Here is a 53,249-nt window from a genome sequence, read left to right as displayed (position 1 = left end):
CGACGGTGCTGGACGTAGTGCTGGTCACTCGTCGATCGTGCCACGCGGCACTGACAGCCGGGTCAGCCGCGGATCAGGGCCAGCGCGCGGTCGAGGGCGTCGGGGGCAGGGCACGGGACGTCGGGGAGGACGCCGGTGCCTTCCCAGTTGGTGCCGGAGACCGGGTTGATGGAACGGGCGACCGGGATGGTGGCCTCCAGGTTCGGGTGGACCGTCCAGCCCTCGCGCGGGTGGGCGCCGCCGCGGGTGGTCTCCCCCACGACGGTCGCGCGGCCCAGCTGCTGGAGGTCGTAGGCCAGTTCCTCGGCGGCGGAGAAGGTGTGGGGACCGGTGAGGACGTAGACCGGCTTGGTGGAGCCGAAGCGGGCGCCGGGGACGTGCGGCAGGGTCCAGGACTGGTCGTAACGGTCGCCCACGCGCGCGTACATGGTGTTGAGATGGGTGCGCTCGTCCAGGAGGTAGCTGCAGACGAAGGCGACGGTGTCCGGGTCGCCGCCGCCGTTGCCCCGCAGGTCCAGGATGAGCGCTTCGGCGCGGGCGACCAGGGTGAGCGCGGCGGCGAGCGGCTCGGCCGACCAGGACAGCGGGAACAGGGCGGGGGCCAGTTCGAGCAGGGCGGTGCCGCCCTCCAGCAGCTCGACCCGGGGCACGCCGCCCAGGGAGGCGTCGAAGTCGCGGCGCATCGCGGCCGCCGCGGCCTCGCCCTGGCCCTGCGGCACCTGCTCGGGGTGGTACTTGAGGCGCAGGTGCAGATCGCCGTTGACGGACTGCAGATCGGCGGTGACCAGGCCGCCCAGCTCCTCCGCGCTCTCCACGTCGTACGCCCCCTCCGCCAGGCGCCGGCGCAGCAGCACGGCCAGCTGCTCGGCCGCCTCCGGGAAGACGTAGTGCTCGGTGAGGAGCCGGGCCGTCTCGTCGACGACCGCGGGAACGTCCGTGACCGGGGCGGGAGTTGGGACCGGGGCGGTGGCTGTCGTGGAGCCCGTCGTGAGCGTGGTCGTCGTCATGACTGGTGAGTCAACCACCGTCCACCCGCGCCTCACACGGCGTTTTCCCGGACTCGTCTCACTCCCCGAAATTGGGTCGCACACCTCTGCCGACGGTTCAAGCATGGCCGCATGGTGGACATGTCTTCGTACGCGGCCTTCCTCGTCGCCGCCTTCGCGCTGTGCATCACTCCCGGCCCCGACATGATGTTCATCGTGGCGATGGGCGGACGGGGCGGGCCCGGGACCGGAGTGCTGGCCGCGTTCGGTGTGGCCTGCGCGATGTTCGTGCACACGGTCGCCGCGGCGCTCGGTCTGTCGGCGCTGTTCCTGGAGCTGCCGACGCTCTATCACGTGCTGCGCTGGGCGGGCGCGGCCTATCTGCTGTACCTCGCCGTCAAGGCCTTCCGGGACCGTGCGGTGCCGGTCGAAGCGGGTACGGCGGCCGGGCCCGGGCGGCGGCGCGCCTTCTGGCAGGGGGCGGTCACCAACCTGCTCAACCCCAAGGTGATCCTCTTCAACGTCGCCTTCCTGCCGCAGTTCGTGGACCCCGGACTGGGGCACGTGCGCGAGCAGTTCCTGGTGTTCGGGCTGACGATCACGGTCATGGGGTTCGGCGTGGACGGCTCGATCGGGCTGCTCTCCGGGAAGCTCTCCTCGCTGCTGCGCCGCAGCCGGCGGGTGGCGCGCGGGCTGAACATCCTCAGCGGGACGGTGTTCACGGGGCTGGCGGTGCGGCTGGCGGCGACGCCGAAGTAGGCACGCACGCGTGAGGGTGCTGGGAGTGTCAACCCAGGGTTGACTGAGTCGCACTGTCAACCTATGGTTGACACATGTCGACGAACCCGACCACGTCATCCGTACGCCTCGACGACCTCATCACGGCGATCAAGAAGGTTCACACCGAACCCCTCGACCAGCTCCAGGACGCGGTGATCGCCGCCGATCACCTCGGCGAGGTGGCCGACCACCTGATCGGCCACTTCGTGGACCAGGCCCGCCGCTCCGGGGCCTCCTGGACGGACATCGGCCAGAGCATGGGGGTCACCCGGCAGGCCGCGCAGAAGCGGTTCGTGCCCAAGGAGTCGACCGCCCTCGACCCGAACCAGGGCTTCGGCCGTTACACCCTGCGCGCCCGCAACGTGGTGATGACCGCGCACAACGAGGCCAAGGCCGCGCCGCACACCGAGGTCGGCCCGGCCCACCTGGTCCTCGGCCTGCTGGCCGAACCCGATGGCCTGGCCGCCAAGGCGATCGTCCTGCAGGGCGTCTCGCTCGACTCCGTTCGCGAGGCCGCGACCGCCGCGCTCCCGCCGGCCGCAGCGGAGGCCCCCGAACTCGTCCCGTACGCCTCCGACGCCAAGAAGGTCCTGGAGCTCACCTTCCGCGAGGCCCTCCGCCTCGGCCACAACTACGTCGGCACCGAGCACATCCTGCTGGCCCTGCTGGAGTTCGAGCACGGCTCGGGAGTGCTGTCCGGTCTCGGCATCGGGAAGGAGCCCGTCGAGGCCGAGCTCGTCAAGGCGCTGGAGAAGTACCTGCAGGCGCCGCCCGAACCGAGCTGAGGCCGTTGCCGCGGGCCGTTGTCAGACCCACCTGCAACACTCGCAACCATGACCGACCGCTGGGCGCTCGCTCCGGCCGAGGACGGTGGCGTGGAGATCGCCCCCCTCGGTCCGGACGGGCTGCTCGCCGGTTCGGTGCGCTGGGAGCCCGACCTCGCCACGGCCGTGCGGGGGCGGCCCGAGGTCGCGCGGTGGGTGTGGCGCTCCACGGCCGAGGTGTATCCGCGTCTGCTCGCCACGGGGGTGCGAGTGGAGCGGTGCTACGACGTCGAGGACGCCGAGACCCTCCTGCTGGGCCACGAGGGGCGGTACGGCGAACCCCGCTCGGCGGCTGCCGCCCTGGCCCGGCTCCGCGGCGGCCCCGTACCGCCCGACCCGCCCCTGCGTTCCGCCGAACCCGGCGCCCAGTCCCCGCTGTTCGAACCGCAGACCGTTCATGTGCCGCTGCCCGACCTCGTCGAGGTGTACGCCGAGCAGCAGCGCCGGCACGACGCCACCGCGCACCCCGACCGGATGCGGCTGCTGACCGCGGCCGAGTCGGCGGGGATGCTGGTGGCGGCCGAGATGAACCGCGCCGGGCTGCCCTGGAGCGCCGAGGTGCACCGCCGGGTGCTGCACGAACTGCTCGGCGAGCGGTACGCGGGCGGTGGCGAGCCCCGGCGCCTCGCCGAACTGGCGGACGAGGTGTCCGCCGCCTTCGGGCGCCGGGTGCGGCCCGATCTGCCCGCGGACGTCATCAAGGCGTTCGCCCAGGCCGGGATCAAGGTCAAGTCGACCCGGCGCTGGGAGATCGAGTCCGTCGACCACCCGGCCGTGAAGCCGCTGGTCGAGTACAAGAAGCTGTACCGCATCTGGGTCGCCCACGGCTGGTCGTGGCTGCAGGACTGGGTGCGTGACGGGCGGTTCAGGCCCGAGTTCCTCGCGCACGGGACGGTCACGGGCAGATGGGTGACCAATGGCGGCGGCGCCCTCCAGATCCCCAAGGTGATCCGGCGTGCCGTCGTCGCCGACCCCGGCTGGCGGCTCGTCGTCGCGGACGCCGACCAGATGGAACCGCGGGTGCTGGCGGCCATCTCCCGGGACCCGGGGCTCATGGAGGTGGCGGGGCGCGAGACCGACCTCTACCAGTCCGTCTCCGACCGGGCCTTCTCCGGCGACCGCGCCCAGGCCAAGCTCGCCGTGCTCGGCGCGGTCTACGGCCAGACCTCCGGCGACGGCCTGAAGAACCTCGCCGCGCTCAGACGCCGCTTCCCCAAGGCGGTGGCATACGTCGACGACGCGGCGCGAGCGGGCGAGGAGGGGCGGCTCGTGCGGACCTGGCTGGGGCGGACCTGTCCACCGGCGGCCGGGGCGGGCGAGGACACGGCGGAGGAGGCGGGCATCCCGCAGGACGAACCGGCCGAGGCTGCCGCCGGGACCGAGTGGGTGCCGGGCTACGCCTCCACCAACACCCGCGCCCGCGGCCGCTTCGCCCGCAACTTCGTCGTCCAGGGCAGCGCGGCCGACTGGACCCTGCTGGTCCTCGCCGCGCTGCGGCAGAGCTGCGCGGGCATGGCGGCCGAGCTGGTCTTCTTCCAGCACGACGAGGTGATCGTGCACTGCCCGGAGGAAGAGGCGGAAACCGTGGTGACGGCGATCCGGGAGGCGGCGGAGCTGGCGGGGCGGCTGACGTTCGGGGAGACCCCAGTGCGGTTTCCGTTCACTACGGCGGTGGTGGAGTGTTATGCGGATGCGAAGTGAGGGGTGACCGGTGCTGGTGTGGGCCGGGGGGTGGGTTCGCTTGCCCGCGCATGCGGGGTGCCGCTCTCTTTGGGTCGGGAGCCGCCCCTAGCGGCACGACTGCCCGCAGCTAGGGCAGGCATGGCCGACTGCTCGGGTGGGCGCCGCCCCAACGGCACGACTGCCCTCAGCCACGGCAGGCACAGCCCACTGCTCGGGTGGGCACCGCCCCAACGGCACGACTGCCCTCAGCCACGGCAGGCACAGCCGACCGCTCGAGTGGGCACCGCCCCAGCGGCACGACTGCCCGCAGCTACGGCAGGCATGGCCGACTGCCCGCAGCTAAGGCAGCGTCTCGCCGAGAAGCTCCCGTAGCTCCGTCACCACTGCCTTCTCGTCCGTCCCGTCCAGCGCTTCGAGTGCCGCGTGCCATTGTTCGTGCGCCTGTTCGGTGCGCCCCCGCTGCCGCAGTAGGAGGCCGTGCTGGTGGCGGGCGAGGCCGCCCGTGTAGCGGTCGGCGCGGGCGTCGGCGCGGCGGAGCAGTTCGGCGCACTCGGTGTCGGCCCGTTCCGTACGGCCGAGCAGGCGCAGTGCCCGCACCAGCCCGAGCCGGGTCTGGGACTCGCCGTGCCAGTCGCCGTGGCCGCCGAGGATGCGCAGGCTCTCCTCGAAGTGGGGTACGGCGGCGGCAGGTTCGCCGAGGGTCAGATGGGCGTAGCCGATGTTGCAGTGCGCGGAGTGCTGCACGATCACGGCGCCGATCTCGTCGCCGATGGCGAGCGACCGCCGGTGCTGCTCGATCGCGGCCCGCGGGTCGGTGTGCTCGTACAGGTTGCCGAGGTGGCTGTGGGTCACGGCCTCGCCGTGCGGGTCGTTCAACTGCCGTGAGTACTCCAGGCTCTGGCGCAGGGCCCGGCCGGACTCCTCGTAGCGGCCGAGCCCTTCGAGCAGCAGGCCGCGGTTGTTGAGGCAGCGGCGCATCAAGGAGACGCGGTCGAGCCGCCGCCAGATCGTCAGCGCCCGGTCGTTGAGGGCGAGGGCCTCGCTCTGCCGTCCGGTCAGGAAGTGCAGGCCCGCGAGATCGCCCAGCGCGTATGCCTCGGCCGCCTCGTCACCGAGCCGCCGGGCCGTGCGCAGGGCGGCCCGGCCGAGCACCTCCATCTCGGCGACTCGGCCACTGCGCTGCACGTACGGGAAGAAGAGGCGGATCAGCGCGGCGATGCGGGCGGCTCTGAGGACCTGGCCGTCGGCGTCGGCGTCGGTGTCTTCGGCGTACCGCTCGACCAGCGTGACGATGTTCACCAGCTCCGTGTCGCCCCAGGCGAAGGCCTGTTCGGAGGATTCGAAGGTGGGGAGGGCGGCGACGTGTGCCGCGTGGTCCGGCGGCTGGGCCGCGGTCGGGTGGCGGCGGTCGTCCCGGTCGAGGCCCGGTTCGACGATCGCGGTGAGGGTGCGCTCGGCGACGGCGGCGTACCAGGGCAGGGCGGCATCGACGTCACTGGCGCCCCCGGCCAGTTCGCGGGCGAAGTCGCGGACCAGGTCGTGGGGGGCGTAACGGCCGTACGCCGTCTCCTCCAGGAGGGCCACGTCGACGAGCCGGTCCAGCGCGGCCTCGGCGCGGCGCGCGTCGGTGCCGACCAGGTGGGCCAGCAGCGGGGCGCCGTACGCGGGCAGGTCGAGCGCGCCGATACCGCGCAGCACGACAGCGGCGTCCCGGTCGGCCTCGCGCTCCGAGGCGGCGAGCGCGTCGTGGGCGACGGCCAGGGAGCGGCGGACGCTCAGGTCGTCGTACTCCAGATGGTGCAACCGCCCTTCCGTGGCGGTGAGTTGACGGGCCAGCACCTCGGGGGTGAGTGCCCCGCGCGCGGCGAGGCGCGCGGCGACGATGCGCAGTGCGAGCGGGAGACGGCCGGTGAGTTCGACGAGGGGGTGGGCCGCGTCGAGGGCATCGCGGCCGGAGACCGCTCGGAGCAGTTCGGCGCTCTCTTCGTCGCTCAGGGGGGTGAGCGGGAAGCGGCGGGCGCCGTCGAGGGCGGTCAGCGGCGAACGGCTGGTGACGATCACGGCGCATCCGGCGCCGGCCGGCAGCAGCGGGCGTACCTGAGCGGCGTTCGCGGCGTCGTCCAGGAGCAGGAGGGTGCGGGTCGGGGCGAGCAGGGAGCGCAGCAACGCGGCGGCCGCGTCCGGGTGTTCGGGGATGCGGCGGGGCTCGGTGCCCAGGTCCCTGAGCAGGGCGGTGAGTGCCTGGGCGGGAGTGAGGGGGGTCATGCCGGGGGTGGCGCCGTGCAGGTTGATGTACAGCTGGCCGTCGGGGAAACGTTCCCGCAGGCTGTGGGCGACCTGCAGCGCGAGGGCGCTCTTGCCCACGCCGGCCATGCCGCTGATGACAGCCACGGCGGGGGTCCGACCGGGCTCGAGGGTGGTGCGGAGGTCACAGAGAGTGGGGCTGCGGCCCGTGAAGTGGGCGGGCGGAGGGGGCAGTTGGGCGGGCCGGGGCGGTTGCGGGAGGGCAGGCGCGGAGTCGTCCGTGCTGCCGGATGCGGTGTCGTCCTCGCGCGGTGCACCGGGGATCCCGGTGGAGGTGAGCACCTCGACGTGTGCCTCCTGCATCGCCGGGCCGGGTTCGACGCCCAGTTCCTCCACCAGGCGGGCGCGCAGATCTCGGTGGACCGCCAGGGCTTCGGCCTGGCGGCCGGTGCGGTGCAGGGCGAGCATCAGCTGGCGGTGGTACGCCTCCCGGAGCGGATGCTCGGCGGTCAGTGCGGCCAGCTCCGGTACGAGACCGTCCAGTCGGGCGCCGTCGACGGCCAGCTCGGCGTCGTAGCGCCACTCCAGAAGCAGCAGCCGCGCCTCCTTAAGACGCTGGACGAAGGCGTATCCGCCCAGCTCGGCGGGGAGCCCGCTGAGCGGGGTGCCGCGCCACAGCGCGAGCGCGGACATGCACTCGCGCACGACCCGCTCCCAGTTGCGGGCGGCGTACGCGCCGCGTGCCGTGGCGAGATGGCGCTCGAAGACATGGACGTCCAGTTCGCCCTGTTCGACCCGCAGCACATATCCGGGCGGCACCGCACGCAGCCGCTCGGGGTCGTCGAGCAGCCGTCGCAGCCGGGCCACATGGTTGTGCAGCGAGGCCTGCGCGGACGCGGGCGGCGCCCCGCCCCACAGCGCGTCCTTGAGCGACTCGACGGAGACGACACGGCCGGCTTCGAGGAGCAGGGCGGCGAGCAGGGTGCGGACCTTGGGGCTGCCGATGGCTCTGACGTCGACGCCACCGAGGGCATCCGTGCCGTCGCCGAAAGCGCCGACCTCATCGTGGACGTCGTAAAGAACCGGCGGCCCCAGCAGTCCGAACCGCAGCTCGCGCCGCCTCACGCCGCCCACTGCCTTCCCGCGTCCTTGGCGGATTTCCGCCCTCGTCACGGCGGTTTCCCGCCAGCTGCTCCACGGCGGTCGCCGCCGGAATCCGTTACGGCTGCGGCCGTCCGGCGCTGCCGACCGGCGGCTTCACGCCAATCGGCCGAGGCCGGAAGGGAGAACCGTTGGCCACATGTTAGCGATCCGTTGGCGCGACCTGATGTGATCACTTCATCGGATCTGGCCCGGGGGTGCGCGCGTAGAACGCGCAACTCGGGGGAGTGACGCCGCCGCGGCCGGATCCGGGGGACGCCAGAGGGTCCCGGTCGGCGGAGGTGAACGCCCGGGACCCTCGTCCCCTCCCCCGGTCGGGTTCAGATGACGGGCGGCCGGCCCAGCCGCGAGAGCCGCCACACGGTCCGCCACCGCATCGGCCGCCGCTCGCCCGCCGGCTCCCTGAGGCCCTCCACGAACCCGCCGAACCAGGCGCGCAGCCCGGCCCGCGAGCGGGTCCGTACGAGGGTGAGCAGCGTCCAGATCCCCAGGTGAACGGGGATGAGTGGCAACGGCAGGCGACGGCGGGCGAGCCACACCCGGTTCCGTGCGTTCACCCGGTAGTAGATGGCGTGCCGGGCCGGTGAGGTCTTCGGGTGCTGGAGCAGCAGTTCGGGCGCGTACAGGATCCGCCAGCCGGCGTCGGCGGCCCGCCAGGCCAGGTCGGTCTCCTCGTGGGCGAAGAAGAACTCGGCGGGCCAGTCGCCGATCTCGTCGAGCATGGCGGTCCTGAAGCCGTGCCCGCCGCCGAGGAATCCGGTGACGTAACCGCCCCGCAGCGGGTCGGAGGCGCCGACCCTGGGTACATGCCGCTGCTGTGTCTCGCCGTGCTCGTCCGCGATGCGGAAGCCGACGATGCCGAGCTTCGGGTCGGCCGCGAACAGGTCCCGTACCCGCCGCAGCACATCGGCGTCGACGAGCAGGCCGTCGTCGTCCAGTTCGACGACGATGTCGACGTCCCCGAACTCGCGCAGCCTGGCCAGCGCCTGGTTCCGTCCGCCGGGGCAGCCGAGGTTCTCATCGAGTTCGAGCAGGGTGACCTCGCCGGGCAGCGCCAGCCGCTCGGCGAAGTCCGGCAGCGGGCAGCCGTTGCCGACGATCACGATCCGCGCGGGCGCGAGATCCTGTTTGGCCACGGACTCCAGCAGGGCGTCCACCTCGGCGGGCCTGTTTCCCATGGTCACCACGGCGACGGCGACCCTCGGCGCTCCCAGGTCCTGCATGCCCTTCACCCCATCACGGCCGCCGGCAATCCCGGCCGCGATGCTAACCGTTCATGATGAGGACTTCCTGAGTACGCCGATTCTTGGGTCAGGCGTGGCGGGACGTACGGCGGTTCTCCCTGCGCCGTACGAACTTCAGCCCAGACCAGTCCTCCCCCAGCGCGGCGACCTTCACGTCGACCACGCCGAGCGGGAGGAAGAGGTCCCGCAGATCGTTCTCGGCGATGTCGCTGACGTGGCCGGCGGCCTTGCGGGGCCAGGCGATCCACAGCATGGCGTGGTCGGCGAGGGCCGTGACCAGCGCCGGGGCCTCTTCCGCGAGTGTTCTGTGATCGCGGTAGAAGGCGACGGTGACGTCGGCTCCGCGCGGGCCGTCGGCGGTGAGGTCCACGTCGTCGGGGAGGCCGGGGATACCGAAGTCCTCCGGGGCATGCCGGAGCCCGACGCAGTGGCCCGGCCTGATGCCGATCTTCTTGGCGAGGGGGGTGCCGGAGTAGCCGCCGCCCGTAGTACCGGATCCGCTCATCTGCCGCCTCCACTCAACGCAGAACCCCAGGTCAGTATCTTCCTGACCTGGGGTTCCCGTGGAGCGGTCGGCGGGATTCGAGACCGGCACCCGCGCATGCGCCCAGCGCCCCGCTCAGTCGATTCCGGGCAGTATGTGCGGCTCCGCAAGATCCTCCTCATACCCGGCGAGCCGGATGGGGGCGCAATGGGACCAGATGTCCAGGCTGCTCAACTGCTCGGTTCCGACGGCCCGTTCGCCGATATCTCCTGCGTGTTGTTCGCGGATGGTCCGTTCCGGTGCCATCGCGTTTCTCCTTCCGCCCGCTGACATTTCGGAAAAGCTAACGGCCTGAGTCGGTGTAAATCGGTTGGCTGCAACGGAAGTGGGATATCCCGACGCCGAAAGTGTCACCGGCGCCAGGACGTGGCACCCGGGTGGCCGGCCCCGCGCCGGCGTCTCCAGCCGCCCGAGGGAGCAGGTCCGGCCGGCGCGGGCGAGGAGGTGCCGCGGCGGCCGAGGCCGAAGAGGACGGCTGTGAGTGCCGCGAGTTCGTGCGGGTCGGGGTTGCCGCGGACGATGCGCAGACCGGCGGCGCTCAGGTGCTCGGTGGTGGGGGCCGCGGTGGGCTCGGCGGCGGTCATGCCGGCTGGTTCCCGTGCTTGCGGGACGGCAGGTCCGCATGTTTGGCGCGGAGCATGGCGAGAGCGCGGATGAGCACCGAGCGGGTGTCACGGGGGTCTATGACCTCGTCGACCAGGCCGCGTTCGGCCGCGTAGTAGGGGTGCATCAGTTCGGTCCTGTACTCCTTGATGCGCTGCTCGCGGACCGCGTCGGGGTCGGCCGCCTCGGCTATCTCCCGGCGGAAGACGACGTTCGCGGCACCCTCGGCGCCCATCACCGCGATTTCGTTGGTCGGCCAGGCCAGCGACAGGTCGGCGCCGATGGAACGGGAGTCCATGACGATGTAGGCGCCGCCGTAGGCCTTGCGGACGATCACCTGGATGCGGGGCACGGTGGCGTTGCAGTAGGCGTAGAGCAGTTTGGCGCCGTGCCGGATGATTCCCTCGTGCTCCTGGCCGACTCCGGGCAGGAATCCGGGCACGTCCACCAGGGTCACCAGCGGGATGCTGAACGCGTCGCAGAACTGCACGAAGCGCGCACCCTTCTCGGACGCCTCGATGTTCAGGACACCGGCCACCGCCGACGGCTGGTTGGCGACCACCCCGACCACCTGTCCGTCGAGCCGGGCCAGCGCGCAGACCAGGTTGGGCGCCCAGGCGGCGTGGACCTCGAAGAAGTCGCCGTCGTCGACGATCTCCTCGATCACCCGCCGCATGTCGTAGGCGCGGTTCGGCTCGGCGGGCACCAGGTCGAGCAGCCCGTCGCAGGGCCGGTCGGCGGGGTCGTCGCCGCGGACGACGGGCGGCGCCTCGTGATTGTTGGAGGGCAGCAGGGAGAGCAGATGGCGCACGTCCTGCAGACAGCTCTCCTCGTCGTCGTAGGCGGCGCTGGCCACCCCGGAGAGGCGGGCGTGCACATCGGCGCCACCGAGTTCGTTCTGGCTGACCCGTTCGCCGGTGACGGCCTGGACGACATCGGGGCCGGTGATGAACATCTGCGAGATGTCCCGGACCATGAAGACGAAGTCGGTGAGCGCGGGCGAGTAGGCCGCGCCGCCCGCACACGGGCCGAGCATCACGCTGATCTGCGGGACCACCCCGGAAGAGGCCACATTGCGGCGGAAGATGCCGCCGTAGCCGGCCAGCGCGGAGACCCCTTCCTGGATCCGGGCGCCCGCCCCGTCGTTGAGGCTGACCAGCGGGGCACCGGTGGCGGACGCGAGGTCCATCAGCTTGTGGATCTTCTCGGCGTGCGCCTCTCCCAGGGCGCCCCCGAAGATCCGGAAGTCGTGCGCGTAGACAAAGACCGTGCGGCCCTCGACCGTGCCCCAGCCGGTGATCACACCGTCGCCGTGGGGGCGCTTGCGTTCGAGGCCGAAGCCGGTGGCGCGGTGTCTGCGCAGTGACTCGATCTCGGTGAGGGAGCCCTCGTCGAGCAGAAGCGCGATGCGTTCGCGGGCGGTGAGCTTGCCGCGGGCGTGCTGGCGCTCGGTGGCCTGCGGTTCGGGCCCGTCGTGGGCCCGGGTGCGGAGCCGCTCCAGCTCACCGAGCCGGGTGTGCGCGTCGGGCCTGTCCTCAAGCACGGTCATGTGCGCTCCTCCCCATGGGGCCTGGCCTGCACGGCCTGCAGAGCCTGGCCGGCTGTGATCCGGTGTTCAGCATGACAGACATTGATTCCTTCGTGAAGGTATTTTATTGTGGGTGTCGTTGGTGGGGGTGTGCGTGCTGCCGGTACGACTCCCGGGCTCCCCCGTGTTCGTACGCGCTCAGTCACGCACCCAACGAGGAAGGATCGTCCGATGCAGCAACAGGAAGCCGGCCGACACCGGCACCAGTGGGTGGCACGCGAGCTGCACGACCGGGTGGGAAACGAACTGGCCGTGGCACTACGGCAGTTGGAGCTCGTCGAGCTGCATCTGCCCCGGGACCCCGAGCGCGCCTCGGAACGGATCGCGGGCGGACTGCGAGCCGTCTCCGAGGCCATGAGGGTCACCAGGGAACTGGCGGACGAGCTGTCCCGCGAGCCCGCGCCGCGCCCCGAGCCCCATGATCTCGCCAAAGCCCTGCGGTCCTTCGCCGCGAGTCTCGCGCCGGCCGGCACGAGCACCGCCGTGCACGTGGTCGGGCTCCAGTCCTGGCTGCCGGACCTGCACAAGGGGCAGCTCTTCCTGATCCTGTGCGAAGCACTGCGCAACGCGGCCGTGCACGCGGCCGCCGAACAGGTCGTCGTCCACATGAACATCACCGAGAAGGCCGTCTCCGCGGTCGTGACGGACAACGGAAAGGGGTTCGACGTGACCCGCGATCCGGATCCGTCGGCCCGCCGCAGCATGGGGCTGACCTCGATGCGGGAGCGCGCCGAGTCCCTGTGCGGGACGGTCATGGTCGTCTCGCGGCCCAGGCGGGGCACCCGGGTCACCGTGTGGCTGCCGCTTCCGGCCCAGGGACGGCGGGCGTGAACGAGTCTCCGGTGCGCATCCTGCTGGCCGACGACCACGCGATCCTCCGTGACACCCTGCGCGAATGCCTGGAGAGCGAGACGGACTTCGAGGTGGTGGGCGACGGGGCGGACGGGGCCCAGGCCGCCGCCCTCTGCGCCCGGTTGCGGCCCGATGTCCTGCTGCTCGACGTCGAAATGCCGGGGGTCCCGGTCGGGGTCACCGTGCCGCGCGTCCTGGAGCTCTCGCCGCACACCAGGGTGATCATCCTGAGCATGCACGAAAACCCGGACCTGGTACGGGAGTTGCTCTCCCTGGGGATCCGCGGCTATCTCAACAAGCGGGTCAGCAAGCACCACCTCGCGGCGGTGATCCGCGGCGTGATGCGGGAGGGCGACGAGGTCCAGATATCGGTCTCGCAGTTCGCGGCGCTGGCCCCGCAGGCCCAGGACAACCGGATCTCCGCCCGGGAGCGGGAGCTGCTCACCCTGGTGTCGCACGCGCTGAGCAACCGGCAGATCGCGGCCAGGCTGAACATCACCGAGGGCACGGTCAAGCGCCATCTGCGCAATATCTTCGGGAAGTTGGACGCGGTCTCGCGCATCGACGCCGTCAACAAGGCGGTCGCCGCCTCGCTGATCGCACCGGTCGGCCCCCGCGCCCCGTTGACCGCGTCGGCCTCCGGCGCGCGGGCGGCGCAGCCCTCGGGACGGGAGAGATGACCACGTCTCTCCCGCCCCCCGGGCGCCCCGCCCCGGGCCGTCAGGCAGCGAACGCCTCGGCGGCGGCAAGGCCGTCCTCGAACATGTGGTAGAGCCGGATCCGGCCGTCGGCGACCGCGATGTGCAGCGCGAACTCCGAGCTGAACTTCTTGCCGGTACGGCGGATCACATGGGTGAAACGGCCGATCGCGACACCCGTGTCGCCCTCGGCGACAATGCGGTCCACCTCGAACTGCTCGGTGGCCTCGACCTCTTCGCCCGCGCTCACGAAGAACGCCGTCAGCTCGTCCTTGGTCGAGCGGCGCCCGGTCCACGGCACGGTGTCCGAGCCGGGGACGTTCCAGTCGACCTCCTCGGTGAACAGCTCGAGCAGGGCCGGCAGGTCACCCGCACCGAAGCGGGCGAAGAACTCCTGGATCGTCTCGGTGGTGGTGGCAAAGGTGGTGACGGACACAACGGTCTCCCGATGACTGGGGTGTTGGACAAGGACGTCCGGCAGCTTGGGCTGCCGGGATGGAACGGACCTCAGGTGAGGACGGGAACGGGCACCTCGGCCGGAGCGGCCTGGCGCAGGAAGGCCTGTGTCTGCTCCGGCGCGGTCACCGCCGCCAGATGGGCCAGATGACCGTCGGGGCGGACGGTCGCGATCACCGGACGGTTGCCGAAGGCCCTGCCGAGCGGCTTCGCGGCGGACGGGTCCACGCCGCCCAGATCGAGTACGGCGACCTGGTCGCCGAAGCGGCGGCGCAGCCCCGCGGCCAGGGCTGCCCAGTCGGCCGGGGTCCGGCGGCCGGGCCACAGCACCACGGTGTGCCGGTACGGGTCGAGCGCCGGCACGCCGCCCGCCTGGACGGGCGGAGCGAACAGCGGCACCCGCTGACCGACGCGGGCCGGGTGCGGGATCCGGCGGAACAGCGGATCCGACACGGACTCGGAGTAGTCGACATCCGCCTGGGCGAGCAGCGGCACCAGGATCCGCTGCACCAGACCGGCCCACTTCGCCGCCACGAAGACCGCGTCGCGCGCCGCGATCCGCAGGGTGGAGCGCTGCATGGCGAACCTGGCCTGCGCGGCCGACGTCTTGGCCATCCGTACGGCGCCGACGCTGCGCTCGGGGTGATACGTCTCCAGGATCGCCTCGTCGAGCCGCCCCTGGATCACCCCGCCGAGCTTCCAGCCCAGGTTGGCGGCATCCTGGAAACCGATGTTCATGCCCTGGCCGCCGGCCGGGCTGATGACGTGGGCGGAGTCGCCGATCAGGAAGCAGCGGCCCTGGCTGAAGCGCTCCGCGAGCCCGAGCCGGGGCCTGAAGGAGCGGGTCCACACCGGCTCGCCCACCTTGAAGTCGGTGTGCGCCCGCCGGTTGATGACCTCTTCGATCAGCTCCCGCGACGGGTTGCCCTCGCCGTCCTCACGGTGCGGGATGTTGGCGGCGATCCGGTAGAGCCCACCCGCCAGGGGCACCAGCGCGACCACCCCGTCACGGGAGTAGTAGTACTGGGCGTTGGCCGGGACCCCGCCGGAGATGGGCGCATCCCCGATGGCGTAGGTGACGTCGATGGCCTCGCCGTCGAAGCGGATCCCGAGCATCTCGCGGGTGGCGCTGCCGGGGCCGTCCGCGCCCACCAGATAGAGCGGCAGTACGGTCTCGGCGGTGCCGTCGGGGAGGCTCAGCACGGCGCGCGGCAGTGTCCCGGAGTTGTCCAAGTGCTCGAGCGTGACCCCGAATTCGATGGTTCCGCCGAGTTCGGCGAGCCGGTCCCGCAGCACCCGCTCGGTCTCCCGCTGAGGCAGCGTGAGGACGAAGGGGTACGGGGAGCCGGGCAGCTTGTGCATGTGCGCGGTGCCGCGCAGCCGGCCCTCGGAGTAGTAGCCGACCCCCTTGCTGGTGTGCCCCCGCGCGACCAGACGCTCACTGACCCCGATGCGGCGCAGCATCTCCAGGCTGCGCGGCCACACCAGGATGCCCTTGGAGTGCGGGTCGGACTCGTCGATGCCCGCCCGGCGGTCGACGAGGCGGATCCGTACGCCCTGCTGGAGCAGTTCGCAGGCGAGGGTGATGCCCACCGGCCCCGCACCCACGATCAGGACCTCGGGCGAGTCACCGGACAGTGGCACCGATTCCTTCTCCCACTGCATCAGACCTTCACCCCCTTGGCGCTGAGCAGTTCGGCGGCCTCGCCGATGGACTCCACGGACAGCAGTTCCTCGTCGCTGACGGGGATGCCGAGCCTGCGCTCCAGGATCACGGCGAGCTCCACCATGACGAGGGAGTCGAACTCCAGCGTCTCGAAGCGGGTCTCGGCGGAGAGCTCCTCGCCGGGCAGCCCGTACTTGTCGCTCAGGATCTGTATGAGGTCACCGGCCAACAGCTGTGACATCGACTTTCTCCTTCTTCAGGTCAAGTGGGGTGAAGCGAAAGGGAGTTCAGGCGACGATGAGTTCGGGCCAGACCAGGGCCGCGGAGCCCCAGGTGACGCCGCCGCCGAAGGCGCTCATCAGGACGCGGTCGCCCGCCGTGATGTCGCCGCTCGCCGCGGCGTCCCCGAGCGCGAGCGGTATGGAAGCCGCCGAGGTGTTGCCGACCTTGTCGAGGTTGATCACCGCGCGCTCGGGCTCCACCCCCAGCTGCTCGGCCACGGCGTGCAGGATGCGGACATTGGCCTGGTGACCGACGAACCTGTCCACCGACTGCACCGGCCAGCCGATCCGCTGCAGCAGCGTTCCGGCCGAATCGGCCATCCGCTTCACGGCGTTGGTGAACACCTGGCGGCCCTGCATGGTGAACCAGGAGTCCGCCGGGTCGGGGGCCAGACCGCCGGCCCGCTGACGCGAGCCGCCGCCCGGAATCTTGATCAGGTCGGCCAGCGCCCCGTCGCTGCCCAGGTCGAAGCCGAGCAGCGCGCCCGGCTCGTCGGCCCGGCCGGCCCGCAGCACCACCGCGCCCGCGCCGTCACCGAAGATGACCGCGCCGGAGCGGTCCTCGGGGTCGATGATCGAGGTGAAGGTCTCCGCGCCGATCACCAGGACGCGTTCGGCCTGGCCGGAGGCGATCGCGCCGGCCGCGCCCGAGAGCGCGTACACGAACCCGGAGCAGACCGCGGCCATGTCGTACGCGGGGATCGGGCCGAGGCCGAGCCGGGAGGCCACATCGGGTGCGGTGGCCGGGCACGGGTGATCGGGGGTGGTGGTGGCCACGACGACCAGGTCGACCTCGCTGACCCCGGCGGACTTCAGCGCCCGCTCGCCCGCCTCGACCGCCAGGTCGCTGGTGGCGACCCCCGGTCCCGCCATCCGGCGTTCGGTGATTCCGGTGCGGGTCCGGATCCACTCGTCCGAGGTGTCGAGCCGCTCGGCCAGCTCCGCGTTGGTGACAACTCGGGGCGGGAGCGCGGTCCCCAGCCCCTCCAGGACAGCCGCCAGTCGGGTAGTACTATCCATGCTGGACCCTCGATGGTCTGAGCGAGACCATTCGGCGACTGACCGGCTCACGGCGTCAACTGTCTGCCGGTTGGTCGTCGGATGGCTCGTATGGACGGTTGGGTGGTCAGCCGGCGAGCACGGGACTGCGCCGGGTCTCGATCGTGGTGTCGATCCGCCCGTACGCCTCCTGTGCCTTGGCTATCGCCTCCGCCTCGGAGACGACCGGTGTGATGCCGGTGATGTCGACGATGGTCCGCAGCCGCTCCGCCAGGGAGCCGCCGACCACATGAACCGGGATCTCCAGTTCGGCCAGGACCTCCAGCAGCCGTGCGTCGGCCATCGTGCGGAAGCGGTTGTTGACGGGACGGTGCCCGTCGGCGGAGAGCGGCAGTTCGTTGCGCAGGTGGACGAAGGCGTCGAAGCTGCGCTTGACGTGCTGCTTGAACGAGACGCCCAGCTGCCGCATGACGTCGTCGAAGAACTCGATCTCCGGAGTGCGTTCGACGTCCTCGCCCTCGGCCAGGTGCACCGAGTCGTTCGGGTTGATGCCGACCCGCACCCGCAGCGCGCCGTAGATCCACTCCTGCAGCGAGGAGCCGTCGGAGATGAAGCCGTCGGCGAGCTGGTACTCGTACTTCACCCGCTCGGTGTGCCGCACGACGATCATCTGCAGCAGCTCGGCCGCGGTGCACTCCTCCAGGGTCTTGCCCGGGGCGGCCTCGGGGAGGATCTCCCGCATGGTCTTCGCCATGGTGCGCGGGAGCCCGGTGTAGTGGGAGAGGGCGAGCGCGGTCATCGTCTTGCCGGACGAGTACGTGCCGGAAATACCGAGCCTCATGTGCTTACCGCCTTTTCGCGTAGGGAAGTCGAAGCAGTGCTCAGCCGGCGACGGTGGCGGCGAGCTGTGGGATCTCATGGGTGACGGAGCACATGACGCGCACTCCCGCGCAGTCACTGGTGATGTCGGCCGTGCGCCACCGGACGCCGCGCACATCGAGCAGGGTGGCGTCGGTGAGCTCGGTGGTCACCGGGAAGGGGCCTGCCGCGGGCCGGTGCGGGGTGTCGCTCTCCAGGACCGTACGGCGCATCCACAGCGTGTTGCTCCGGGCCCGCGGCACCTTGTCGAGGCCGTACAGGAGCGCCTGGCCCATCTGCAGGGTGACCACGAACGCGTCGATGAAGGAGACGGACGGCTGGTAGGCGCCCTCCATGCCCGCGCTGTAGTGGGCGCCGGGCACGGTGACCACGGCGACCTGCGCGTCCGCGCGCCGCTGCGCGATGTCGACGCTGACATCGGTGATCGGCTGGCGGCGGTGCTTGAAGCCTTCGCCGTACACGCCGGGGAGCAGCGCGGCCAGGTCCGGGTCGTACGACGCGGAAGTGGTGTCGGAGTTCAGCCGGCCCACGGGGTGGACGAGGTCGCTTCGGATCCGCATCCCGCCGACCGTGCAGTCGAGCACCGAGACGGCCAGCGACTCGTCGGTCTCGTGAAGGCGGGTGGTACGCAACGTGGCCTCGGCGCTGAGGGATTCGAGGTTCTCCTCGTCGGGCGCGTTCCCGGCGCGGATCTCGACCCGGCGCAACCAGACGGCCGCCCGCTCGCGCTCGGTCAGCCCATGGCGGCGGGTCAGGAACAGCTCGGCCAGCCGGCCGCCGATGATCAGCGCGTCGATGGTGCTCAGATGCGGACGCTGGTCGGTGTCACCCTTCTTGGACCAGTCGGGCGGACAGATCACCGAGACGAGCGCCCCGATGCTGCCGCTGCCGGGCGGGCCCGGGGCGACCGTCACCTCGCCGAACCGGTAGTCGACCCTCCGGTGGCCGTCGCCGAAGAACCTCCGTGTCACCGGCCCCAGACTGTCGTCGATGGACGCCATGGAAGCCGTCGCGGATGCCATGACACTCCTTTCCTCTCGCTCGTCGTTGTGCGGTGGACGGTGTGCGCTCGCTCCTCAGCCCCGCACGGGGGCACGCAGCACGGCGGGAGCACCGGACATCCGGAAGCTCGCCCGCGAACCGCCAAGGCCACCCGCCGACTTGGCGTTGACCAAGGGAAGTTCGCCTTCGTACGTGTACGGGCAGGTCCCGGCCGGCACCTCCACGCGGCCGAGCAGCCGGTCGGTGACCTGGCGCAGTTTCGCGAGGAACTGGCGGTCGTACGCCTCGGACAGGGCCCGGCCCGGGAAGAAGCCGTCGAAGTACTCGCCGGTGACGCGCTCCATCGACGGGTCGGTGATCAGACGCAGGGTGGGGGCCGCCCCCTGCTCGACGGTGGACAGCGGCTGTATGCGGCTCTCGCGCACCATGCCGGTGTCCATGAAACCCGCAGGGTGCAGGCAGTTGACGGTGACCGCGCTGCCACGCAGCTCCTCGGCGAGATCGAAGGTGAAGGCCACCAGGGCGAGCTTGGCGCGCCGATAGGCCACCACGCCGCGGTAGTCGTCGTAGAACGTGGCCTCGGACGGGTCGAAGGGCGCCTGGCCCACCGAGCCGATGTTGACGACACGAGCCGGAGCCGTCCTCGTCAGCAACGGAAGCAGTGAACGGGTGAGCGCCACCGGGGCGAGGTAGTTGACGGCGAACCTGAGCTCGTGGCCGTCCCGGCTGGTCTGCCTGGTCTCGCCGGGTGGCCCGAAGCCCACGGCGGCGTTGTTCACCAGGACGTCCAGCCGGGACGTGGCGGCACGGACCTGGTCGGCCAGGAACTCCACCTCGGCGAGCGAGGACAGATCGGCCGTGCACGGGGTTGCGAGCGTGCCCAGTTCGGCGGCGAGCCGGTGGACCCGCTCCGGGTCCCGCCCGTGCACCAGCACGCGCCGGCCGCCGGCCACCAGTTCGCCGGCCAGATGGCGACCGAGACCGGCGGTGGCTCCGGTGATCAGTACGGTAGGCGTGTTGTCGGTCATGTCCTGCTCCATCGAAGGGGAACGGGGGCCGGTTCTGCCTCAGTTGCCGCGCGGCGGGTGGTTGACGTTGGGGACCGAGAAGTTGTTGATGTAGATGTTCGGCCCGTCGATCTTGTTGCGGGCCACCATCTCCAGGAACTCCTGGGCCGGGGCGTTGCCTCGGTGCTGCTCGTACGCCGCCTCGTCGGTGAACGTGGCCTGGAACACCACACGGGTCGGGTCGTCCTGGTCGGGAACGATGTGGTAGCTGATCGTCCCCTCCTCGTCCCGCAGCGAGAGGTAGGCCTCGCGCTGTGCCGACTCGAGGAATTCGGCCCGGTGCTCGGCGGCTATGTTCTCGAAACTGGCGACCACGGTCAGGATGATTCCGTCGTCGCCTTCCGAGCCGAGCGTGGCGGGGGCGGAGACGGCGACATCCGGCTGAATACTCATGGGTTTTCTCCCTGACTTCCGTATGGACCGGCCGTGTTGCGGCCCGACAGGAGGCGACATTAGTGAGCGGGCGGCCGAAAAGAATCCCCCCATGGGGGCCCGGGCCCGGTGTCGAAAGTTGTATCCGGATACCCCGTCGGAATAGTTCTCGCTTCTCCTGACGTTCGGAGCGGGAAGGATGGAATGCGTGCCGAGTCCCGTACACGACAGGAGAATTCGTATGCGTGCGATCGTCCAGCAGGCCTTCGGAGGTCCGGAGGTACTGCAGGTGGCGGAGGTCGAACGGCCCAGGCCGCTGCCGACCGAAGTGCTGGTGCGGGTGAAGGCGATCGGGGTCAACCCGGTCGAGGGGATCATCCGCAGCGGGGTCTTCCCGCTGCACGGTGAACCGCCCTTCATCCTGGGCTGGGACGTCTCGGGAGTCGTCGAGCACGTGGTGCCGGGCACATCCCGCTTCAAGGAGGGGGACGAGGTCTTCGGGATGCCGCTGTTCCCGCGCGCGGCCGGCGCCTACGCCGAGTTCGTCGCCGCCCCCTCGCGGCACTTCGCGCTCAAGCCGGCCGGACTGACCCACCCTCAGGCGGCCGCGATCCCCCTGGCCGGGCTCACCGCCTGGCAGAGCCTGGTCGAGGTGGCGCAGGTCCGGCCGGGAGAGCGGGTGCTGATCCACGCCGGGGGCGGGGGCGTGGGCCATCTCGCCATCCAGATCGCCAAGGCCCACGGCGCGTATGTGATCACCACCGCGAGCGCGGCCAAGCACGAGTTCCTCCGGGGGCTCGGCGCCGACGAGGTGATCGACTACCGGGCGGTCGACTTCGCCGAGGCGGTCACCGGGGTGGACACGGTCCTCGAACTGATCGGCGGCGACTACGCGGACCGCTCCCTGCGCACCCTGCGCCCCGGCGGCCTGCTGGTCACCGCGATCGCCCGCTCGGACACCGAACTCGCCGCCCGCACCCGCGAGTCGGGCTTCCGCTTCGCCGGGGTCTCGGTGGAACCGGACTACGTGGGCCTGGAAGCCATGGCAGCCCTGGCCGAAAAGGGCCAACTACACCCCCACGTAGGCCACACCCTCCCCCTCACGGAGGCCGCAACCGCCCACGAACTGATCGAGTCGGGCCATGTCACGGGGAAGGTGGTGCTGGAGCCGTAGCCGTGAACGGGGTGCGGGGGTGTGGCTTAGGGACCGCCGAGCCGTAGGGGTGGGGGGACGGCGTACGGGCCGCCCGAGCAGTAGGGGTGCCGGGAGCACGACGTACGCGTCGCCGAGCCGTAGGGGCGCGTGTCGCAGAGCCATGGCCCCGGCCCGGAGCGCGCGGCTCCGGACCACAACCCCGGCAGGGCACGCGGCGGGCAGGTTTCGCCGAGCCCTGGCCCCGGCCTGGGACGCGCGGCCCCGGACCACAACTCCGACCCGAGGCACGCGCCGGGCGAGATTCGCACGTCCCGAGCCATGGCACCGGCCTAGGACGTACCGCCCCGGACCACAACCCCCGCCCACGGCACGCAGCACGCAGCACGCAGGATCCGCATGTCCCTAGTCATGGCCCCGGCCCACGGCACGCAGGAGGAAGCTTTCACATCTCCCAAGCCATGGCACCGGCCTGGGACGTACGGCCCGGGCCGGGGCCCGGCCGGGCACGCGGCGGGCAGGTTTCGCCGAGCCATGGCCCCGGCCTGGGACGCGCGGCCCCGGACCACAACTCCAACCCGAGGCACGCGCCGGGCGAGATTCGCACGTCCCGAGCCATGGCACCGGCCTAGGACGTACCGCCCTGGACCACAACCCCGGCCCACGCCACGCAGCAGGCAGGATCCGCACGCCCCAAGCCATGACCCCGCCCGGGACGTGCGACGCCCTGTCCCGTTGCCCGGCCGGCGGGGCAGAACCCGGCCAGTGGCCGTCCCGGCGACGGAAGGACCCGGCAAGTAACCGCCCCGGCGACGGAAGGACCGGCCGGTACCCCGCCGTCGGGATGAAGGCCCGGGCCCGCCGGCCCCTCCCCGGCGGGCTCCTCTGACCCCGGCAACTGCCTTTGCCCCGGCGCTCGGCATCTGCCGCGGTGGTCACCCCGACCCGGCGCTCAGGCCAGAGCCGGGAGTCGCGCCCCCGGCCAGCCCGTGGCCTCGGCGGCGCGGACGAAGGAGCGTGTCAGTTGTGAGCGGTCGGTGGCCGGGTGGGCCAGGCAGATCTCGCGGGGCGGGACGTCGAGGACCGGTACGTAGCGGATGCCGGGGCGGGTGTAGAAGGCGGCGGCGGAGCGAGGCAGCAGGGTGAGGCCGTGGCCGCGGGCCACCAGTTCCAGCTCCTCCTCCACGGGGCCCGCGCCGGATGCGGCCTGGACGAGGGAGGCCGCGCCGCGCACCACGGCCGGCGCGGCCCCGGCCCGCCGCAGCAGCGGCTCCCCGTCCAGGTCCGCGCCGACGAGCTCGACCGCTCCGGCGAGCCGGTGCCCGGTCGGCAGCGCGGCCACCAGCCCCTCGCTGCCCAGCGGGACGAGGGCAAGACCGGCTTCTGCCACCGGCATCCGTACGAACGCCACGTCCACCGCACCGCGCAGCAGGGCCTCCGCCTCGGATCCGGCGGCCAGTTGGCGCACGTCCACGGTCACCTCGGGCCGGTACACGGCGAACGCGTCGATGATGCCGGTGACGGTCATGCCCCAGCCGAAGCCCACGGTGAGGTGGGATTCCCCGCCCGCCGCCCGGTACATCCGGTGGCGGGCCGCCTGCGCGGTGGCCAGCAGCCCCCGCGCATCGTCCAGAAACTGCCGGCCGGCCGCCGTCAGAGCGACCGAACGCCGGTCCCGTACGAGTAGTTCAAGGCCGATGTCCTGTTCCAGGGAGCGAATCTGCCGACTGAGCACCGGCTGCGCGATGTGCAATGCGGAGGCCGCTCGACCGAAATGCAGCAGATCGGCCACGGCCACGAAGTAGCGCACTTTACGGAGATCGAAGTCCATGAAATCCACGACCTTTCTATTGCGTTCTGGGTATCACAGGAATCGATTAAGGTATTGGACGTACGAGTTGATTCCCGGGCACTGTTGACACAGCAGAAATTCGAATGGCCGAACACTCGGGAAGGTACGGACAATGACCCTTGCAGGAAAGCGCGTGGTCCTCCTCGGCGGCAGCTCGGGAATAGGATTCTCGGTCGCCGAACTGGCCGCCGCCGAAGGCGCACAGGTCGTCATCGCCTCCAGCAGCCAGGACAAGGTCGACCGGGCCCTCAAGCGCCTCCCGGACGACGCCCAGGGATTCCGCCTGAACGTCACCGACGAGGACGAGGTCCGCGAGTTCTTCCAGCAGCTCGGCGAGTTCGACCACCTCGTCTACACCGCCGGCGACCCGCTGCAGATCAAGTCCTTCGACGAGACCGACGTGCAACAGGCGCAGGAGTTCTTCAAGGTGCGCTACTGGGGCGCGTTCACCGCCGCCCGCCACGGCGCCGCCCACATCCGCAAGGGCGGTTCCATCGTGCTGAGTTCGGGCAGCGCCGGGGCCCGCCCGGCCAAGGGCTGGATGGTCGCCGCGTCCATCACCAGTGCCTCGGAGGCGCTGGGCCGCGCGCTCGCCGTGGAGCTCGGCCCGATCCGGGTCAACGTGGTCCGCCCCGGTCCGACCCGCACCGAGCTGTGGGACGGCAGCGTCGCGGAGCCGGAGGAGCTGTACCAGGCGCTCGGCGACAAGCTGCTCGTCGGCCGGGTGGGCCAGGTCTCCGAGGTCGCCCAGACCTACGTCTACCTGATGAACAACGGCTTCAGCACCGGCTCCGTCGTGACCGTCGACGGCGGGCACTTCCTGTCCTGAGCGCCGGCTCCCCCAACTCCGGCGGCGGCCAATCCCCCGGGCCGCCGCCGGCATCCGTAGAGGAGGCGCACCCCCCCATGCGCATCGAAATGGCAGACGACCAGGACGGGCGGCAGCCCGGATTCCTGGCCGTGACGGAGTCCATCTGCTCCCTGCTGGGCGGCACCAGGCTGCTGTCCATGGCGACCGTCGGCATGGACGGAGTCCCCTGGTCGCACAACGCCTACTTCGCATACGACTCCGATCTCCATCTGTACTGCCTGACCCGGCCCGCCTCACGGCACGTCAGGAATCTGGCCAACAGCTCCGGCCTGGTCTCGGTGACCGTCGCCGACACCGGACAGGAAGGCACCCCCGGCACCCGCCAGGGTTTGCAGCTGCTCGGCACCTGCTCCCCGGCCGTGGGCGACCAACTGACCCGCGGCGCCGAGGAGTTCGGCCGGCGGTTCCCGATGTTCGCCGCGGCCGCCGCCAAGGCCGCCGGGCCGGATCCGTCCGGGACACCCCTGCGGCTCTTCGTGTTCACGCCGGAAGAGTTCAAGGTCTTCGACGAACGCACCTTCGGCCTCGAGACATGGCTGGCCGGACACATCCGTCGTCATAGCGCGGTCGCTCGATAGCCGAGTCACCGGCCATCACGCTATGCACTGCACGGCGCGCCGGACATTCCGCATGCGCGACACCGGAATACCTCCTGCGATACGCCCGACTGCCCCCAAAGAGGTATTGACGCGAGGTTTCTTGGATCTCGCATTCCCCAGGAAATTCCCAGGACATTCCCCAGGAGGAGCACCATGTCCGTCGACGCCAGTCCCGCCCTCGCCCCGCGCACCGGGGAGGAGGTGTTCCGTGCGCTGGCCGCCGAGGGCGACCGCACGCCGTGGGAGTCGATCGCCGATCTCGCGCCCGGCCTCGGCGCCCACATCCGGCACGGCCTCGGTGCCCTCGTCGGGGACAGCGGCCTCGACCTGCGCACCCGCGAACTCGCCACCGTCTGCATGCTCGCGGCCCTCGGTGACACCGCGCCCCAGCTCGCCTTCCACACCGCCGGAGCGCTGCGGGCCGGCGCCACCAAGGCCGAGGTGGTCCAGGCGATCGCCCAGGTCGCCCTGTACGCGGGCATCCCGCGGACACTGAACGCGCTGGCCACGGCCCGGCCGGTGCTCGCGGCCCACCCGGACGCCGAGTAGCCGCCGCGCGGGCCCGTACCACTTTCGAAGCAATCGGACGCACCCAAAGCGGAATTCCCGCGCTGTGGTGCGTCCACTAGCGTCGAAAGGGCGCCGGGAACCGCGACCACATCCTCATTGCGCAAGGCAATGCGTCCGCGCCGGCAATGCGTCCGCGCCATTGAGTCCAGGGCATTGCGCCCAAGGAACCGCGTACCGGAGAAAAGAAAGCAGGAATGATCGCCGTGACCACTTCCGTCGCGCCACCCGGCAGAGACCGGCTGCCCTCGCTCACCGGCCTGCGCACCATAGCGGCCCTGATGGTTTTCGCGTTCCACATATACGCGGCGGCCCTCTACGCCTCGCCCGGCGTCAACAAATGGATGGCCCACCTGGCGAACCAGGGGGGCGTCGGGGTGACCTTCTTCTTCATCCTCAGCGGCTTCCTGCTCACCTGGACCGCCCGGAAGAACGACCCGGCCCGGAAGTTCTGGCGCCGCCGGGCCGCGAAGATCGTCCCCAACCATCTGGTGACCTGGGTCGTCGCGTTCGGCTTCCTGTCGCTGAGCGGACTGACGCTCACCGGCTCATTCGGCGGCATCGGGCTCGACTCGCTGCCGAACCTGTTCCTGATCCAGGACTGGTTCCCGCGCGCCGGGGTGTTCTTCAGCATGAACATCCCGAGCTGGTCGCTGGGTTGTGAGGCGTTCTTCTATCTCATGTTCCCGGCGGCCCTGTGGGCGGCGCGGCGCCTGCGGCCCCAACTCCTGTGGCCCGCCGCCGTGTTGCTGGTCGGCCTGGTCTGGCTGATGCCCGTGCTCGCCAACACCTTCTTCCACGGCGGCCCCCTGGTGCCGGGCCTCCCGGTCTCCGAGGACCGTATGTGGTTCGTCTACACCCTGCCGCCGGTGCGGCTGCTGGAGTTCGCCCTCGGCATCGTGCTCGCCCTCATCGTCGAGGCGGGCCGCTGGCCGCGCATCGGTCTGTGGCCGGCCACCGCCCTCTCCCTCGTCGGCTACGTCGGATCCTCCTACCTGCCCTACCTGTTCAGCCTGGTCGCGGGTGCCGTCATCCCCCTCGCGCTGCTGATCCCCACGGTCGCCGTGGCCGACCTCGAGGGGCGGCCCTCGCCCTGGCGCGGCAAGGCCATGGTCTGGCTGGGCAATGTGTCCTTCGCCTTCTACATGGTTCACCAGCTGGTGATCCGCTGGGTGCACTACGCACTGGGCGCGACCCGTTCCTGGGACACCCCCCAGGCGCTGGCCGTCACCGCCCTGGTCCTGGCGATCGCCCTGCTTGCGGCGACGGCTCTGTACTACGCCGTCGAGATGCCGCTCGTCCGGTTGCTGAGCCGGTCCCGGCGGACGGTCGCGCCGGCCCTCCCCTCCCCCGCGCAAGAGGCGGAGGTGACCGCACCCCCACTCACCCTCCAGCGATGAATCCCCCCACCGCCCCCACCGCGTTCAGTCCCGTGTAGGAGACCCCATGTCCGCAACAGTCAGTGAAACGACCTCCATCGCCTCGGTGGCCGACCCGCCCCTGGAGATGACGTCCCGTCAGAAACTCATTCTCATCCTGCTGCTCGGCTCGCAGTTCATGCTCGCCGCCGACTTCTCGATCCTCAATGTCGCGCTGCCGGACATCGGTACCGGACTCGGCTTCTCCATCGGCTCGCTGCAGTGGGTGACCACGGCGTTCGCGCTGGCCGCCGCCGGCTTCACGCTGCTCTTCGGCCGCGTCGCCGACCTGTTCGGCCGCCGCAAGCTGTTCCTCACCGGCATGGGCATGCTGACCGTGGCCTCGCTGGTCGGCGGCCTCGCCACCTCGCCCGACATCCTGCTCGTGGGCCGTGTCGCCCAGGGCCTGGCCACCGCCATCGTCACCCCGGCCGCACTCTCCCTGCTCACCACGACCTTCCCCGAAGGCCCGCTGCGGGCCAAGGCGTTGGGGCTCAACGGCGCCATGCTGTCGGCCGGCTTCATCACCGGCGCGGTGCTCGGCGGAGTCCTGACCGACCTGCTCAGCTGGCGCTGGACCTTCTTCATCAACGTGCCGGTGGGCGCCACCGTCTTCTTCCTCGGCCTCTCCGTCATCAAGGAGAGCCGCGCCGAGCGCACCGCCAAGCTGGACATCCCCGGTGCCGTCACCGTCTCCGCCGGTCTGCTCGCCCTGGTCTACGGCATCAGCACCGCCCAGCAGAAGGGCTGGACCAGCGCCGCGACGCTCGTTCCGCTCCTCGCGGGCATCGCCCTGCTCGCCCTGTTCTGGGCCATTGAGCTGCGTACCGCCGAACCCCTGGTCTCGGTACGGGTGGTCAAGCGCCGCACGGTCCGCTGGGGCAACCTGGGCGGCATCGTCACCTTCACCATGGCGAGCAGCCTGACCTTCCTGATGACGCTCTACCTGCAGCGCGTCCTCGGCTACTCGCCGCTGGTCACCGGTCTCACCTTCGGTCTGCTGGGCGCCGCGGCGTTCGTCGGCGGCACCCTCGCCCCGCGCCTGATCGGCAAGGTGGGCGGCCCCGGCGGCCTGGTCGTCGGGCTGATCATCCAGGCGTCGGCGAGCTTCATGCTCTTCTTCGTCGGCGACGGCAAGAGCTGGATCACGCTGGTGCTCATCGGCACCGCGGTCTCCGGCTACGGCCACATCACCGCGGTGGTCTCCTTCATGGTGACCTCGACCTCCGGCCTGCCGGACACCGAGCAGGGCCTGGCCACCGGGCTCACCACCCTCACCCAGCAGGTCGGCCTGACACTCGGCGTCCCGATCCTGAGCACCATCGCCACCGCCCAGGCCTCCCAGCCGCACCCCGGGCAGAGCGATGCCTCCGCGGTCCTCGACGGCGTACGCACCGCGACTCTCGTCAACGGCGGAGTACTGGTCGCCGGAATGCTCCTCCTCGCCCTCTTCTTCCTGCCCAAGTCGGGCCGCGCCGAGGCCACTTCACCGGTCTAGCCGTACGGTGCCGGGCCGCCGCGAGCACGGGCGGCCCGGTCGCTGCCCGCATCCCCCTACACAGAAAGGCACTGCTGTCATGCGCGCGATCGTAGCCACCAACTTCGGTGAGCCGGACGTCCTGAAGGTCGCCGAGGTGGCCGTCCCCGAGCCCGCCGCCGGCCAGGTGCGCATCAAGGTCCAGGCCGCCACGGTCAACCCGGTGGACGTGGCCACCCGGGCGGGTGCCCTGGCCGCCTTCCTGCCGGAGCTCCCCCAGTACCCGCTCGGCTGGGACGTCGCCGGTACCGTCGACGCTCTCGGCGAGGGCGTCCAGGACCTGTCGCTCGGGGAGTCCGTGATCGGTCTGTCCGACTGGTTCGGCACCCTGGCCGGTGCCCAGGCCGAGTACATCGTCCTGAACGCCACGGCCGTGGCCACCGCCCCCGCCGGGGCCTCGCCCGCCGAGGCGGCCACCCTGCCGCTCAACGGACTCACCGCACGCCAGGCCCTCAACCTGCTCAACCTGTCCGAGGGCCAGAGCCTGGTGGTCACCGGCGCGGCCGGCGCGGTCGGCGGTTACGCCCTTCAGCTCGCCGCCCGGCACGGCCTGAACGTCTACGGCGTGGCCGGCCCGGAGGACCGCGACTTCGTCACCGGCACCGGCGCCCGCTTCATCGCCCGTACGGACGCGCTGAGCGAGGCGGTCCGTTCGCTCGTGCCCGGCGGCGTGGACGGCCTCCTCGACACCGCGGTGATCGGCGCTCCGGCGCTGGCCGCGGTCCGGGACGGCGGCGCGTACACCAGTGTGTTCGGCCCGGCCGCGCCGGAGTCCGAGCGCGGCATCCGGGTCGACGCGGTGTCCGTGCAGAGCGACGCCGACCAGCTCGCCGAGCTGGTCTTCCTCGTCGAGTCCGGGGCGCTGACGCTGCGGGTCGCCCAGACCTTCGGTCTCCACGAAGCGGCCCAGGCACACACGCTGCTCGCCAAGGGCGGCACACGAGGCCGGCTCGTCCTCATCCCCTGAGGACCCGCCTCCCCGACCGGGCGGTGACGGTCGCTGTCACGAACAGCGGCCGTCACCGCCCTCCACTCGATTCGTCTCGTTCCGAGCGAAGTCGGAGGTGACACGCATGACAGACACCGACGCCCTCTCGGTCGTCCGGCCGCGCCCGGTCGCCGATCCCTCGGTGCGCATCTTCCTGTTCCACCACGCCGCCGGATCGCACCGGGTCTTCGCCGACTGGGTGCCGCACTTCCCGGCCGACTGGGAGGTATGCCTCCTGGAGGCGCCGGGCCGGCGCCGGCTGAGCCGGCTGCCCGCGCTGCACGACGCGGGGGCGCTCGCCTCGTACTTCATCGATGCCATCCGCTCACACCTCGACCGCCCGTTCGCGCTCTTCGGGCACAGCATGGGTGCCGCCGTGGCCTACGAACTGGCCGCCAGACTCCATGAGTTGGGTGCCCCTATTCCGCGCTGGCTCGGGGTGTCCGCGTGCCGGGCCCCCTCACTGGCCGCGGAGACGCTGCGGCCCAGGCCCGTGCACAGCCTCCCGGACCGTGAACTGCGCACCGTCCTCGCCCAGATGGGCGGACTGCCGGCCAGGGCACTGGACGACGAGGACGTGTGGCGGCGGATCGCCCCCCGGGTCCGCGACGACTTCCGGCTCGCCGAGGGGTGGCGTCCGCGCAGGGCACGTATGCCGGTCGCACTGTCGCTGTTCGGCGGGGCCGACGACCCGGTGGTCTCCCCGCGCCAGCTCGTCGCATGGGCGGACGCCACCGACCGCCCGGCGGGCCAACACCTCTACAGCGGAGGGCACTTCTACTTCCAGGGCCGCACGGCCACGGTCGTGGACCGGATCGTGACGGAATTCAGGCGGTACAGCCCGGCTTCCGGACCCGCCCCCAAGTTGGCCTGAACATAACCGGTTTTACCGTTTCTTGGGGGAGCATTAGATTCCAACACGCGTTCGGTTTCAGCCTGTGGGATCACTCTTTCCCCGCCCGTACCGCACGAATCACGATGGGCGCGTGCGTCGTCGGCGGAGCTCACCTCCGCCTTTCTGCCGACAGTCCCCCGCTCGACCGTGCCCGGATCCACCGTGCACGCCATGTCATCCGAGGAGACACCCATGAGTCCGGCACGCCGCGCGTCCTTCTTCGACGTCGACGAAACGCTGGTGGCGCAGAAGACCCTCTTCAGCTTTCTCCGCTTCCACCTGGCCGCCGAGGGCCGCCCGCCCGCCGCGTACGACGAGGCGTACGCGGGCCTGGTACGGCTCAAGAGCCGGGGCGCCTCCCGGGAGGAGGCCAACCGGGCGTACTACACGCTGTACGAGGGCGCTTCGGCGGACCGGCTCGCCGAGCAGGGCAGGGTCTGGTTCGAGGAACAGCTGAGGGCCGGCGGCTTCTTCCACGCGCCCGGCGTCGAGGCCTTCCGCCGCCACCGCGAGGCCGGCGACCCGACGGTGCTGGTGTCCGGTTCGTTCTTCGCCTGCCTCGACCCGATCGCCGAACACCTGGGAGCCGACGAGGCGTTCGGCACCTCGCCGGTGGTCCTGGACGGCCGGCTCACCGGAGAGGTGACCCGGCCGATGATCGGCGCCGCCAAGGCGGACACCGCTCTCGCCTGGGCGGCCGGCCACGGAGTGGATCCGCGGGACTGTTTCGCCTACGGGGACCACGTGTCCGACCTCGAACTGCTGCGGGCCGTCGGCCATCCGACCGCGGTGGGCGACGACCCGGCCCTGCGCGCGTACGTCGTCGCCGTGGCGGGCGGCCGGAGCCTGCCCGGGGTCTCAGGGGCGTGAACCTGCTCTCAGCCGCGGACGCGGGTGTCCCCGACCATCGCGAGCACCAGTTCCCACACCCGCTCGAGCCAGGTACCGAAGCGTTCCTCACTGGTCAGCACGGCGGCGGACTGCGCACCGAAGACCACCGAGAGCAGCAGCTGGGCGATGGTCTGGGCGGATTGCTCCGCCGTCACGTCGCCGACATCCTGCGCCCGCCGCACCACGGACACGATCGAGCCGTGCACATCGCGCAGCAGGCTTCCCTCACCGGTCCCGGCGAGCAGCCCGTCGTTCTCCAGCCGGACCGCCGCCCTGAGCCGGGCGTCCTCGCGCAGGGCATGGGCGAGGCCCACGGTGAGCGACCGCAGCGTGCCGAGCGGGGTGGCTCCGGCCGGAGCGGAGTCCTGGAGCATACGGCCCCAGATCCGCGCCCCCTCGGCGACCAGCGCGTCGGCGAGCTTCTCCTTCGAAGCGAAGTGTCCGTACAGGGCACCCTTGGTCATTCCGGTGCGCGCGGCGACGGACTGCACGGCGGCATCGGCGTACCCGTGGCGGGAGAACTCCTGGGCCGCGGCGTCGAGGACCCGTTCGCGCGTACGCCTCGACCGCTCCTGTTGACTCATCTGCCACCTCTGTGTGTCTGCCACCTCTGCGTTGAGCTGGGCCTTTAGCGAGAAGATACCCTCCAGAAGGAATCTTTTTAAGATCGGGATCATGCCACTTTCGAGACATGCCCCTTCATCGGAACCGCCCCGCACACCGGGGCATGCGTTACCGGCCTCGCGCACACCCCGTTTGCGCGAGGGCTGTGGATTGCGGCCGGGCCCGGCCGGTCAGCGCGTCCCGCCGCGCTCAGGCCGGCACCGCGCCAGGGAGGATGATCGCGAGGACCTCCCGCACCCGGTCGGCGATGTCGACGCGATCGTTGATCACCCAGGACATGTGCTGAGCACCGAAGAAGGCCGCGACCAGCACGCGCCCGAGGGCCTCGGGCTCACTCCCGTCAGGCAGCGCACCCTCCGCCTCGGCCGCCCGCAGCAGCTCGGTGACCGCCTCCCCGTACCCGAGAAACGGGGTCGGCAGGTCCGCATCGATGAGCGACTGCTCGATCTGCAGCCGCGCGCCGGCCTTGATGACCGTGTCGTCGCGGAACATCTCGCCGGTACGAGTGATGAGTCGGCCGATCTTGGCCACCGGCGGCAGCTCCGCCTTCCCCACCTCCTCCACAAGGCCGCGCAGGCGGACGTAGAACTCCTCCGTCACCGCGACGGCCAGGGCGTTCTTGTTCGCGAAGTGGAAGTAGACCGCTCCCTTGGTCGCGCCCGTCAACTGCGCCACGTCGAGAAGGGTGGTGTCGGGGTACCCCTTGTCGGCGAACGCCTGAGCCGCCGCGTCCAGGATCAGGGCCCGGGTCCGTATGGCGCGTTCCTGCTTGAGGTCGGAGACGGCGGGGGTCCGGCGGGCGCGCGTGCTCATACCCAGTCCCTTCTGCGCAGTGCGCAGCACGTTCGATGTTGATGTCAGAGAAACCTTCCCCATTATACCTTCACGAAGGTATGTTCTTCGTGTGCCAGTGACTCCTTCACGAGTCTTGGCTCATTCACTCACTTTTCTGGGGGATTCTGTGAGGCAAACGACGTCCATCGTGTCCGAATCCGTTCGTGCTCGCTCGACGGAAGCGGAGGGCAGCGTCACGCACGGCGACCGCGGGCTCGAGTTCCTGCAGCCGGTGCCCCGTCATCTGGTGCACCGTGCGGCGGTGGCGGAGGTACTCCTGACCGACAGCGTGCAGCTCGGCGAAGGGCACTTCCTGGTCGCCGCCCAGTGGCCGCGCGACCATGCGCTGCACAACCCGGACGCCGCGGGCCGCACGGACCCGCTGCTGTTCGCGGAGACCATCCGGCAGATGTTCGTCTACCTGCCGCACACCTACTTCGGGGTGCCGCTCACGCACCGCTTCATCGGCGACCGGCTGAGCTTCGACTTCGAGGACGCGGCCCCGCTGAAGGTCGGCGCCGCCCCGCTCAACGTGGTGCTGGACGCGGAGTGGACCTGGGAGGGCAACCGCCCGCCGAACCGGTACGGAATGCGCCTGGACGTCGTACTGACCATCGACGGCAAGGTATGCGGCCGCGGCCGCATCAGCGGGATCGCCGTGGACGACCGCAGGTATTCGCTCCTGCGCCGCCGCGACGCGGCCGCCCGTCAGGAGGGCGCAGGCGCGGGCGCCGCCGGGCGCATAACGGTCCCCCCGGCCAGGGTCGGCCGGCTCCGCACCAAGGACTGCGTGCTGGAACACGGCGCTCAGAACGGTGGCTGGTGGCTGCGGGTCGACACCGACCACGCCATCTACTTCGACCACCCCAGCGACCACGTCCCGCTGATGGTGGCGCTGGAGGGGTTCCGCCAGCTCGGCTATCTGCTGGTCAACACCGACAGCCCGGGCACCCCGCTGACCCTGGTCTCCTCGCAGGTCGAGTGCCTGGCGTTCGGCGAACTCGACGAACCGGCCCGGCTGGTGGTCGAGGAGATGGACGAGCCGACGCGCGACGCGTCACTGCGCCGGCTGCGTATCAGCGCGCACCAGGGCGACCGCCCGTTCGTGACCTCCACCACCCTCTGGTCACGCCCCCAGGACTCCCAGGCCGAGCGGCTCGCATTCGTCGGTGTGCAGGGGGCCCGGGCGTGACACTGCGGACCATCGAGCCAGTGGAGACGACGCAACCCCTCGAAGCCGAAGCCCGGGCACTCCGACAGGGCCTGTCGGAACCGCTGACGCAAAGATCGGCGGTCTTGGCGGCCCGCGGCGCCGAATCCGCCGACCGGCAACGGCGGCTGGACGCCGACACGGTGGCCGCGATCACGGGGGCCGGCTTCCCCGCCTACTTCGTGCCCCGCCTCTGGGGCGGCCAGGAAGGCGACTTCCATCAACTCATCCACGCCACCGCGAAGTTGGGCGAATACTGCACCTCTGCCGCCTGGTGCGCCGGACTGTGGGCGGCGCACAGCAGGTTCGCGGCATTCCTTCCGGAGCAGGGCCAGTTCGACCTCTGGGGGTCTTCCCCCGACGTACGGATCGCCGCGGGGCTCGCACCTCACGCCGCCCGGGCGGTACGCACCGGGGGCAACTGCTGGTCGCTGAGCGGCGAATGGGAGTGCGTCAGCGGAGTGGGCAGTGCGCACTGGGTGCTGCTCGCCGCCCGGCTGCCGCAGGAGCCGGGACAGGAAGGCACGGCACGCGTCTTCGCCGTACCGCGTGCCGAGATCGAGGTGATCGACTCCTGGCACAGCACCGGCCTGCGCGGCACGGGGAGCAACACCGTTGTGCTGGGGCCGACTTCCGTCCCCGAGCACCGCTCCTTCGCCCTCGGCGACGTCCTCGCCGGCCGGTCCGACGCCGGCCGGCCGCGCTGCCACAGCGTTCCCGCCCAGCTGGTCGGAGGCCTGATCTTCTGCGCTCCCGCCCTCGGCGCGGCCCGCGCGGCCTTGCGCGCCTGGACCCGGTGGGCCGCCCCGAAGGCCGCGACCGGTGCCTCACTCAGCAGCACGCTCCACCAGACGCTCGCCCGCTCGTCCGCGGAGATCGACGCCGCCCGGCTGCTGGTGACCGAGGCGGCCCGCCGGGCCGACCAGGAACCCGTGACCCCGTTCGGCATCGCCCGCAACCACCGCGACGCCTCGGTCGCCGTAGACCTCCTGGTCACCGCCGTGGAACGCCTCTTCCGCACCGGCGGCGCACACGCCCGCGACGGCGCCGGCACAGTACAGCGCTGCTGGCGCGACCTGCACACAGTCGCCGCACACGCAGTCCTCCAGTTCGAAAACGCGGCCACCCTGTACGGCGGGGTCGCACTGGCTCCGCAGAACGCTGCTTCCGCATCCTCGCAGTCGAGTTAGTCGAGTTAGTTGTTGAACAGTCCGACAGGAAGCCTCGGCGTGCGTTCGCAGTGATCGGTACGGAGGCCGGGGGTACATGTACAGATGGACGAAGAAACCGCAGGTCAGAGGCCTGACCTGCGGTTTTCTTCGGAGCCCTCGGTAGTTGCACATGGCAGTTGTCGGACATCGACAAACCAGTCGCAGGGGCAACTTCCTGGGCTGCGCTTCAGGGGGTGGGTTGGTCGAGCCAGTCCGCGTAAGTCGGTCCGGCAAGGGTGGCGTGTGGGCCGGGGAGCAGGCCGCCGTTCTCGAACAGGTCCCGGTCGGGGTTGGCCGGGTCACTCACTTCCTCGATGCGGGACGGGCTGCCCCGCCGAGCGGCCAGCAGGCGTGCTGCGTCGGCCAGGTTCTCGGCTCGGGGGCCGGCGATCTCCGGGTACGGCGCGCCTGTGGGCGCCGGATCCGCGTCGGTGGCGACCTCGACCAGTTTCTCGGCGACGGTGCGGGCGGCGACGAGCTGGGTGCGCATGTTGGGCACATAGGCGACCTCACCCTGGGTACCCCAGCCGACCAGTTGTTCAACGAACTCGTGGAACTGCGCGGCCCGCACGATCCGGGTGGGGAGCGGGCCGGCCAGCGCTGCTTTCTCGTGGGCCAGTTTGGCCGCGTTGTAGCCGGTGGTGGAGCCGTCGATGCCGATGATCGACACCACCACCATCCGGCGGACGCCGGTCTTGTGTCCGGCCTGGTGCAGGTTACGAGCGGTGGTGGTGAAGAACTCGGTGGCCGCCGCCTGCTCGGGCGAAGGAGTGCTGGACACGTCAATGATCACTTCGACGCCGTTCAGGGCTTCGGCCAGGCCCTCCCCGGTGACCACGTCCACGCCCGAGGAGCGTGAGATGGGGACGACTTGGTGGTCGCGTTCCTCAAGCACCCGCGCAACGTGCCTGCCGACCCGGCCCGTCGCTCCGACGACTGCGATCCTGGTGGACTTCTGCATGATGTCTACCTTCCGTGGACGGTTCCGATGGTGGGCTTTCAACTCGATGACGGAGCGCGGCGCGAGAACGTGACCGGCTCCGCATCGGCGAGGCCGTGAGCGGGAACGGTCAACTGGCCTGGGCGGTCGGCATGATGGTGACCTGCTGGAGGTTGGCCCGCGGCGGGAGGGACGCGACGAACCCGACGGTCTGCGCGATGTCCTCGGGAGCGAGCCACTCCATGGTTTCCTTCGATCCCTCCAGCCACGCACGAGCACCTTCGTCCGTCACGTGGCTCTGCAGCTCGGTACCGACGATGCCGGGCTCGATCGCCGAGACACGCACGTTCTTCGCACCCAGCTCGACCCGCAGGTGCCGGGAGAGGTGGGTGACGTATGCCTTCGTCGCGGAGTAGACAGCGAAGTTCGGGAAGATGTTCTGCGCCGCGATCGACGACGTGTTGATCAGGTCCGCGACACCGCGCTCCTCAAGCGGCCTTCACCAGCTGCGGCGTGAACGCGCCGATGACGTTCATCAGGCCGGTGATGTTGAGGTCGATCTGCTGCTGCCACTGCTCGGTGGCCAGCTCCTCGATCGGGGCGGGAAGCATGACGCCCGCGTTGTTGAGCAGCAGGTCGGCACCGCCGAACTCTGCCGCGACCCGGTCCGCCGCCGCCCGTACCGCCGCCGCGTCGGTCACGTCGGCAGCCAGGGCCAGGGCCTGACCGCCGTTCTTCCCGATCCGGACCACCAACTGCTGCAGCCGGTCGGCACGCCGGGCCAGGACGACGACACGAGCACCGAGTCCGGCCAGGTGCTCGGCCGACGCCTCGCCGATGCCACTGGAGGCACCGGTGACGACCGCGACGCGGCCGGAGAGAGGACGGGCGGAAGTCTGCGTGGTCATGAGACACACCTTTCAAGGTGAGTGGGATGAGGGGCTCGGGGCCGCGGCCTGTCGCCATCGGCTCCTCCACAAGGACACCACCCACAGACGCCTCACGGGGCGCCGGGAAAGGCCCTGACCAGGCAGGTATCCACAAGGAAGGTACTGGCAGTACCACCCGGCCCGGGACTTGTCCCACTCTCGCCCGCCACACTGGAGGACATGGATGACCGTAGTAACGAGCTCGCCGACTTCCTCCGCACTCGCCGTGCCCGGGTCACCCCCGACCAAGCAGGGCTGCCCGAGGACGGCCGTGCCCGCCGCGTGCCCGGCTTGCGCCGCGACGAGGTCGCCAGACTGGCCGGAGTCAGTACCGAGTACTACACCCGCATCGAGCAGGGCCGGGCACAGAACCCCTCCCCCGAAGTCCTCGAAGCCCTCGCCGGCACCCTGAGGCTGGACCCCTCCGAGCGCGAGCACCTCACCGACCTCCTGGCACGTCCCGCACCGGCCCGCCGAGCTCCGACCAGCCCCCAGCGCGTGCGCCCCGGACTGCATCTGATGCTGCAGACCCTCGACCACGTACCCGCGTTCATCCTCGGCCGGCGCACCGACGTCCTGGCCTCCAACCGCCTGGCCCGCGAGGTCCTGACCGACTTCGACGCCCTGCCCGCACCCCGCCGAAACCTGGCCCGCTACTACCTCCTGGACCCCGACGCCCGTGAACGGGTCGGCGACTGGGAGCAGATCGCCGCCGAAACCGTCGCCATCCTCCGGCTGGAAGCCGGCCGAAGCCCCCATGACCGCCAGCTCGCCGACCTCGTCGGCGAACTCACGCTGAAGTCACCGGAGTTCTCCACCTGGTGGAACGATCACAGGGTGCTGCGCCGGACCCACGGCGCCAAGCACTACCGTCACCCCCTGGTCGGCGAACTGCACTTCTCCTACGAGTCCTTCCAAGTGCCCGGTGACACGGACCAGACGCTGTGCGTCTACAACGTCGAACCCGCCTCCGACACCACCCGAGCCCTGCAACTCCTCACCAGCTGGACAGCCCCACAGCCGACGGGGACGCCGGAAGGAGGTGCGTAGAGGGCCGGGCCGCTACAGCTCGCCGTTCCGGCCGAGCTCAGCTCCTTGCCTCCCTGCTGACAGGACGGCGGTGACGCCACTCCCGACGGCCATCGTCAGTGCGTCCACGACGATCGAGGCGCGATGATGGTCGGCCATCGAGTAGCCGACGATCTCGAGGGGCTTCAACGCGCGCCGGCGTTCTTTCAGCTCGGCGGCGGTGCGCTCGCGCGGAAAATCGAGCGAAGCGGGAGCCCCGGATCACGCGACCGGGCCCCTGTCCGGCCACACAGACCTGCCGTCTGGATACGGCTTGGCTTCTGGCGTCACGGGCCGTGCCGGAGTGGGTGCACTAAGGTGATCACCGTTTTGGAAAAAACTGAACGGGGGACACTCATGCGAAACTCCCAAATACCCCTGCCCTCAAGGGGTTTGATGCTCACGGCCGTGGCGCTCGTCGGCAGCGCGCTGACGGCCTGCGGTTCGGGCGAGGGCTCCCAGGCGGCCGGCGACGCCCCGTCGGCCGCCGCACGCACGTCGGCAGCCACGTCGCGGCCCGTCCACGACCCGCCGACGAAGTTCGCGACGACGGGCGCCCAAATGCCCGACGGGCTGCTCGATGACATCCTGGACCTCGACAACAGACTCGTCGGACCGCCCCCGGTCACGCTGTACGGAAGCACGGCGTACGTAGGCGCGTTCGATCACGTGCAGGCCATCGACACCACCAACGGACACGTCACGGCGACCATCGAGCCCGCAGGCAAAGCGCTGGTCGAGGGCGAGGGCACCGAGCACAAGGCCGGGGCGCCCGCGATCGTCACCATCAGCGGCACACCGGCCCTGCTGACACCGTTCCCCGTCGACCAGTCCGGTACGGGAACTCAGGCCACCCATAAGGCAGTTGAGATCACCGTCAGCGACCCCGACGCCGCCAAGGTCCGGTGGCAGGTGACCCTGCGGCTGCCGGAGTGGGCCGACGAACCGGGCACCGAGCTGACCGCGACAGCAGTCGGCGCCAACGGGAACACCGGCGTGGTGACGGTGTCCAACGACGACTCCCACGCCGTCACCTACGGAATCGACCTGACAACCCACCGCCAGATCTGGGTCCAGGACGGATTCGCGGCCACAGGAATCGCCGAGGGCATCGCAGTCGGCTGGAACACGGAGAATTACGAAGTGCACGCCGCCGGACACGACGCAGCCACCGGCGCGCCCCGCTGGCAGGGCCAATCCATGGTCAGCCAGACCGTGTCCGCGCTGGGCCCGCATTTCGTCCTCCTCCAGGGCGGCCACTGGGGCAGCGAGAAGCCCTACGTCCAGCTCCTCGACCCCGCCACCGGCAAGACCAAACAGCAACTGCCCATTCAACTCTCCAAGGGCACCTGCGTGTACGACGAGAAGAGCACCCTCGTCTGCCACGGCACTGGCGCCGACACGGACGACGCCGCCGCCTTCGGCCTGGACGCCACCACCGGCAGGACGCTGTGGCAACTGCCCGACAAACAGGCCGACCGCATCGCCCCCGAGATCACCACCGCCTGGCACGGCCGGGCCTACGGCAAGACCGAGAACGGACCGGTCGCCCTGGACGCACGCACGGGCCAAGACCTGCCCACCAGCCCCCGCATCGCCCCGGTCCTGGTGAACGGCTCGGCGGGCCTCGCCCTGGCGAAGGTGGACGGCTGGAAGACCAAGCTGTTCGTATACCCCGCCACCGGCTGAACGGGCCGCCACCGCCCATCACTTGTCCATGACCGTGCACCGCCTCGCCGGAAGCCCAAGAAATCAGGGTCTGCCCCGCTCGACGAGAAGCGTGATCAATACCTTCGGCTCATGGCGCAGAGAATGAGCAACTCGGCCGCGTGCCGCGAGGCGGGTATCAACCGTAGGACCGGGACCCGGTGGAGGTACGGACGGAAGGTCGTTGACCGGGCAGGCCGCGAACGCGTCTACGCGCCGATCGCCGAACAGCGGGACACCCTCGAGGTGTCGCTGCGCCATGTGTCCGAGGGCGAGCGGATCGTCATCGCCGGCCTGCTCCGGGCCAAGAAGTCCCTGCCTGCCATCGCCCGCGAGCTCGGCCGCACCCCGGCCACGATCAGCCGCGAGATCGCGGTGGCCCTGTTCACGGCGCCGGCCGCCTTGCACCGCACGCCGTTTCAGCGCGGGGCCAAGCCCGAGATCGTGCGGACCTCGTCACGGCTCGCGGGGGCGGGTATGAGCGTCTTGATGCCGGGCCTTTCCGGTTCCGTGCTGCTTGTCGTGGACGTGGTGCTCGGCCGGGTCGAGGGTGTGATCGCAGGGAGCGCGACACTTTTGGTGTGCGGCGGCCTGTGGGGGCTGTTGCCACAGCTCGTCAGGCGGCACGCCGCACGATCCGAGGCCCGCGCGGACCTGGGACCGCCAACCGGAGCGAACCAACTGGGCGCCAAGCGCCACGAGTGATGCCTGTCGTGCCGAACCCCGTTGCCTGACCGTGACTGCGATGCGGGCGCCCCGTGAGATCCCCCTGACTCCAGAACACAGCCGCCGCGGAGGCGACAGGATCAGTGACCGGTAGGCGCTGACATATGCAGCAGCCGTTCGGTGATCTCCCGGTACTGCCTGAGCGCGAGCCGTAGTTCCTCGGTCTGCGCATCGGTGTCCTGGTCCTGCCAGCTCGCGCGCAGGACGCGCCGCCGTTCCGTGAGGCTGTCGGTGAACTCGGTGGCGACATCGTCGAAGACGGTGTCGGCCTCCTCCACCGCCTGGCGCGGGCTGTCGACGAACGTGTTCAGGGCCTGCTGGAGGCGCAGGGTGAACTTGTCCCGGTCACCCTGCGGGACCAGGTCCGGGCCCGACCTGCGATCGGAGCCGTTGGTGCTGATACCGGGCTCACCCGGTGCGTGAGCGGGTTCGGTGCGAGGTGCTTGCGGGGCGCGCTGCATCGCGGGATCCGGTCCGCCGGTCTGGGATTGCCTTGCGGGTTCGGCATGGTGCGACATCAGGTGCTACTTCCCTTCGCATGGCGTCGGTTCAGTGCCCACGGCGCGTGGCCGTTGCCGTCGGGGGATTGCGCGCGGTGCCGGTCGGAGTCGGCCGTTCGTTCGCCGGCCAGTTCCTCGAAGAGGCCTCGGGCCTCGATCATGGCCTCCCGCATTTCCTCGGTGCCGCTTTGGCCGCGGGCTGCTGTGTGCATGCTGCGGTAGCCCTGGACGGTATGGGCGTGGTGGACGGACAGGGCGGCGAGCTGCTCCTCGAACTGCTCGCCGTCGGGGAAGCCGCGGTCCCTCGCCAGGGCGGCAAGGAGTGCGTCGGCATGGGTGACGGCCTTCTGCGGCGAGTCCACGAACTGTTCCTGGGTGTCGGCCCATTGAGCCCTGTACTGCGCGCGGGCCTCGGGGGACAGCGGCTGCTCCTCGAGTGAGCCGTATTGCTTGACGCGGTCGCCGAGTTCCCGTTCGGCTGCCTTGGTGTCGCCGTCGTGGTCGGTGACGGCACGGTCGTACTCAGGTCCGAAGCGGTGCTTCAGCCCACGCCCACCGCCGTCTCGGATGCGTCCACGTCCGACGATGAGGGCGGTGACCGCCGCGATGACGATCACGGCGATGATCACGACGGTGATCACGGCTGCCTTCTCTGGCTCTTGACTTGTTGGTTGCTCTGCTTCATTGCCGTCAATTCCTGTCGGCTCATTGAGCGTTGAGGCCTGCCGGGTGGCGTTCACGCGACGTGGGCGCCACCCGGGGCGCTTGCAGTCAGCGCCTGAAGGCATCCTTGGCCTTGTCGCCGGACTGCTTCAGGTTTCCGGAGACCCGGTCGGTCCTGCCTTCACGCTGCAGTCGCCTGTTGCGGGTGGACCGGCCGATGCGCTCGGTGACCCGGCCCTTGAATGCCTGGGTCTTGTGCTTGATCGTCTGTCCGACGCTCATGGCTGTCCTCTGCTCGTTCGCTGGATGGGCTCCCGCGCGTGATCGCCATACCGGCCGTCATTCCGCGGGCGGGAGAGCACCTTGGGAGAGTGCCTGGTGCGGATTACCCGCGGCTGCGGCCGTACCGGCGGCTGCCACCGCTGCGCCTGCCACCGCCGCGCCCGCGCTTGGCGAAGCCGACGATCCAAACGACCAGCAGTACGGCGGCGACCCACCAAAGGGCCTGCATGGTGAAGCCGAACCCGAACACCACCAGGATCAGCAGAAGGAGAAGAATCCAGATCATTGCCGGGCCTCCAGATCGCGGGACGTTCCTGATTCCGCGGGGTCCGGGCGAAGCGGGAAGGTGGAATGCGTCGACCGAGTGATCCAGAGTGGCATAGCCCTACGCCGTGCTGTCAGTCAACGCCCGGCAACCTCCCTTGTCAACGCGGTGTCGGCACGGGGGAGGTCTGCGAGCTGGGCAGGGGCCGCTGGGCAAACGGAGCCTCGGCGGGAGCGTCGACCGGCTCGGCCGGCGGTGCCGGCAGGACGTGGTCCTCCCACCATGACAGGGCCATCAAGGCGGCGAGCAGGACGAAGGGCGTCGAAGCGGGAACGATCAGTACGTACATACGTACCGCCTGCGGTGGGATGCGTGCGACGCGGCGGGCAGCAGAGGGGAAGGATGCCCGCAAGGGGCGCATCGGTGCCGCGCCGGGATCGGGTGGCGACGCGGGTGCGGGAGCGGCCTGTTGGTGAACGGGGCAGGTTCCGGCACTGATGCGCGAGGTGCGCCCTCGATGGAGCGCGAGAGGTGATCGACGCTGCCGGGGGCTCGGGCCGTACCGTGCACGCTAGCCCTCGCCGCACCCCCTGAACAGACGGCAAGTGGCCATCCGGTCTCGCACAGAACGCTGCCCTGGGCCGCTGTCCGCAACCTCTGGGTAGGGCTACGCTGTTGGAACAGGCCCCGGCCCCCGGCAGTGATGCCTTGTTCCGCTCCGGGGAGGCCCGCCGTGTTCGTTCTGGTTCTCATCCTCATCGTGGTCTTGTTCGGCCTCGGTTTCCTTCACCCCCTCTGGTGGGTGGCCGCGGCCGTGTTGGTCTTCGGCGCCACCCGGCACGGCCGCGATCGCAGGGGAGGCTGGATCCATGGCGACGGTTCCGATCTCGGGGACTACCGGGACTATCAGGAGCGCCGGGATCGTCAGGACCGCTGGGACCGCCGCTACAGCCGCCAGAACCGGGCGCGCTGGAGGCGCGAGGACCGCCGGGACCACGAACACCGCAGGTGACCGGTGAAGTTGCCCGACACCCGGAGGTTCCGGGGCGGCTTCCGCCGCACCGGACGCGCAGAGATCGTGGAGAGGTGGATGCCATGCATCGCACAACCTTGCTCCCGGGGAATTGGTGGGACGTGGCGGCCGAGGCCGCGGTAGGGAATGCGGCCGGTCAGGATGTCGTGGCGCTGCGCGCCGAGATCGACCAGCTGCGGCGGGCGCTGGCCGGCCGTGCGGTGATCGACCAGGCCTGCGGCATGGTGATGGTCCTGGCCCCCTGCCGTCGTGGGGCGGCCAGAAACCTGCTGGTGGACATCTCGCGACAGTGCAACACCAAGCTCCCGGACGTGGCCGTGGCCGTGGTCGCCGCCTGGGAGGGTGAGCTGCTCTCGCGGCCGATGCAGCGGGCGCTGCGGCATGCGCTGCGGCGGCTCTACACGGAAGACCGAGGGTGCGACTCACCCCCGGCGGATGAGCCGTCCGGAAAGGGAAGGCCATGATCCACGCAGCCGATGTCCGAGAATGGCGCAACCGCAATGTCGTCGATACCGAGTCGCACAAGATCGGTGTCCTGGAAGCGGTCTACGTGGACACCACCACCGACGAGCCGGCCATGGCCACGGTGCGGACCGGACTGCCGACCCGGCACCGCCTGGTCTTCGTTCCCCTCGATGACGCGATCGCCGGGCCCGACTACGTCAAGGTCGGCTATGCCAAAACGCTGGTGAAGCAGGCCCCTTCGATCGGCACCGACGGCGTGCTTCCCGCCGAACAGGAGGAAGCGATCTTCAAGCACTACGGACTGCCCTACCAGCCCGGTGCGGCCGGCGAACGGCAACTGGCGCGCCGCTGACCGCCTACGGACAGGATGACTGCCCCCGTGAGGTACGCACCATGCGCCAGCTGACCACGCCCCGCAAACTACGCCCCACAAACGAGCAGTGGCCGCTGCCCTGGTCGCCACCACGAACGACGAAACACTTCCGGAACCGATGCAGCGGGAGCTGCGCCGAGCACTGAGGCGCCTCCATCTGGAGGACCGGAGATGACGGTGTACATGCTCCAGCGGACGGCACCGGGAGCTGTGAGTTCAACTCGCCGGTGCCTTCGCCCAGAACGGCCGTCGGACGCCTCCGTTGTGTAGCCCACCCGGTGGAGCTCAAACACCGGCCTGCCTCTTCCCTGGCGCCAAAACCGTTGAGCAGGCAGAACGCTCGAAGCGCGCCACCGCGTCGGCGGCGTCACTGCGGCGGCGGCAGGTAGACGGTGAGCGTACCTATCGCTTTGTCGAGGTGGAGTGTGTCGGCGGCCGGGCTTACTTCGCCGTCGCGGGTGTAGTCCTCTTCTTCGCCCATTCCGTCGATCCGCAGCCGGGTGACCGTGGTGGCCTGGTAGACGCGGGAGCGGGCGAGGGTTCCGGTGAGGAAGGCGGTGACGAGCCGGGTGCGGGCGAAGGGATGGCTGCCGTCGACGGTGCGGATGTCGAGGAGTCCGTCGTTGAGGCTGCGGCGGTAGGAGGGCGCGAAGCCGGGCGGGTCGTAGCGGCTGTTGCCGGCGAAGAGCAGCCACAGCCGTCGGTGCCGCCCGTCGACGGTGACCTGGCTGGGGGTGCCGTCGGCGAGGACGCGGAGCAGGCCGATGCACAGGGCGGGCCACTTGCCCAGGCGCTGCTCGCGGGCTTCCCGGGCCCGGACGAGTTCGGGGTAGACACCGATACTGAAGGTGTTGAGGAAGTACGTGCCGGCACCGTCTGCGGAGGTGACCCGGCCGAGGTCGACGGCTCCGCCGCAACCCGCCTCCACGGCGTCGGCGGTGGACTTCAGGGTCGCAAGGCCGAGGTCGGCGGCGAAGTGGTTGAGGGTGCCGGCGGGGAACACGGCCAGTGGCAGTCCGCTCTCGGTGGCCCGGACCGCTGCCGCGTTGACTGTCCCGTCGCCGCCGACGACGCCGAGCGCGCCACCTCGGGCGAGCACGTCCTTGACGGCTCGCTCGAGCACCAGGTGCAGGTCGACGCCACTCTCACAGAGCCGTATGTCCGCCATCGGCAAGAGGATCCGTAGTTCGGCTTCGGCCGGGGTGTCGCCGCCCGCGTCGCTGTTGACGACCGCGATCAGCCCCTGCCCTGCGGGAAGCGCCGGAACAGGGACGTTCGGCCGGGCGGCATGCGCGGGCTCGTCCACGTGCAGCGGCCACCAACGGCACGTCGCCGCCGCGACACCGGCCCCGAGCACGGCACCGGCGAGGACATCACCGGGCGAACGCGTGCCGGTGCGGGCGCGAAAGACGGCGGCTGCTGCGGCAAGCGGGACGAGCGCGGCGCCCAGCAGCGGCGACTCCAACGCGACGGCCGACGCGAAAGCCGCGACGGCGACCGCATGCCCGGACGGCAGTGCCCGGGTGGCGGGCCGAGGCAGAAATCGGTGGCTGGAAGCCGACTTGGCGGCGATACCGACGGCGGCGGAGGCCAGGGCCAGGGAGCCGGTGCCACGCAGAGCGGCTCGGCGTGCGCCACGGTTGCCGGACAGGCCCATCACGGCCGCGCCGGCCAGCCACGGCAGCATGGGGTGGGCAGAGGCGACACGCGAGAAGAGCCGTGCATCGGGTGCGCGGAGGTGTCTCATGCCGACTGCGTACCCGTAGCGATGCCGACCACGCGGCCGCCTGCCCACACGAATCGGTCAAGGGCGCCTGCCGCGCTGCCCGTTGGCCATCCGGTTCCGGACGAGACCGCCCAGGGTGGTCTCGTCCGGCGGGTGCCCAGAGCGTGTTTGAAGGTGGGCTGCTCGGGAACCCGTCCGCGGTGCTTCAGACCGGAGGCACGCCCGTGGGAGCAGTTGTCGCTTCTCCCCAGCGCGCTGCGGCCTGACGGCTCCCACGGTGAGCGACGCCACCGATGAGGGAGACACGCGCCCATGCCGTACACACGCACTCAGAGGCCACCAAGCGCACGCCCCTACGACGACGCCCCGGACACCGATGCCGCGTTCCGCCGTATCGCCGCCCTGCCGGACGGCGCGGAGAGGACCGCGCTGCGACAGGAGATGGTGTGCGCCTGGATGCCGATGGCCGTACGGCTCGCCCGGCGCTTCCGTCACCGCGGTGAGTCCTTCGAAGACCTCAAACAGGTCGCCCAACTGGGCCTGGTCAAGGCGGTGTTCCGCTTCGACCCCAGTCTCGGCACCGTCTTCCCGAGCTTTGCCATACCGACGATCCTCGGCGAAGTGAAACGGCACTTCCGGGACCACCTCTGGGGCGTGCACGTGCCGCGACGCGTACAGGAGCTGCGCGGCCGGGTCCGCTTCGCCGGCCAGGAGTGCGCTTCGCTCTACGGCCACGAACCCTCCGTCCACGAGATCGCCGCGCACACCGGCCTCACCGAGGCGGAGGTACGGCTCGGCCAGGGCGCGCTGGAGAGCTTCACCGCGCTGCCCCTGGACGCCGTACCCGGCCGCTCCGAGCACAGCCACCCACTGACCGACACGCTCGGAACCATGGAGCCCGGCTTCGACCTGATCGTCAATCGTGAGGCCCTGCGCCCCCTGCTACGGGCCCTGTCCGAACGCGAACGGCAGATCCTCTACATGCGGTTCTTCTGCGAGATGACGCAGAGCCGCATCGCCCTGCAGCTCGGTCTCTCGCAGATGCACGTCTCCCGTCTGATCACCCGCATCTGTGTACGCCTGCGCGACCAGGTCATGGCCGACACTCACGACATGAGGAGGGCATCGTGACCTCGTCCCACACGCAAGGGCGCGGCCGGGCCGCGAAGTCCGCGGCCCGTTCCACGCGGAACGAGACGCTGACTGCCGCGGGGCGAGCGGGCTTTGTCGCCCGGGGCATCGTGTACGTACTGATCGGGCTGCTGTCCATCCGGATCGCCGTGGGGGGTGGCGGCGGCCAGGCGGACCGCCAGGGCGCGCTGCACGAGATCGCGGCGCAGCCCTTCGGGAAGGCAATGCTGTGGGCGTTGGTGGTGGGCTTCGCCGCCATGGCCCTGTGGCGAGGTGCCCGCGCCGTGCTCTCCAAGGGCCCTCGACGGAAGGTGAGCTCGCGGGTGCTGGACGGTGGCCGGGCGGTCTTCTACGCCTTTGTCTGCTGGGGCACGGCGACGTATGCCGCCGGGGGCGGGCAGGGCTCCAGCGGCAACGCGAAGTCGCAGGACTGGACGGCATCGGCGCTCAAACTGTCCTACGGCCAGGTGCTGGTGGGTGCCGCGGGCTGCCTGCTGATCGGCATCGGCGGGGTACTCGCGGTCCGGGCGGCCATGCGGCGCTTCCTCAAGCAGCTGGACACCGGCACCATGAGTCGCCGTACGAAGCAGTTTGTCACCGCGCTGGGCGTCGGCGGGGGCGTGGCGCGTGGCGTGGTGTTCGCCGCGGCGGGAATCTTCGTCCTGGTGGCGGCCGTCCGCTTCGACCCGCACGAGGCCAAGGGCGTGGACGCGACGCTCCGCAGCTTCGCACAGACACCGGTGGGGCCGTGGCTCCTGGTCGCCGTAGCGATCGGGCTGATTCTCTTCGGTGTCTTCTCCTTCGCCTCGGCCCGCTGGCGCCGCCTGTAACACAGCGGACGCCAGCCAGGTCGGCGAGGTTTCAACGCTGCTGTCAGGGCTAGTCGTTGAACATGTCCAGACGCTACGGCGGAAATCCCGCGGGGACGGTCATCTCCATCATCGCGGACATCACGGCACTGATTCTGATCCTGTGGATCGCCTTCTACCTGTTCGACGCCAACACCGCCAACAGCGCGGTCTCCTGGGTCCATAACGCGGCGAACTGGCTCTCGGGCTGGTCGCACAATCTCTTCACCATCCACTCGGACAACTGGCGCACCGTCGTCAACTACGGCCTGCCCGCTGTCGTCTACCTGCTGATCGGTCACGCGGTGGCCGGCCGGGTCAACCGGACCTAGCCTCCCTTCCGCCGACGTGCAGCCGCGCGTAGAGCGTCGCCATCGCCTCCAACGAGTCCGCGATGGACGAAGACCTTCCCAGGTACTCATGCTGCCTTGCGGTCGGCTCTACCGACTGCTCGCCGACCCCGTCGGCCGGCCGTTGGCCCTGCGCCGCACCAACTCGTACTGGGCCGCACTCAGACGGATAGCGGAGTGCCGCTGCCGGCTGACTGGATTGGGTTGGGGTGAACCGTCCGCCCCCGCAACCGACCGAATGTGGAATGTGGAGTGGCGGTCCGCCCTCTATCGCCGGGCGTCAGTGGGCCGGGCGTCGGCGCGAGCGTGATACCGAGCGTACGAGCAGGTACAGCACGGCGGCGATGAGGAGCAGCACGCCGGTGGAGAGCAGATACAGCATGCCGTCCATGACAGCGCCGATGATGATCAGTGCGATGGCGCTGCCGAGAAGAACCAGGAAGACAAGCTGGACGCCATCGCAGCAGCCCTGCTGGAAGGGCAGGAGGGCGGCGATCGTGGAGAAGCACACCAGAAGCTGCGGTCCGCCCCCGGCAGGGAAGAGAACTCCTGATGCGCCCGGTTCCCGCTGGTGCACCCGGTCCTCGCTGGTCTCTGGCGTGCGGTCACCGCCTTGGCGAGGTGTCAGGCCACCAGGCCGGGGAGGGGCTCGGAGTCGTCGATGAAGGCGCGGGCCAGGTCGGACAGGCGGCGGTTGTGGGCGCGGGCGTAGCCGCGCAGGGCGGTGAACGCCTGTTCCATGTCGATGCTCTGGCGTTCGGCGAGTTTGCCCTTGGCCTGTTCGATCAGTACGCGGCTGTTCAGCGCCGTCTGCAGTTGTTCGTTGAGGACCGTGCTGCGGTGGGCGGTGCGTTGTTGCAGGAGGCTGATGGTGGCGACGTCGGCCAGGGCCTGGGCGATGGGCGTGCCGACCGGGTCGAAGGGGCCGGGGGCGGCGCGGAAGAGGTTCAGGGCGCCCACGGTCTCGTCGCGCAAACGCATGGGCAGGGCCTGGACGGCCCCGAATCCGCTGCGGTGGGCCGCGGTGACGAAGCGCGGCCAGCGGTCCATCTCCTGCGTCAGGTCGGGGACGATCACCGGTGTGCCCGTGTGGAAGCACTCCAGGCAGGGGCCCTCGTCGTTCTGGAGCTGGAAGAGCTCCAGCAGGCGCACCTGTTCGTCGGAGGCGGCCATCACGCGCAGTTCGCCGTCCCGGTCGGCGAGCAGCACTCCGGCGGCGCTCACGTCGAGCATCTCCACACAGCGGTCGGTGAGCAGGCGCAGGAAGTCGATCAGGTCGAAGTCGGCGACCAGGTTGTCCGCCAGCTCGACGAAGGTCTTGGCCAGGAGTTGCTGATTCATCGTGGGCACCCTCTGTTGAGACTAGTGCTGCTGGGAAGGGGCGGGAAGTGGAGCGCGTTGGTCGGATGGCGCCGGTGCGTCAGGTTTCCTCGTCGGTCCGTTCGGGTTCCGCGTCCGGGGAGAAGCGGAGTCGGTGGGCCACGACGTCGGCGGCCACGTCGGCGAGGCGGCGTCCTTGCACGTAGGCGTGGGCGCGCAGACGGACGAAGGCTTCGTCGATGCCGACGCCGAGCTGGACGGTGAGGATGCCGGTGGCCTGGTCGATCTCCGCCCCGTATCCGCCCAGGTCCTCGAAGCCTCGATCTTTCAGTGCTCCGTCGACCGGTGCGCCCGTCTCCTCGATCCGCGCATCGAGCAGGAGCAGCGTCGCGAGATCGGCGAAGGCCAGCGCGTCGGCCAGTTCCTCGGCGTCCAGCACGGTCGGCACGTCGGCGTACAGATCGAGAACTCCTGGGCTGATCGCCCCGATCTGCAGGGGGAGTGCGAAGACGGCGCGGGCCCCGGCCTCCAGGGCCGCGTCTGCGAATACGGTCCAGCGGTCCTGCAGCGCACTGGTCAGCAGGTCGGGTGTCAGGACGGCCGAGCCGTGCAGGAAGGCATCCACGCAGGGCCCCTCGCCCAGGGTGAGCTGGAGTTCCTCCAGTTGTTCGCTGATGGTGTCGGTGCTGCACAACGGATGGCTTGCCGCAGTCCTCGACATTGCGGAAAGTCCGGCTCCGCCGACCGGCAGCGCGGCGACGGCTGCGGTGCACACGTCCATCACGCCGACCCGGGCGCCGCGTCGGGCTGCCTGCTCGGCGACCAGCACCTGGATACGGGCCGAGCGGCTGTCGGACCTCATCCGGGGCACCGGGTCCGGTCATCGTGTGCAAGACCTTCCAACCGCGCCGCGGTTCGCGACCCGACCGGAAGGACCAGCACCCGGAGCAGCGTTTGGGGAAGGGGCATGACGCCTCGGTTCCAAAGACCATCCGCCAGCGAGGTGGGGATGCCGGGTTTCCCGGCCCCCCTTGGCGCGCTGTCGGCAGGGGCGTACGTTCGGCGGAGGTGGAACGACGGCGGTCCGAGGGCCTGTGTGACAGGACAAAGGACCCACCCAGTTCCCTCCAGGGATGCGCCGGGTGACGGACGAAGATCCGCTCCCCGCAGCCATCTGTGTCGCGAAACGACAAGCCGCCGGGGTCTGGGACGCCTGTACAGCAGCGTAGTCCTGGCCCAGTGCGGCAGACGGTCCGGAGCCACTCCATCTCAAGATGTGGACAGCGTCAAAACGCGGTGGCGCGCGCATATCGGGTGTCCTGCACGGTAGTTGGGCCCACAACGCGAAAGCGGCGGCGTACAGCCACTCAGGTACGGCAGTCCGTCGGCTGCCCGAGGAGGTGGCTTCGCATGACGGAGCCGAACAGTTCGACCCCGCCCAAGCCCGGCTCTGATGAGCCCCGCACCGCCCTGGGCACGACGCTGCGGGCCGCACGGCCCGAGTCCCAGGAACCGCCGGAGACTCGCGGCCGGACGACCATCGCCGACAGGGTGGTGGAGAAGATCGCCGGCATCGCCGCACGGGAGGTCCCCGGAATCAACCCACTGGGCGGCGGATTCACACTCGCCATGGGAGCCATGCGCGACCGGGCCCCGGGCGGGCACGCGAGCGCGGGGCGTGGCGTGGCTTCAAGGTCGAGGTCGGCGAGAAGCAGACCGCAATCGACCTCCAGGTCGTCGTCGAATACGGAGTCAGCATCACCGACATCGCCGCAGAGGTCCGTGAGAACGTGATCGCGGCGATGGAACGGATGACGGGCCTGGAAGTCGTCGAAGTCAACATCGCCGTCAACGACGTGCACCTGCCGGACGAGGACACGCCAGAGACCAGCGAGGACCGAGTGCACTAGGCCGCGCCCCGGCAGACACAGGCGCGGCTACCCGGAAGGGGCCGCCGCGCGCATCCGACAGGGAGGCATGGACCGCGGCGGGCAACGCAGGCGTATCCAGAATGAGTTGGGGCTGGATACGCAGCAGTGTCCTGCCAACCCGAGAGGCCTCCCTCCGCTCGCGGCCCAGCAACCGCGCTCTCCTGTTCCGCCTGCCGCACCGCTCGCCCCACACCACCCGTCCGAGCATGACGCGTTGTCGAGCAGCCACAAAAATACGGAGCCCCGAGCAGCATCCGCCGATCCCCTCTCGGCCCGCCCCGTGCACCAGCGCTGCACTGTGGCCACCGGAGCACTCTTTAGCTCCGCAAACGCGTCGCCACTCCCGGAGAGTGAAACTTCTGACCTACGCATTACATGCACGGCCCAAAGAAGCTCGTTGAGCACACATTCCAAGGTCACCAAAACGAAGAAACCGCAGGTCAGAGGCCTGACCTGCGGTTTCCAATGGAGCCGCCTTCGGGATTCGAACCCGAGACCTACGCATTACGAGAACGCAAGATCGTTGCCCCATGGTTCACTCCTTCTCCCCGTTTTGGCCGTATGTGCAGGTCAGTGGGCATGTTGGTGTCCGGGGCATATTGATCGTTCACGGGGTTTCACCGTCCTTCCGGCCCCAGACGGGCCCCAGGGAGGCCCTGCTGGCGGGCTGGCCAGGCCCCAGCGAGGCGGACCTCCAGCTCACCGGCGGGCGGCAAAACGGTCTCCATCGAAGAGCCCTTGCGACGCAAAGAGGCCCTACCCCGACGGGGGTAAGGCCTCTTGCCGTCTGCGCGGCTCCAGTCCGAACCGCTGAGCACAGATTAGCGGTTCGGGCTTATCTGCGGGACCAGTCCGTACAGGATGCTCGGTCGGATCTCGGGCTGGCCGACGTAGCCGCAGTCGTGCGGGCAGGGCACCCACTTCCAGGGCTGGGCGTACGGGGACCGCATGGACTCGCGGGAGCGGTCAGGGTCGTCGGCCGTGCAGCGGCGTTCGACGCGGCCACGGAGGCCGCAGCCGCTGCACAGGCCGAAGGCGTCGCGGTAGGGGCCGCAGCGTTCGGCTTCGAGGGCGGCGAGCTCGCGCGGGAGGACGGGGTGCGGGTAGGGGCGTCCGCTGCCGGCGACGGGGCCGCCGGTGGCGCGGTCGAACTCGTAGGCTCGCTCTCCAGGCCGGATGGGCAGGGACCACCAGGGCTGTTCGAGGCTGGTGGTGAAGACGTGGCGGACGTTGTGGATCGTGCGGCCCTGGTGGTCGGTGAGGAGTGTCTGGCGGGCGAGGATCCAGCAGCGTCCACCGAAGGTGGTGTATGCCTCGGCGATGTTGAGGGGGTATGGGTGCTGGTCGGCGTGCAGGCCCTCGCGGAGGGTGCCGGTGCGCAGCAGCTCGGTCATGGCCTGCTTGGTGGCGGTGCGAACGATGGGGATGTGCCGTTGCGGGATGCCGTCGAGCGGGATGACGGGCATGGGGTGTCTTCCTTCCTGGTTCGAGGTTTGGCGGGCGTCGTCGATGTCGGATTCGGGGATGCCGAGGTATGTGGCGAGGTCGGCCGGCGTCCCGCTCGGGGCGCCCGGCCCCATGCGAATCAGCAGGCCAGAACGTCGTGTCCGAGCTGGCCCAGCCGCAACGTGATCCAGCCGGCCGTCTGGGGAGCTCGCCCGGGTCGCGTGAAGGCTTCGATATCAGGACGCCAGGTGAAGCCGGTGCTTTCGATGAGGGCCTGGGTCTCGTCGTTGAGGTCGGCGGCGCTTTCTGGTGCGACGACGAGGGCGCCGAGTCGGGTGTCGTATGTCACCAGGTACATGGGCGGTTCCTTCTGGGGTGGGCGGCCCGGCCGGTCGGCCGGGCCGCAGGGCGTCAGGTGGGGCGGCGGACCATGCGCTGCTGAGCGGGATCCCAATCGCACTCGGCGTAGAGGCGGTTGAGGTCGGGCAGGGCCTCGACGTCAGGGCCGAGGTCGATGACGAAGCCGTACTCGGAGCACTCGGCCTCGCCGGGCCAGCGGCCGGTCCAGCGTGTGTTGCATGCGGTGCCGTAGTGGGGGCAGCCAAGGCGCTGGAAGCCGGTGATTGCGCAGCGGGCGACGTCGCAGCGGTCGAGGTGGAAGTTGCCGGGGCTGACCGCGCAGTCGGGGCAGTTGATGAGTTCGGGTTGGGGCTGGTTGGTATCGGGCTCGGTAGCCATATGTGGTCCTCCAGGTATGGGTCGGGCCGCCCACCTGGTGAGGTAGGCGGCCCGAGGCGGGGGCGAGGTCAGGAGGTGGCAGGCTTGGCGGGGGTCCGCTTGCGGGCGGGGCGCGGCTTGGACTTGTCAGCGGCCTTGGCGGCGGCGGGCGTGGCTGCCGTGCGCTTGCGGGTCATGCTCGGATTGGGGTCGCCCTCGGCGGCCGGGGCGGCAGCCTTGGGGCGGCCGG

At 70.4% G+C, this 53,249-nt stretch carries 59 protein-coding genes and 2 pseudogenes (2 of these 61 only partly in view); 26 read left to right on the top strand and 35 right to left on the bottom strand.

What is annotated here, in order from left to right; genetic code table 11:
- Both ACFY10_RS31320 and ACFY10_RS31315 read right to left on the bottom strand, forming a co-directional pair.
- Positions 1-28: the 5' end (the start) of a DUF2786 domain-containing protein gene (locus ACFY10_RS31320; protein WP_390668567.1), read on the bottom strand. Its footprint begins 1,130 nt before the window's first position; 28 of the gene's 1,158 nt are visible here — the first part of the coding sequence; it begins with the start codon at positions 26-28; its stop codon lies off the left edge, out of view.
- Between the two features lie 34 nt (positions 29-62).
- Positions 63-1,007, bottom strand: coding sequence for a S41 family peptidase (locus ACFY10_RS31315; RefSeq protein WP_390668566.1), 945 nt, complete (start codon positions 1,005-1,007; stop codon positions 63-65).
- A 111-nt stretch (positions 1,008-1,118) separates the two neighbouring features.
- Here ACFY10_RS31315 and ACFY10_RS31310 point away from each other — a divergent pair, with 111 nt between their 5' ends.
- The 3 genes from ACFY10_RS31310 (at position 1,119) to ACFY10_RS31300 (ending at position 4,291) form a co-directional block, all read left to right on the top strand.
- Positions 1,119-1,745 (top strand): LysE family translocator, encoded by a 627-nt coding sequence (locus ACFY10_RS31310; protein WP_390668565.1) that lies wholly within the window; start codon positions 1,119-1,121, stop codon positions 1,743-1,745.
- 74 nt (positions 1,746-1,819) lie between these two features.
- The gene (locus ACFY10_RS31305; RefSeq protein ID WP_390668564.1) at positions 1,820-2,551 is read left to right on the top strand and encodes a Clp protease N-terminal domain-containing protein; all 732 of its coding nucleotides are present in this window, start codon (positions 1,820-1,822) and stop codon (positions 2,549-2,551) included.
- A 48-nt stretch (positions 2,552-2,599) separates the two neighbouring features.
- Positions 2,600-4,291: a bifunctional 3'-5' exonuclease/DNA polymerase gene (locus tag ACFY10_RS31300; RefSeq protein WP_390668563.1), complete on the top strand. Its 1,692-nt coding sequence runs from the start codon at positions 2,600-2,602 to the stop codon at positions 4,289-4,291.
- 321 nt (positions 4,292-4,612) lie between these two features.
- Here ACFY10_RS31300 and ACFY10_RS31295 read toward each other — a convergent pair whose 3' ends face one another.
- The 6 genes from ACFY10_RS31295 to ACFY10_RS31270 all read right to left on the bottom strand — a co-directional run bounded on the left by ACFY10_RS31295 (position 4,613) and on the right by ACFY10_RS31270 (position 11,618).
- Positions 4,613-7,651 carry a BTAD domain-containing putative transcriptional regulator gene (locus ACFY10_RS31295; RefSeq protein ID WP_390668562.1) on the bottom strand — a complete coding sequence of 1,013 codons (3,039 nt, stop codon included), beginning with the start codon at positions 7,649-7,651 and terminating at the stop codon, positions 4,613-4,615.
- A gap of 347 nt (positions 7,652-7,998) precedes the next feature.
- Positions 7,999-8,892, bottom strand: coding sequence for a glycosyltransferase family 2 protein (locus tag ACFY10_RS31290; protein ID WP_390668657.1), 894 nt, complete (start codon positions 8,890-8,892; stop codon positions 7,999-8,001).
- 97 nt (positions 8,893-8,989) lie between these two features.
- Complete coding sequence (locus ACFY10_RS31285; protein WP_390668561.1) at positions 8,990-9,427, bottom strand: DUF3052 domain-containing protein; 438 nt, start codon at positions 9,425-9,427, stop codon at positions 8,990-8,992.
- Positions 9,428-9,541: 114 nt separating this feature from the next.
- Positions 9,542-9,712, bottom strand: a complete 171-nt coding sequence (locus ACFY10_RS31280; protein WP_390668560.1) for a hypothetical protein — start codon at positions 9,710-9,712, stop codon at positions 9,542-9,544.
- A 104-nt stretch (positions 9,713-9,816) separates the two neighbouring features.
- Positions 9,817-10,050: an acyl-CoA carboxylase subunit epsilon gene (locus ACFY10_RS31275; RefSeq protein WP_390668559.1), complete on the bottom strand. Its 234-nt coding sequence runs from the start codon at positions 10,048-10,050 to the stop codon at positions 9,817-9,819.
- Positions 10,047-11,618 carry an acyl-CoA carboxylase subunit beta gene (locus ACFY10_RS31270; protein WP_390668558.1) on the bottom strand — a complete coding sequence of 524 codons (1,572 nt, stop codon included), beginning with the start codon at positions 11,616-11,618 and terminating at the stop codon, positions 10,047-10,049. The genes ACFY10_RS31275 and ACFY10_RS31270 overlap by 4 nt, the downstream gene beginning before the upstream one ends.
- A gap of 210 nt (positions 11,619-11,828) precedes the next feature.
- Here ACFY10_RS31270 and ACFY10_RS31265 point away from each other — a divergent pair, with 210 nt between their 5' ends.
- Positions 11,829-12,488, top strand: coding sequence for a sensor histidine kinase (locus tag ACFY10_RS31265; protein WP_390668557.1), 660 nt, complete (start codon positions 11,829-11,831; stop codon positions 12,486-12,488).
- Positions 12,485-13,189: a response regulator gene (locus ACFY10_RS31260; RefSeq protein WP_390668556.1), complete on the top strand. Its 705-nt coding sequence runs from the start codon at positions 12,485-12,487 to the stop codon at positions 13,187-13,189. The genes ACFY10_RS31265 and ACFY10_RS31260 overlap by 4 nt, the downstream gene beginning before the upstream one ends.
- Positions 13,190-13,229: 40 nt before the next feature.
- Here ACFY10_RS31260 and ACFY10_RS31255 read toward each other — a convergent pair whose 3' ends face one another.
- The 8 genes from ACFY10_RS31255 to ACFY10_RS31220 all read right to left on the bottom strand — a co-directional run bounded on the left by ACFY10_RS31255 (position 13,230) and on the right by ACFY10_RS31220 (position 19,950).
- Entirely contained in the window at positions 13,230-13,643 is a 414-nt protein-coding gene (locus ACFY10_RS31255; RefSeq protein ID WP_390668555.1) for a nuclear transport factor 2 family protein, read from the bottom strand.
- A 71-nt stretch (positions 13,644-13,714) separates the two neighbouring features.
- Positions 13,715-15,328, bottom strand: coding sequence for an FAD-dependent monooxygenase (locus ACFY10_RS31250; RefSeq protein ID WP_390668554.1), 1,614 nt, complete (start codon positions 15,326-15,328; stop codon positions 13,715-13,717).
- Positions 15,328-15,570: an acyl carrier protein gene (locus ACFY10_RS31245; RefSeq protein WP_390668553.1), complete on the bottom strand. Its 243-nt coding sequence runs from the start codon at positions 15,568-15,570 to the stop codon at positions 15,328-15,330. Before ACFY10_RS31245 ends, ACFY10_RS31250 begins: the two co-directional genes overlap by 1 nt.
- A gap of 46 nt (positions 15,571-15,616) precedes the next feature.
- Positions 15,617-16,630 (bottom strand): beta-ketoacyl-ACP synthase III, encoded by a 1,014-nt coding sequence (locus ACFY10_RS31240; protein ID WP_390668552.1) that lies wholly within the window; start codon positions 16,628-16,630, stop codon positions 15,617-15,619.
- Positions 16,631-16,736: 106 nt separating this feature from the next.
- Positions 16,737-17,450, bottom strand: a complete 714-nt coding sequence (locus ACFY10_RS31235) for an AAA family ATPase (RefSeq protein WP_390668551.1) — start codon at positions 17,448-17,450, stop codon at positions 16,737-16,739.
- 40 nt (positions 17,451-17,490) lie between these two features.
- Complete coding sequence (locus ACFY10_RS31230) at positions 17,491-18,510, bottom strand: AvrD family protein (RefSeq protein ID WP_390668550.1); 1,020 nt, start codon at positions 18,508-18,510, stop codon at positions 17,491-17,493.
- Positions 18,511-18,564: 54 nt separating this feature from the next.
- Entirely contained in the window at positions 18,565-19,518 is a 954-nt protein-coding gene (locus ACFY10_RS31225; RefSeq protein ID WP_390668549.1) for an SDR family NAD(P)-dependent oxidoreductase, read from the bottom strand.
- A 39-nt stretch (positions 19,519-19,557) separates the two neighbouring features.
- Positions 19,558-19,950 carry a putative quinol monooxygenase gene (locus tag ACFY10_RS31220; RefSeq protein ID WP_390668548.1) on the bottom strand — a complete coding sequence of 131 codons (393 nt, stop codon included), beginning with the start codon at positions 19,948-19,950 and terminating at the stop codon, positions 19,558-19,560.
- 220 nt (positions 19,951-20,170) lie between these two features.
- Here ACFY10_RS31220 and ACFY10_RS31215 point away from each other — a divergent pair, with 220 nt between their 5' ends.
- Complete coding sequence (locus tag ACFY10_RS31215) at positions 20,171-21,103, top strand: NADP-dependent oxidoreductase (RefSeq protein ID WP_390668547.1); 933 nt, start codon at positions 20,171-20,173, stop codon at positions 21,101-21,103.
- A 931-nt stretch (positions 21,104-22,034) separates the two neighbouring features.
- Here the strand turns inward: ACFY10_RS31215 and ACFY10_RS31210 are convergent.
- Entirely contained in the window at positions 22,035-22,913 is an 879-nt protein-coding gene (locus ACFY10_RS31210) for a LysR family transcriptional regulator (protein WP_390668546.1), read from the bottom strand.
- A 133-nt stretch (positions 22,914-23,046) separates the two neighbouring features.
- Between ACFY10_RS31210 and ACFY10_RS31205 the strand changes: the two genes are divergently transcribed.
- The 8 genes from ACFY10_RS31205 (at position 23,047) to ACFY10_RS31170 (ending at position 30,679) form a co-directional block, all read left to right on the top strand.
- Positions 23,047-23,763, top strand: coding sequence for an SDR family oxidoreductase (locus tag ACFY10_RS31205; protein ID WP_390668545.1), 717 nt, complete (start codon positions 23,047-23,049; stop codon positions 23,761-23,763).
- A gap of 77 nt (positions 23,764-23,840) precedes the next feature.
- Complete coding sequence (locus ACFY10_RS31200; RefSeq protein ID WP_390668544.1) at positions 23,841-24,383, top strand: pyridoxamine 5'-phosphate oxidase family protein; 543 nt, start codon at positions 23,841-23,843, stop codon at positions 24,381-24,383.
- Between the two features lie 174 nt (positions 24,384-24,557).
- Positions 24,558-24,953: a carboxymuconolactone decarboxylase family protein gene (locus ACFY10_RS31195; RefSeq protein ID WP_390668543.1), complete on the top strand. Its 396-nt coding sequence runs from the start codon at positions 24,558-24,560 to the stop codon at positions 24,951-24,953.
- 224 nt (positions 24,954-25,177) lie between these two features.
- Complete coding sequence (locus tag ACFY10_RS31190) at positions 25,178-26,371, top strand: acyltransferase family protein (RefSeq protein ID WP_390668542.1); 1,194 nt, start codon at positions 25,178-25,180, stop codon at positions 26,369-26,371.
- 46 nt (positions 26,372-26,417) lie between these two features.
- Positions 26,418-27,887, top strand: coding sequence for an MFS transporter (locus tag ACFY10_RS31185; RefSeq protein WP_390668541.1), 1,470 nt, complete (start codon positions 26,418-26,420; stop codon positions 27,885-27,887).
- 79 nt (positions 27,888-27,966) lie between these two features.
- On the top strand, positions 27,967-28,893 hold the full coding sequence (locus ACFY10_RS31180; protein WP_390668540.1) for an NADP-dependent oxidoreductase: 927 nt from the start codon (positions 27,967-27,969) through the stop codon (positions 28,891-28,893).
- 106 nt (positions 28,894-28,999) lie between these two features.
- Positions 29,000-29,788 (top strand): thioesterase II family protein, encoded by a 789-nt coding sequence (locus tag ACFY10_RS31175; RefSeq protein WP_390668539.1) that lies wholly within the window; start codon positions 29,000-29,002, stop codon positions 29,786-29,788.
- 213 nt (positions 29,789-30,001) lie between these two features.
- Positions 30,002-30,679, top strand: a complete 678-nt coding sequence (locus ACFY10_RS31170) for an HAD family hydrolase (RefSeq protein ID WP_390668538.1) — start codon at positions 30,002-30,004, stop codon at positions 30,677-30,679.
- 8 nt (positions 30,680-30,687) lie between these two features.
- Here ACFY10_RS31170 and ACFY10_RS31165 read toward each other — a convergent pair whose 3' ends face one another.
- Together ACFY10_RS31165 and ACFY10_RS31160 are read right to left on the bottom strand one after the other, a co-directional pair.
- Complete coding sequence (locus tag ACFY10_RS31165; RefSeq protein WP_390668537.1) at positions 30,688-31,284, bottom strand: TetR family transcriptional regulator; 597 nt, start codon at positions 31,282-31,284, stop codon at positions 30,688-30,690.
- 229 nt (positions 31,285-31,513) lie between these two features.
- Positions 31,514-32,137: a ScbR family autoregulator-binding transcription factor gene (locus ACFY10_RS31160; RefSeq protein WP_390668536.1), complete on the bottom strand. Its 624-nt coding sequence runs from the start codon at positions 32,135-32,137 to the stop codon at positions 31,514-31,516.
- Positions 32,138-32,306: 169 nt separating this feature from the next.
- Between ACFY10_RS31160 and ACFY10_RS31155 the strand changes: the two genes are divergently transcribed.
- Positions 32,307-33,350, top strand: a complete 1,044-nt coding sequence (locus ACFY10_RS31155; protein WP_390668535.1) for a ScbA/BarX family gamma-butyrolactone biosynthesis protein — start codon at positions 32,307-32,309, stop codon at positions 33,348-33,350.
- 104 nt (positions 33,351-33,454) lie between these two features.
- Positions 33,455-34,558: an acyl-CoA dehydrogenase family protein gene (locus ACFY10_RS31150; RefSeq protein ID WP_390668534.1), complete on the top strand. Its 1,104-nt coding sequence runs from the start codon at positions 33,455-33,457 to the stop codon at positions 34,556-34,558.
- Positions 34,559-34,766: 208 nt separating this feature from the next.
- Here the strand turns inward: ACFY10_RS31150 and ACFY10_RS31145 are convergent, their stop codons facing one another.
- Complete coding sequence (locus tag ACFY10_RS31145; protein WP_390668533.1) at positions 34,767-35,540, bottom strand: SDR family oxidoreductase; 774 nt, start codon at positions 35,538-35,540, stop codon at positions 34,767-34,769.
- 109 nt (positions 35,541-35,649) lie between these two features.
- Positions 35,650-36,427 (bottom strand): annotated as a pseudogene (locus tag ACFY10_RS31140) (SDR family oxidoreductase).
- A gap of 201 nt (positions 36,428-36,628) precedes the next feature.
- Here ACFY10_RS31140 and ACFY10_RS31135 point away from each other — a divergent pair.
- Positions 36,629-37,498, top strand: a complete 870-nt coding sequence (locus tag ACFY10_RS31135) for a helix-turn-helix transcriptional regulator (RefSeq protein ID WP_390668532.1) — start codon at positions 36,629-36,631, stop codon at positions 37,496-37,498.
- Between the two features lie 12 nt (positions 37,499-37,510).
- On the opposite strand, the gene ACFY10_RS31130 is transcribed toward ACFY10_RS31135, so the two are convergent.
- Positions 37,511-37,666 (bottom strand): hypothetical protein, encoded by a 156-nt coding sequence (locus ACFY10_RS31130; protein WP_390668531.1) that lies wholly within the window; start codon positions 37,664-37,666, stop codon positions 37,511-37,513.
- Positions 37,667-37,912: 246 nt separating this feature from the next.
- Between ACFY10_RS31130 and ACFY10_RS31125 the strand changes: the two genes are divergently transcribed.
- Together ACFY10_RS31125 and ACFY10_RS31120 are read left to right on the top strand one after the other, a co-directional pair.
- Positions 37,913-39,205, top strand: a complete 1,293-nt coding sequence (locus tag ACFY10_RS31125; RefSeq protein WP_390668530.1) for a hypothetical protein — start codon at positions 37,913-37,915, stop codon at positions 39,203-39,205.
- A gap of 111 nt (positions 39,206-39,316) precedes the next feature.
- Entirely contained in the window at positions 39,317-39,928 is a 612-nt protein-coding gene (locus ACFY10_RS31120) for a DUF6328 family protein (protein ID WP_390668529.1), read from the top strand.
- A gap of 101 nt (positions 39,929-40,029) precedes the next feature.
- Here the strand turns inward: ACFY10_RS31120 and ACFY10_RS31115 are convergent, their stop codons facing one another.
- The 5 genes from ACFY10_RS31115 to ACFY10_RS31095 form a co-directional block, all read right to left on the bottom strand.
- Positions 40,030-40,467 (bottom strand): hypothetical protein, encoded by a 438-nt coding sequence (locus ACFY10_RS31115; protein ID WP_390668528.1) that lies wholly within the window; start codon positions 40,465-40,467, stop codon positions 40,030-40,032.
- Positions 40,467-41,090: a hypothetical protein gene (locus tag ACFY10_RS31110; RefSeq protein ID WP_390668527.1), complete on the bottom strand. Its 624-nt coding sequence runs from the start codon at positions 41,088-41,090 to the stop codon at positions 40,467-40,469. Before ACFY10_RS31110 ends, ACFY10_RS31115 begins: the two co-directional genes overlap by 1 nt.
- Before the next feature lie 130 nt (positions 41,091-41,220).
- Positions 41,221-41,394, bottom strand: coding sequence for a CsbD family protein (locus ACFY10_RS31105; protein WP_390668526.1), 174 nt, complete (start codon positions 41,392-41,394; stop codon positions 41,221-41,223).
- A gap of 103 nt (positions 41,395-41,497) precedes the next feature.
- Positions 41,498-41,680 carry a hydrophobic protein gene (locus ACFY10_RS31100; protein ID WP_390668525.1) on the bottom strand — a complete coding sequence of 61 codons (183 nt, stop codon included), beginning with the start codon at positions 41,678-41,680 and terminating at the stop codon, positions 41,498-41,500.
- Positions 41,681-41,819: 139 nt separating this feature from the next.
- On the bottom strand, positions 41,820-42,008 hold the full coding sequence (locus ACFY10_RS31095) for a hypothetical protein (protein ID WP_390668524.1): 189 nt from the start codon (positions 42,006-42,008) through the stop codon (positions 41,820-41,822).
- Positions 42,009-42,392: 384 nt separating this feature from the next.
- Between ACFY10_RS31095 and ACFY10_RS31090 the strand changes: the two genes are divergently transcribed.
- The 3 genes from ACFY10_RS31090 to ACFY10_RS31080 all read left to right on the top strand — a co-directional run bounded on the left by ACFY10_RS31090 (position 42,393) and on the right by ACFY10_RS31080 (position 43,509).
- Positions 42,393-42,671 (top strand): hypothetical protein, encoded by a 279-nt coding sequence (locus tag ACFY10_RS31090; protein ID WP_390668523.1) that lies wholly within the window; start codon positions 42,393-42,395, stop codon positions 42,669-42,671.
- Between the two features lie 83 nt (positions 42,672-42,754).
- The gene (locus tag ACFY10_RS31085; protein ID WP_390668522.1) at positions 42,755-43,156 is read left to right on the top strand and encodes an ANTAR domain-containing protein; all 402 of its coding nucleotides are present in this window, start codon (positions 42,755-42,757) and stop codon (positions 43,154-43,156) included.
- Positions 43,153-43,509 carry a PRC-barrel domain-containing protein gene (locus tag ACFY10_RS31080; RefSeq protein WP_390668521.1) on the top strand — a complete coding sequence of 119 codons (357 nt, stop codon included), beginning with the start codon at positions 43,153-43,155 and terminating at the stop codon, positions 43,507-43,509. Before ACFY10_RS31085 ends, ACFY10_RS31080 begins: the two co-directional genes overlap by 4 nt.
- A 388-nt stretch (positions 43,510-43,897) precedes the next feature.
- Here ACFY10_RS31080 and ACFY10_RS31075 read toward each other — a convergent pair whose 3' ends face one another.
- Positions 43,898-45,277 carry a diacylglycerol/lipid kinase family protein gene (locus tag ACFY10_RS31075; RefSeq protein ID WP_390668520.1) on the bottom strand — a complete coding sequence of 460 codons (1,380 nt, stop codon included), beginning with the start codon at positions 45,275-45,277 and terminating at the stop codon, positions 43,898-43,900.
- Positions 45,278-45,568: 291 nt separating this feature from the next.
- Here ACFY10_RS31075 and ACFY10_RS31070 point away from each other — a divergent pair, with 291 nt between their 5' ends.
- The 3 genes from ACFY10_RS31070 (at position 45,569) to ACFY10_RS31060 (ending at position 47,567) form a co-directional block, all read left to right on the top strand.
- Positions 45,569-46,387: a SigB/SigF/SigG family RNA polymerase sigma factor gene (locus ACFY10_RS31070; RefSeq protein ID WP_390668519.1), complete on the top strand. Its 819-nt coding sequence runs from the start codon at positions 45,569-45,571 to the stop codon at positions 46,385-46,387.
- Positions 46,384-47,217: a DUF1206 domain-containing protein gene (locus ACFY10_RS31065; RefSeq protein ID WP_390668518.1), complete on the top strand. Its 834-nt coding sequence runs from the start codon at positions 46,384-46,386 to the stop codon at positions 47,215-47,217. The genes ACFY10_RS31070 and ACFY10_RS31065 overlap by 4 nt, the downstream gene beginning before the upstream one ends.
- A 62-nt stretch (positions 47,218-47,279) precedes the next feature.
- Positions 47,280-47,567, top strand: coding sequence for a hypothetical protein (locus ACFY10_RS31060; protein ID WP_390668517.1), 288 nt, complete (start codon positions 47,280-47,282; stop codon positions 47,565-47,567).
- A 298-nt stretch (positions 47,568-47,865) separates the two neighbouring features.
- On the opposite strand, the gene ACFY10_RS31055 is transcribed toward ACFY10_RS31060, so the two are convergent.
- The 3 genes from ACFY10_RS31055 to ACFY10_RS31045 all read right to left on the bottom strand — a co-directional run bounded on the left by ACFY10_RS31055 (position 47,866) and on the right by ACFY10_RS31045 (position 49,767).
- Positions 47,866-48,162 (bottom strand): hypothetical protein, encoded by a 297-nt coding sequence (locus ACFY10_RS31055; RefSeq protein ID WP_390668516.1) that lies wholly within the window; start codon positions 48,160-48,162, stop codon positions 47,866-47,868.
- 47 nt (positions 48,163-48,209) lie between these two features.
- Positions 48,210-48,926: a GAF and ANTAR domain-containing protein gene (locus ACFY10_RS31050; RefSeq protein ID WP_390668515.1), complete on the bottom strand. Its 717-nt coding sequence runs from the start codon at positions 48,924-48,926 to the stop codon at positions 48,210-48,212.
- Positions 48,927-49,005: 79 nt separating this feature from the next.
- Positions 49,006-49,767 (bottom strand): ANTAR domain-containing protein, encoded by a 762-nt coding sequence (locus ACFY10_RS31045; RefSeq protein WP_390668514.1) that lies wholly within the window; start codon positions 49,765-49,767, stop codon positions 49,006-49,008.
- A 548-nt stretch (positions 49,768-50,315) separates the two neighbouring features.
- Here ACFY10_RS31045 and ACFY10_RS31040 point away from each other — a divergent pair.
- Positions 50,316-50,815: pseudogene (locus tag ACFY10_RS31040) on the top strand (Asp23/Gls24 family envelope stress response protein).
- Positions 50,816-51,657: 842 nt separating this feature from the next.
- On the opposite strand, the gene ACFY10_RS31035 reads toward ACFY10_RS31040, so the two are convergent.
- From ACFY10_RS31035 to ACFY10_RS31020, 4 genes are all read right to left on the bottom strand, one after another.
- On the bottom strand, positions 51,658-52,302 hold the full coding sequence (locus ACFY10_RS31035) for a hypothetical protein (RefSeq protein WP_390668513.1): 645 nt from the start codon (positions 52,300-52,302) through the stop codon (positions 51,658-51,660).
- Between the two features lie 119 nt (positions 52,303-52,421).
- Positions 52,422-52,640 (bottom strand): hypothetical protein, encoded by a 219-nt coding sequence (locus ACFY10_RS31030; RefSeq protein WP_390668512.1) that lies wholly within the window; start codon positions 52,638-52,640, stop codon positions 52,422-52,424.
- 53 nt (positions 52,641-52,693) lie between these two features.
- Positions 52,694-53,020 (bottom strand): hypothetical protein, encoded by a 327-nt coding sequence (locus tag ACFY10_RS31025; protein WP_390668511.1) that lies wholly within the window; start codon positions 53,018-53,020, stop codon positions 52,694-52,696.
- 68 nt (positions 53,021-53,088) lie between these two features.
- Positions 53,089-53,249, bottom strand: partial view of a hypothetical protein gene (locus ACFY10_RS31020; protein ID WP_390668510.1) — the end only. Its footprint extends 526 nt past the window's final position; 161 of the gene's 687 nt are visible here — the last part of the coding sequence; its start codon lies off the right edge, out of view; the stop codon is at positions 53,089-53,091.

The sequence above is a fragment of the Streptomyces sp. NPDC001401 genome (genome assembly GCF_042895385.1).
In the GTDB taxonomy this organism is placed as follows: Bacteria; Actinomycetota; Actinomycetes; order Streptomycetales; family Streptomycetaceae; genus Streptomyces.
Note: the sequence above shows the minus strand (reverse complement) of the source record. Positions and strands in the feature narration are given on the sequence as shown.

Excerpts from the sequence above, each read along its gene's own strand:
- ACFY10_RS31265 (WP_390668557.1), top strand. The coding sequence starts at position 11,829 with ATGCAGCAACAGGAAGCCGGCCGACACCGGCACCAGTGGGTGGCACGC.
- ACFY10_RS31210 (WP_390668546.1), bottom strand. The coding sequence starts at position 22,913 with ATGGACTTCGATCTCCGTAAAGTGCGCTACTTCGTGGCCGTGGCCGAT.
- ACFY10_RS31120 (WP_390668529.1), top strand. The coding sequence starts at position 39,317 with ATGGCGCAGAGAATGAGCAACTCGGCCGCGTGCCGCGAGGCGGGTATC.
- ACFY10_RS31170 (WP_390668538.1), top strand. The coding sequence starts at position 30,002 with ATGAGTCCGGCACGCCGCGCGTCCTTCTTCGACGTCGACGAAACGCTG.
- ACFY10_RS31225 (WP_390668549.1), bottom strand. The coding sequence starts at position 19,518 with ATGACCGACAACACGCCTACCGTACTGATCACCGGAGCCACCGCCGGT.
- ACFY10_RS31125 (WP_390668530.1), top strand. The coding sequence starts at position 37,913 with ATGCTCACGGCCGTGGCGCTCGTCGGCAGCGCGCTGACGGCCTGCGGT.
- ACFY10_RS31105 (WP_390668526.1), bottom strand. The coding sequence starts at position 41,394 with ATGAGCGTCGGACAGACGATCAAGCACAAGACCCAGGCATTCAAGGGC.
- ACFY10_RS31220 (WP_390668548.1), bottom strand. The coding sequence starts at position 19,950 with ATGAGTATTCAGCCGGATGTCGCCGTCTCCGCCCCCGCCACGCTCGGC.
- ACFY10_RS31045 (WP_390668514.1), bottom strand. The coding sequence starts at position 49,767 with ATGAGGTCCGACAGCCGCTCGGCCCGTATCCAGGTGCTGGTCGCCGAG.
- ACFY10_RS31145 (WP_390668533.1), bottom strand. The coding sequence starts at position 35,540 with ATGCAGAAGTCCACCAGGATCGCAGTCGTCGGAGCGACGGGCCGGGTC.
- ACFY10_RS31095 (WP_390668524.1), bottom strand. The coding sequence starts at position 42,008 with ATGTACGTACTGATCGTTCCCGCTTCGACGCCCTTCGTCCTGCTCGCC.
- ACFY10_RS31050 (WP_390668515.1), bottom strand. The coding sequence starts at position 48,926 with ATGAATCAGCAACTCCTGGCCAAGACCTTCGTCGAGCTGGCGGACAAC.
- ACFY10_RS31315 (WP_390668566.1), bottom strand. The coding sequence starts at position 1,007 with ATGACGACGACCACGCTCACGACGGGCTCCACGACAGCCACCGCCCCG.
- ACFY10_RS31085 (WP_390668522.1), top strand. The coding sequence starts at position 42,755 with ATGCATCGCACAACCTTGCTCCCGGGGAATTGGTGGGACGTGGCGGCC.
- ACFY10_RS31305 (WP_390668564.1), top strand. The coding sequence starts at position 1,820 with ATGTCGACGAACCCGACCACGTCATCCGTACGCCTCGACGACCTCATC.
- ACFY10_RS31195 (WP_390668543.1), top strand. The coding sequence starts at position 24,558 with ATGTCCGTCGACGCCAGTCCCGCCCTCGCCCCGCGCACCGGGGAGGAG.
- ACFY10_RS31180 (WP_390668540.1), top strand. The coding sequence starts at position 27,967 with ATGCGCGCGATCGTAGCCACCAACTTCGGTGAGCCGGACGTCCTGAAG.
- ACFY10_RS31205 (WP_390668545.1), top strand. The coding sequence starts at position 23,047 with ATGACCCTTGCAGGAAAGCGCGTGGTCCTCCTCGGCGGCAGCTCGGGA.
- ACFY10_RS31035 (WP_390668513.1), bottom strand. The coding sequence starts at position 52,302 with ATGCCCGTCATCCCGCTCGACGGCATCCCGCAACGGCACATCCCCATC.
- ACFY10_RS31175 (WP_390668539.1), top strand. The coding sequence starts at position 29,000 with ATGACAGACACCGACGCCCTCTCGGTCGTCCGGCCGCGCCCGGTCGCC.
- ACFY10_RS31030 (WP_390668512.1), bottom strand. The coding sequence starts at position 52,640 with ATGTACCTGGTGACATACGACACCCGACTCGGCGCCCTCGTCGTCGCA.
- ACFY10_RS31300 (WP_390668563.1), top strand. The coding sequence starts at position 2,600 with ATGACCGACCGCTGGGCGCTCGCTCCGGCCGAGGACGGTGGCGTGGAG.
- ACFY10_RS31250 (WP_390668554.1), bottom strand. The coding sequence starts at position 15,328 with ATGCAGTGGGAGAAGGAATCGGTGCCACTGTCCGGTGACTCGCCCGAG.
- ACFY10_RS31075 (WP_390668520.1), bottom strand. The coding sequence starts at position 45,277 with ATGAGACACCTCCGCGCACCCGATGCACGGCTCTTCTCGCGTGTCGCC.
- ACFY10_RS31200 (WP_390668544.1), top strand. The coding sequence starts at position 23,841 with ATGCGCATCGAAATGGCAGACGACCAGGACGGGCGGCAGCCCGGATTC.
- ACFY10_RS31310 (WP_390668565.1), top strand. The coding sequence starts at position 1,119 with ATGGTGGACATGTCTTCGTACGCGGCCTTCCTCGTCGCCGCCTTCGCG.
- ACFY10_RS31230 (WP_390668550.1), bottom strand. The coding sequence starts at position 18,510 with ATGGCATCCGCGACGGCTTCCATGGCGTCCATCGACGACAGTCTGGGG.
- ACFY10_RS31070 (WP_390668519.1), top strand. The coding sequence starts at position 45,569 with ATGCCGTACACACGCACTCAGAGGCCACCAAGCGCACGCCCCTACGAC.
- ACFY10_RS31080 (WP_390668521.1), top strand. The coding sequence starts at position 43,153 with ATGATCCACGCAGCCGATGTCCGAGAATGGCGCAACCGCAATGTCGTC.
- ACFY10_RS31100 (WP_390668525.1), bottom strand. The coding sequence starts at position 41,680 with ATGATCTGGATTCTTCTCCTTCTGCTGATCCTGGTGGTGTTCGGGTTC.
- ACFY10_RS31115 (WP_390668528.1), bottom strand. The coding sequence starts at position 40,467 with ATGTCGCACCATGCCGAACCCGCAAGGCAATCCCAGACCGGCGGACCG.
- ACFY10_RS31280 (WP_390668560.1), bottom strand. The coding sequence starts at position 9,712 with ATGGCACCGGAACGGACCATCCGCGAACAACACGCAGGAGATATCGGC.
- ACFY10_RS31285 (WP_390668561.1), bottom strand. The coding sequence starts at position 9,427 with ATGAGCGGATCCGGTACTACGGGCGGCGGCTACTCCGGCACCCCCCTC.
- ACFY10_RS31025 (WP_390668511.1), bottom strand. The coding sequence starts at position 53,020 with ATGGCTACCGAGCCCGATACCAACCAGCCCCAACCCGAACTCATCAAC.
- ACFY10_RS31060 (WP_390668517.1), top strand. The coding sequence starts at position 47,280 with ATGTCCAGACGCTACGGCGGAAATCCCGCGGGGACGGTCATCTCCATC.
- ACFY10_RS31165 (WP_390668537.1), bottom strand. The coding sequence starts at position 31,284 with ATGAGTCAACAGGAGCGGTCGAGGCGTACGCGCGAACGGGTCCTCGAC.
- ACFY10_RS31235 (WP_390668551.1), bottom strand. The coding sequence starts at position 17,450 with ATGAGGCTCGGTATTTCCGGCACGTACTCGTCCGGCAAGACGATGACC.
- ACFY10_RS31185 (WP_390668541.1), top strand. The coding sequence starts at position 26,418 with ATGTCCGCAACAGTCAGTGAAACGACCTCCATCGCCTCGGTGGCCGAC.
- ACFY10_RS31245 (WP_390668553.1), bottom strand. The coding sequence starts at position 15,570 with ATGTCACAGCTGTTGGCCGGTGACCTCATACAGATCCTGAGCGACAAG.
- ACFY10_RS31215 (WP_390668547.1), top strand. The coding sequence starts at position 20,171 with ATGCGTGCGATCGTCCAGCAGGCCTTCGGAGGTCCGGAGGTACTGCAG.
- ACFY10_RS31160 (WP_390668536.1), bottom strand. The coding sequence starts at position 32,137 with ATGAGCACGCGCGCCCGCCGGACCCCCGCCGTCTCCGACCTCAAGCAG.
- ACFY10_RS31240 (WP_390668552.1), bottom strand. The coding sequence starts at position 16,630 with ATGGATAGTACTACCCGACTGGCGGCTGTCCTGGAGGGGCTGGGGACC.
- ACFY10_RS31275 (WP_390668559.1), bottom strand. The coding sequence starts at position 10,050 with ATGACCGCCGCCGAGCCCACCGCGGCCCCCACCACCGAGCACCTGAGC.
- ACFY10_RS31135 (WP_390668532.1), top strand. The coding sequence starts at position 36,629 with ATGGATGACCGTAGTAACGAGCTCGCCGACTTCCTCCGCACTCGCCGT.
- ACFY10_RS31270 (WP_390668558.1), bottom strand. The coding sequence starts at position 11,618 with ATGACCGTGCTTGAGGACAGGCCCGACGCGCACACCCGGCTCGGTGAG.